At 60.0% G+C, this 57,671-nt stretch carries 45 protein-coding genes, 5 tRNA genes and 1 pseudogene (2 of these 51 running past the window's edge); 21 read left to right on the forward strand and 30 right to left on the reverse strand.

Annotated elements, in window-relative coordinates; translation table 11 throughout:
- Both BLLJ_RS08190 and BLLJ_RS08195 read left to right on the forward strand, forming a co-directional pair.
- Positions 1–1,228, forward strand: the 3' portion of a protein-coding gene (locus BLLJ_RS08190; protein ID WP_007055349.1) for a class I SAM-dependent methyltransferase. The gene continues 77 nt to the left of window position 1, outside the view; only the last 1,228 of its 1,305 coding nucleotides appear in the window; the start codon falls outside the window, past its left edge; its stop codon occupies positions 1,226–1,228.
- Between the two features lie 108 nt (positions 1,229–1,336).
- Entirely contained in the window at positions 1,337–2,545 is a 1,209-nt protein-coding gene (locus tag BLLJ_RS08195; protein ID WP_013410660.1) for an MFS transporter, read from the forward strand.
- A gap of 90 nt (positions 2,546–2,635) precedes the next feature.
- On the opposite strand, the gene BLLJ_RS08200 is transcribed toward BLLJ_RS08195, so the two are convergent.
- The 3 genes from BLLJ_RS08200 to galE (BLLJ_RS08210) form a co-directional block, all read right to left on the reverse strand.
- Positions 2,636–2,711: transfer RNA gene (locus BLLJ_RS08200), tRNA-Phe, on the reverse strand.
- A 47-nt stretch (positions 2,712–2,758) separates the two neighbouring features.
- Positions 2,759–2,832, reverse strand: a tRNA-Asp gene (locus BLLJ_RS08205).
- A gap of 224 nt (positions 2,833–3,056) precedes the next feature.
- Positions 3,057–4,070, reverse strand: coding sequence for a UDP-glucose 4-epimerase GalE (galE, locus tag BLLJ_RS08210; protein ID WP_013582911.1), 1,014 nt, complete (start codon positions 4,068–4,070; stop codon positions 3,057–3,059).
- 283 nt (positions 4,071–4,353) lie between these two features.
- On the opposite strand from galE (BLLJ_RS08210), the gene trmB reads away from it, so the two are divergent.
- From trmB to BLLJ_RS08230, 4 genes are all read left to right on the forward strand, one after another.
- A complete protein-coding gene (trmB, locus tag BLLJ_RS08215; RefSeq protein WP_016507735.1) occupies positions 4,354–5,259 on the forward strand; it encodes a tRNA (guanosine(46)-N7)-methyltransferase TrmB in 906 nt (301 codons plus the stop codon).
- A gap of 69 nt (positions 5,260–5,328) precedes the next feature.
- Positions 5,329–5,400, forward strand: a tRNA-Glu gene (locus tag BLLJ_RS08220).
- A gap of 295 nt (positions 5,401–5,695) precedes the next feature.
- Positions 5,696–6,499: an AzlC family ABC transporter permease gene (locus BLLJ_RS08225; RefSeq protein WP_013410658.1), complete on the forward strand. Its 804-nt coding sequence runs from the start codon at positions 5,696–5,698 to the stop codon at positions 6,497–6,499.
- Positions 6,496–6,828 (forward strand): branched-chain amino acid transporter permease, encoded by a 333-nt coding sequence (locus BLLJ_RS08230; RefSeq protein WP_007052362.1) that lies wholly within the window; start codon positions 6,496–6,498, stop codon positions 6,826–6,828. Before BLLJ_RS08225 ends, BLLJ_RS08230 begins: the two co-directional genes overlap by 4 nt.
- 178 nt (positions 6,829–7,006) lie before the next feature.
- Here BLLJ_RS08230 and BLLJ_RS08235 read toward each other — a convergent pair whose 3' ends face one another.
- The 3 genes from BLLJ_RS08235 to BLLJ_RS08245 form a co-directional block, all read right to left on the reverse strand.
- Positions 7,007–7,525, reverse strand: coding sequence for a low molecular weight protein-tyrosine-phosphatase (locus BLLJ_RS08235; protein WP_007052361.1), 519 nt, complete (start codon positions 7,523–7,525; stop codon positions 7,007–7,009).
- Between the two features lie 123 nt (positions 7,526–7,648).
- Positions 7,649–8,311, reverse strand: coding sequence for a dihydrofolate reductase (locus tag BLLJ_RS08240; protein WP_007052360.1), 663 nt, complete (start codon positions 8,309–8,311; stop codon positions 7,649–7,651).
- A 109-nt stretch (positions 8,312–8,420) separates the two neighbouring features.
- Entirely contained in the window at positions 8,421–9,221 is an 801-nt protein-coding gene (locus tag BLLJ_RS08245; RefSeq protein WP_007052359.1) for a thymidylate synthase, read from the reverse strand.
- 199 nt (positions 9,222–9,420) lie between these two features.
- Between BLLJ_RS08245 and BLLJ_RS08250 the strand changes: the two genes are divergently transcribed.
- On the forward strand, positions 9,421–9,834 hold the full coding sequence (locus tag BLLJ_RS08250) for an OsmC family protein (protein WP_007052358.1): 414 nt from the start codon (positions 9,421–9,423) through the stop codon (positions 9,832–9,834).
- Between the two features lie 58 nt (positions 9,835–9,892).
- Here the strand turns inward: BLLJ_RS08250 and BLLJ_RS08255 are convergent, their stop codons facing one another.
- From BLLJ_RS08255 to BLLJ_RS08270, 4 genes are all read right to left on the reverse strand, one after another.
- The gene (locus BLLJ_RS08255) at positions 9,893–10,930 is read right to left on the reverse strand and encodes a universal stress protein (protein WP_007052357.1); all 1,038 of its coding nucleotides are present in this window, start codon (positions 10,928–10,930) and stop codon (positions 9,893–9,895) included.
- 167 nt (positions 10,931–11,097) lie between these two features.
- The gene (locus BLLJ_RS08260; protein WP_007053845.1) at positions 11,098–11,850 is read right to left on the reverse strand and encodes a C40 family peptidase; all 753 of its coding nucleotides are present in this window, start codon (positions 11,848–11,850) and stop codon (positions 11,098–11,100) included.
- Positions 11,851–11,995: 145 nt separating this feature from the next.
- Positions 11,996–12,742, reverse strand: a complete 747-nt coding sequence (locus BLLJ_RS08265) for an NlpC/P60 family protein (protein ID WP_007052354.1) — start codon at positions 12,740–12,742, stop codon at positions 11,996–11,998.
- A gap of 212 nt (positions 12,743–12,954) precedes the next feature.
- Positions 12,955–13,911 (reverse strand): CHAP domain-containing protein, encoded by a 957-nt coding sequence (locus BLLJ_RS08270; protein ID WP_007052353.1) that lies wholly within the window; start codon positions 13,909–13,911, stop codon positions 12,955–12,957.
- A gap of 393 nt (positions 13,912–14,304) precedes the next feature.
- Between BLLJ_RS08270 and serC the strand changes: the two genes are divergently transcribed.
- Positions 14,305–15,447: a phosphoserine transaminase gene (gene serC, locus BLLJ_RS08275; protein WP_007052351.1), complete on the forward strand. Its 1,143-nt coding sequence runs from the start codon at positions 14,305–14,307 to the stop codon at positions 15,445–15,447.
- Between the two features lie 129 nt (positions 15,448–15,576).
- On the forward strand, positions 15,577–15,831 hold the full coding sequence (locus tag BLLJ_RS08280) for a DUF2530 domain-containing protein (RefSeq protein ID WP_007052350.1): 255 nt from the start codon (positions 15,577–15,579) through the stop codon (positions 15,829–15,831).
- Positions 15,832–15,955: 124 nt separating this feature from the next.
- Here BLLJ_RS08280 and BLLJ_RS08285 read toward each other — a convergent pair whose 3' ends face one another.
- On the reverse strand, positions 15,956–17,149 hold the full coding sequence (locus BLLJ_RS08285) for a sensor histidine kinase (RefSeq protein WP_007055303.1): 1,194 nt from the start codon (positions 17,147–17,149) through the stop codon (positions 15,956–15,958).
- A gap of 190 nt (positions 17,150–17,339) precedes the next feature.
- On the opposite strand from BLLJ_RS08285, the gene phoU reads away from it, so the two are divergent.
- A complete protein-coding gene (gene phoU / locus BLLJ_RS08290) occupies positions 17,340–18,014 on the forward strand; it encodes a phosphate signaling complex protein PhoU (RefSeq protein ID WP_007053841.1) in 675 nt (224 codons plus the stop codon).
- Between the two features lie 358 nt (positions 18,015–18,372).
- Here the strand turns inward: phoU and BLLJ_RS08295 are convergent, their stop codons facing one another.
- From BLLJ_RS08295 to lysS, 3 genes are all read right to left on the reverse strand, one after another.
- A complete protein-coding gene (locus BLLJ_RS08295; protein WP_007052347.1) occupies positions 18,373–19,113 on the reverse strand; it encodes a phosphoglyceromutase in 741 nt (246 codons plus the stop codon).
- A 59-nt stretch (positions 19,114–19,172) separates the two neighbouring features.
- Positions 19,173–20,138, reverse strand: a complete 966-nt coding sequence (menA, locus tag BLLJ_RS08300) for a 1,4-dihydroxy-2-naphthoate octaprenyltransferase (RefSeq protein ID WP_007056736.1) — start codon at positions 20,136–20,138, stop codon at positions 19,173–19,175.
- Positions 20,139–20,199: 61 nt separating this feature from the next.
- Positions 20,200–21,882 carry a lysine--tRNA ligase gene (gene lysS, locus BLLJ_RS08305; protein ID WP_007053839.1) on the reverse strand — a complete coding sequence of 561 codons (1,683 nt, stop codon included), beginning with the start codon at positions 21,880–21,882 and terminating at the stop codon, positions 20,200–20,202.
- A gap of 204 nt (positions 21,883–22,086) precedes the next feature.
- Here lysS and BLLJ_RS08310 point away from each other — a divergent pair.
- The 4 genes and pseudogenes from BLLJ_RS08310 (at position 22,087) to BLLJ_RS08325 (ending at position 26,717) form a co-directional block, all read left to right on the forward strand.
- A tRNA-Pro gene (locus BLLJ_RS08310) sits at positions 22,087–22,160 on the forward strand.
- 222 nt (positions 22,161–22,382) lie between these two features.
- Positions 22,383–23,559: pseudogene (locus tag BLLJ_RS08315) on the forward strand (MFS transporter).
- Between the two features lie 86 nt (positions 23,560–23,645).
- On the forward strand, positions 23,646–26,009 hold the full coding sequence (locus BLLJ_RS08320) for a DUF4037 domain-containing protein (protein WP_013582915.1): 2,364 nt from the start codon (positions 23,646–23,648) through the stop codon (positions 26,007–26,009).
- Between the two features lie 75 nt (positions 26,010–26,084).
- Positions 26,085–26,717: a DUF4125 family protein gene (locus tag BLLJ_RS08325; protein WP_007053837.1), complete on the forward strand. Its 633-nt coding sequence runs from the start codon at positions 26,085–26,087 to the stop codon at positions 26,715–26,717.
- Between the two features lie 149 nt (positions 26,718–26,866).
- On the opposite strand, the gene BLLJ_RS08330 is transcribed toward BLLJ_RS08325, so the two are convergent.
- The 3 genes from BLLJ_RS08330 to BLLJ_RS11625 form a co-directional block, all read right to left on the reverse strand.
- A complete protein-coding gene (locus BLLJ_RS08330; protein ID WP_007053836.1) occupies positions 26,867–28,468 on the reverse strand; it encodes an alpha/beta hydrolase family protein in 1,602 nt (533 codons plus the stop codon).
- A gap of 103 nt (positions 28,469–28,571) precedes the next feature.
- Entirely contained in the window at positions 28,572–29,279 is a 708-nt protein-coding gene (locus BLLJ_RS08335; RefSeq protein ID WP_013582916.1) for a hypothetical protein, read from the reverse strand.
- A gap of 29 nt (positions 29,280–29,308) precedes the next feature.
- Positions 29,309–31,030 (reverse strand): PspC domain-containing protein, encoded by a 1,722-nt coding sequence (locus tag BLLJ_RS11625; protein ID WP_156628927.1) that lies wholly within the window; start codon positions 31,028–31,030, stop codon positions 29,309–29,311.
- Positions 31,031–31,143: 113 nt separating this feature from the next.
- Between BLLJ_RS11625 and BLLJ_RS08345 the strand changes: the two genes are divergently transcribed.
- Positions 31,144–32,427: an ATP-binding protein gene (locus BLLJ_RS08345; protein ID WP_007052338.1), complete on the forward strand. Its 1,284-nt coding sequence runs from the start codon at positions 31,144–31,146 to the stop codon at positions 32,425–32,427.
- Positions 32,424–33,119 carry a LuxR C-terminal-related transcriptional regulator gene (locus BLLJ_RS08350; protein ID WP_007055360.1) on the forward strand — a complete coding sequence of 232 codons (696 nt, stop codon included), beginning with the start codon at positions 32,424–32,426 and terminating at the stop codon, positions 33,117–33,119. Before BLLJ_RS08345 ends, BLLJ_RS08350 begins: the two co-directional genes overlap by 4 nt.
- 47 nt (positions 33,120–33,166) lie before the next feature.
- Here the strand turns inward: BLLJ_RS08350 and galE (BLLJ_RS08355) are convergent, their stop codons facing one another.
- The 10 genes from galE (BLLJ_RS08355) to serS all read right to left on the reverse strand — a co-directional run bounded on the left by galE (BLLJ_RS08355) (position 33,167) and on the right by serS (position 45,400).
- Positions 33,167–34,189, reverse strand: coding sequence for a UDP-glucose 4-epimerase GalE (galE, locus tag BLLJ_RS08355; RefSeq protein ID WP_007052336.1), 1,023 nt, complete (start codon positions 34,187–34,189; stop codon positions 33,167–33,169).
- 69 nt (positions 34,190–34,258) lie between these two features.
- Positions 34,259–35,806: a UDP-glucose--hexose-1-phosphate uridylyltransferase gene (locus BLLJ_RS08360; protein ID WP_007052335.1), complete on the reverse strand. Its 1,548-nt coding sequence runs from the start codon at positions 35,804–35,806 to the stop codon at positions 34,259–34,261.
- A gap of 46 nt (positions 35,807–35,852) precedes the next feature.
- Positions 35,853–36,932 (reverse strand): N-acetylhexosamine 1-kinase, encoded by a 1,080-nt coding sequence (gene nahK / locus BLLJ_RS08365; RefSeq protein WP_013582917.1) that lies wholly within the window; start codon positions 36,930–36,932, stop codon positions 35,853–35,855.
- Between the two features lie 27 nt (positions 36,933–36,959).
- On the reverse strand, positions 36,960–39,215 hold the full coding sequence (gene gnpA / locus BLLJ_RS08370) for a 1,3-beta-galactosyl-N-acetylhexosamine phosphorylase (RefSeq protein WP_007056738.1): 2,256 nt from the start codon (positions 39,213–39,215) through the stop codon (positions 36,960–36,962).
- Positions 39,216–39,672: 457 nt separating this feature from the next.
- Positions 39,673–40,632, reverse strand: coding sequence for a carbohydrate ABC transporter permease (locus BLLJ_RS08375; RefSeq protein ID WP_007053829.1), 960 nt, complete (start codon positions 40,630–40,632; stop codon positions 39,673–39,675).
- Positions 40,629–41,600 carry a carbohydrate ABC transporter permease gene (locus BLLJ_RS08380; protein WP_007053828.1) on the reverse strand — a complete coding sequence of 324 codons (972 nt, stop codon included), beginning with the start codon at positions 41,598–41,600 and terminating at the stop codon, positions 40,629–40,631. The genes BLLJ_RS08375 and BLLJ_RS08380 overlap by 4 nt, the downstream gene beginning before the upstream one ends.
- Positions 41,601–41,792: 192 nt before the next feature.
- Complete coding sequence (locus BLLJ_RS08385) at positions 41,793–43,109, reverse strand: ABC transporter substrate-binding protein (protein ID WP_007055350.1); 1,317 nt, start codon at positions 43,107–43,109, stop codon at positions 41,793–41,795.
- A gap of 354 nt (positions 43,110–43,463) precedes the next feature.
- The gene (locus BLLJ_RS11270; protein ID WP_007056725.1) at positions 43,464–43,619 is read right to left on the reverse strand and encodes a hypothetical protein; all 156 of its coding nucleotides are present in this window, start codon (positions 43,617–43,619) and stop codon (positions 43,464–43,466) included.
- A gap of 230 nt (positions 43,620–43,849) precedes the next feature.
- Positions 43,850–43,934 (reverse strand) — tRNA-Ser (locus BLLJ_RS08390).
- Between the two features lie 179 nt (positions 43,935–44,113).
- Positions 44,114–45,400 carry a serine--tRNA ligase gene (gene serS, locus BLLJ_RS08395; RefSeq protein ID WP_007052327.1) on the reverse strand — a complete coding sequence of 429 codons (1,287 nt, stop codon included), beginning with the start codon at positions 45,398–45,400 and terminating at the stop codon, positions 44,114–44,116.
- A gap of 233 nt (positions 45,401–45,633) precedes the next feature.
- On the opposite strand from serS, the gene BLLJ_RS08400 reads away from it, so the two are divergent.
- On the forward strand, positions 45,634–46,815 hold the full coding sequence (locus tag BLLJ_RS08400; RefSeq protein WP_007053825.1) for a diacylglycerol/lipid kinase family protein: 1,182 nt from the start codon (positions 45,634–45,636) through the stop codon (positions 46,813–46,815).
- Between the two features lie 4 nt (positions 46,816–46,819).
- On the opposite strand, the gene BLLJ_RS08405 is transcribed toward BLLJ_RS08400, so the two are convergent.
- On the reverse strand, positions 46,820–47,659 hold the full coding sequence (locus tag BLLJ_RS08405; protein WP_008782955.1) for a PRD domain-containing protein: 840 nt from the start codon (positions 47,657–47,659) through the stop codon (positions 46,820–46,822).
- A gap of 17 nt (positions 47,660–47,676) precedes the next feature.
- Positions 47,677–50,088, reverse strand: a complete 2,412-nt coding sequence (locus BLLJ_RS08410) for a glucose PTS transporter subunit IIA (protein ID WP_013582918.1) — start codon at positions 50,086–50,088, stop codon at positions 47,677–47,679.
- Between the two features lie 486 nt (positions 50,089–50,574).
- Between BLLJ_RS08410 and BLLJ_RS08415 the strand changes: the two genes are divergently transcribed.
- The 3 genes from BLLJ_RS08415 (at position 50,575) to BLLJ_RS08425 (ending at position 55,782) form a co-directional block, all read left to right on the forward strand.
- Positions 50,575–52,128 carry a sugar porter family MFS transporter gene (locus BLLJ_RS08415; protein WP_016507738.1) on the forward strand — a complete coding sequence of 518 codons (1,554 nt, stop codon included), beginning with the start codon at positions 50,575–50,577 and terminating at the stop codon, positions 52,126–52,128.
- Between the two features lie 87 nt (positions 52,129–52,215).
- The gene (gene pgm, locus BLLJ_RS08420; RefSeq protein WP_007052321.1) at positions 52,216–53,892 is read left to right on the forward strand and encodes a phosphoglucomutase (alpha-D-glucose-1,6-bisphosphate-dependent); all 1,677 of its coding nucleotides are present in this window, start codon (positions 52,216–52,218) and stop codon (positions 53,890–53,892) included.
- 618 nt (positions 53,893–54,510) lie between these two features.
- Positions 54,511–55,782: an IS30-like element ISBlo4 family transposase gene (locus BLLJ_RS08425; RefSeq protein ID WP_008783747.1), complete on the forward strand. Its 1,272-nt coding sequence runs from the start codon at positions 54,511–54,513 to the stop codon at positions 55,780–55,782.
- Positions 55,783–56,006: 224 nt separating this feature from the next.
- Here BLLJ_RS08425 and BLLJ_RS08430 read toward each other — a convergent pair whose 3' ends face one another.
- Positions 56,007–57,104, reverse strand: a complete 1,098-nt coding sequence (locus BLLJ_RS08430) for a hypothetical protein (RefSeq protein WP_013582920.1) — start codon at positions 57,102–57,104, stop codon at positions 56,007–56,009.
- A 230-nt stretch (positions 57,105–57,334) separates the two neighbouring features.
- Here BLLJ_RS08430 and BLLJ_RS08435 point away from each other — a divergent pair, with 230 nt between their 5' ends.
- A protein-coding gene (locus BLLJ_RS08435; RefSeq protein WP_007052318.1) for an RrF2 family transcriptional regulator crosses the window boundary here: on the forward strand, positions 57,335–57,671 show its 5' portion. It continues 86 nt past the right edge of the window; 337 of the gene's 423 nt are visible here — the first part of the coding sequence; its start codon is at positions 57,335–57,337; its stop codon lies off the right edge, out of view.

A 57,671-nucleotide genomic window follows, 5' to 3' on the forward strand; every position in this document is an offset into this window, starting at 1 on the left:
CGCTTTCGACGGCTCGCATTTCGGCCCGGCAGACGCGGATTTGAAGGTCAAAATCGCCACGCCGAACTGCATGTACCAGCTACTCGCGCACCCGAATGAAATCGGCATCGTGCGCTCATACATTCTGGGCGATTTCGACGTGGACGGCATTGACTACGCCGACCCGTATCCGGCGATGCGCAAGCTGGTGTCGCTGTCCAAATACGTTCGCCCACTCACTCCCACATCAATTGCCCGCGTATCTGCCGGCATCCTGAGCCATGGCTTCAAGAAGCCGCCGGTGCCCGCCACCGAGGGCCCGAGCAAGTTCGCCCGTATCAAGCGTGGCCTGATGCCGCACACCGAAAAGGCCGATTCGGAAACCGTCAGCTTCCACTACGACATGTCCAACGAGTTCTACGCCGACTTCCTTGGATCCTCCATGACCTACACTTGCGCGGTATTCGACAACGAACACATGAGCCTTGAAGACGCACAGGCCAACAAACTGCGCCTGATTCTCGACAAACTGGACTTGCAGCCCGGCCAGCGCTTACTGGACATCGGCTGCGGCTGGGGTTCGATGGTCATCACCGCCGCCCGTCGCGGCATCAAGGCGCTCGGCGTCACCCTTTCCAAGGAACAGGCCGCGTACGCCAACGAATGGATCGCCCGTGAAGGGCTGCAGGATCTGGCCGAAGTGCGTGTGCAGGACTACCGCGAGGTGCCTGAGCACGACTTCGACGGTATCTGCTCGATCGGCATGATGGAGCACGTAGGCGTCAAGAACTACCAGAGCTACTTCGAAGAGATGTTCCGCCTTCTGAAGCCGATGGGCCGACTGCTGAACCACCAGATCACCATCAGCCATGACAAGCCTCACGGCAAGCCCGGTACCGACGAATTCCTCGACCGTTACATCTTCCCGGACGGTGATCTCGGCGCGCCCGGCTTCATCGAATCGTGCATCCATGACGCCGGCTTCAACGTGGTGCATCAGGAGAACCTGCGCCAGCACTACGCGCTCACCCTGCATCACTGGAACCAGAACCTCTCCGAGCATTGGGACGACGCGGTCAAGCAGGTCGGCTTTGAACGCGCCAAGGTATGGGGTATGTACATGGCCGCCTGCGCTCTGAACTTCGAGCTCGACGGCATCCAGATTCACCAGTTCTTGGCCGTCAAGCCGGATCGCGTGGCCCACCCGGACGGCAAGTGGTACCCCCTGCGCCAATGGTGGCAGGCCTGATTCCTTTTTGTGGGACGGCACGCGGTTTTTACCATTGTTCATCTGCCGTCCCACACGATTCTCTTCGCACGCGCATTTCGCGGGTGCTTTTTCTGCAATACTGACTCTATGAGCGCCACAGCCCCGAACTACAACCACACTGTCACCGCCTGCTTCGTGGGATACATCACTCAGGCGGTAATCAATAACTTCATGCCGTTGCTGTTCGTCACGTTCGCGGCGACACTCGGCATCGACATGGCGCGGCTTTCCGCCCTCATCACCGTCAACTTCGTCACCCAACTGGTCGTGGACGTGCTGGCCGGCAAGTTCGTGGACCGCATCGGATACAAGCCGTGCATTATCGCCGCCCACCTGGCCGCCCTTGCCGGACTGCTGGCGTTGGGCTTGCTCCCCACCCGCGTGCCGGACCCGTATCTCGCGATTCTGGCGGCGATTTTCCTCTACGCGCTCGGCGGCGGACTCATCGAGGTCATGGTCTCCCCCATCGTCGAGGCCTGCCCGAGCGAACACAAGGCCAAGGCGATGAGCCTGCTGCACTCCTTCTACTGCTGGGGCCAGCTCGGCACCGTGGCCATCTCCACGCTGTTTCTGTTTGCGTTCGGCACCGGCTCATGGCCGGTTCTCGCTTGCTTGTGGGCGATTGTGCCTGCCATCGGCATCGCGATGTTCGCTGGCGCTCCCATGCCGCGCATTGTGCCGGAAGGCACGGCGACCATGCGGTTCGCCGACTTGTCGAAGAAGCCGGTGTTCTACCTGATGTTCCTTATGATGCTGTGCGCGGGCGCGGCCGAACAGGGCATGAGCCAGTGGGCCAGCGCGTTCGCCGAGTCCGGTCTGGGCGTGACCAAGGTGATTGGCGACTTGGCGGGACCTGCCGCATTCGCCCTGATGATGGGCCTGTCCCGCACGATTTACGGAGTGCTGGGGCATCGACTGGATCTCACGGCATTCATTGCCAGCAGTTCCGTACTGTGCGTGGCCATGTATCTGACCGCAGCCCTAACCACGGCACCGGTACTGGGTCTGCTTGCCTGTGCGCTCACCGGTTTTTCAGTGGGTATTATGTGGCCCGGAACGTTCTCGATGGCTGCAGACGCCATGCCCGGTGGCGGTACGCTGATGTTCGCGCTACTAGCCGTGGCCGGCGACCTCGGATGCGCCGGCGGCCCTGCCGTAGTGGGACTGGTGGCCTCTGCCAATGGCGACAGTCTTAAGACCGGGTTGCTGTTCGGATCGATGTTCGCATTGGTGCTGTTGGCGTGCGTAGTTGCGGCGAGGAAGACAGTTGTTGGCGAACGCGAGCCTTTGCATTGACCGGCCAGCCCGCCATTTTGGCCTATAACCCCCGCCGGAGTAGGTACGCGACGGATATGCAAAAGCCCCGCACAAGGCGGGGCTTCATTATGGTGGCTCCGAACGGCGTCGATCCGTTGACCTAGCGATTTTCAGTCGCTCGCTCTACCAACTGAGCTACAGAGCCATGAACAGTCAAAAACCCGGATAATCCGGGCTTCATAACCATTCCAGCGACCCCGGCCGGACTTGAACCGGTGACCTCCGCCGTGACAGGGCGGCGCTCTAACCAACTGAGCTACGGGGCCATTGTTCTCACTTGCGTGAGGCAACAGATGTATATATTACTGAAATTCGCCAGTCATGCAAACTTCGGCGTGTTCCGCATAATTTCAAGGTTTTTGCTATCACCAGCACGCGAACACGTCTGTCACAAACATCCACAAAACGACGAAGGGCGCGACCGGAACCCCGGCCACGCCCTTATGGACGGAAACGCTTCGCGGCATCCACCGCAAAGTGACCGTCAATCTCAGTCAGCCTGCTTCCAGGTGTCGACGTCGATGTGGTGTTCGGGGTTGGCCTGCCAGGCATCCCACGCGGACTTGACGATGTCTTCCACGTCGTACTTGGCATGCCAGCCCATCTCCTCGTTGATGCGCTTCGGGGAGCCGATCAGGTGCGGCGGGTCGCCGGCGCGGCGGGCCATGACAGCCTCGGTGAACGGCAGACCGGTGACCTTCTTGACTTCGTCGACGATCTGGCGCACGGAGGTGCCTTCGCCGGTGCCGACGTTGAAGGCGTCGTACTTGCGCTCGTCACGGTCGAGGTACTTGAGGGCGGCGATGTGGGCGTCGGCCAAGTCGGAGACGTGGATGTAGTCGCGCACGCAGGTGCCGTCCGGAGTCGGGTAGTCGTCGCCGAAGATAGCGGGAGCCTTGCCCTGCTTGAGGCGATTGAACAGCATCGGGATGAGGTTCAGGATGGCCGGATCCTCAAGCTCCACCGGACCGCAGCCGGCCACGTTGAAGTAGCGCAGCGCGCAGAAGCGGATGCCGAACGGCTGCTCGCAGGCGCGTGCCATCCACTCGCCGAACAGCTTGGTCTGGCCGTAGGGGTTGATCGGCAGCATCGGGACGACGTCCTCAGGCACCACATCGACCGGCGGCACACCATAGGTGGCGGCGGAAGAGGAGAAGACGAGCTTCTTGGCGTTCTTGGACTGGGTCATGCCGGTGAGCACGTTGAGCATGCCGTTGATGTTCTGCTGGTAGTACCACAGCGGCTTCTCCACGGATTCGCCGACCTGCTTGCGAGCGGCAAAGTGGATCACGGAGTCGACGCCTTCGGCATCGAGGATTTCGGCCAAACGCTCACCGGCGCCCGGGGCGGCGATATCCATGCCGTACAGGCGGGAGTCTTCGATGCGAGTGGGCTTGCCGTAGCTCAGATCGTCGACGACAACGACCTTTTCGCCGGCCTGATGGAGTGCGTGAACGACATGAGCGCCGATGTAGCCGCAGCCGCCGGTGACGAGAACTGTCATAGTTGACCTTTCCTTGTGCGGGTTGCAAAGCGTCGGCCGTGGGGAGTTCAGCGGCTGTTCACTTTTGGTCCGCTTTGTTACCTTTTGAAACAATTTGAGTATATCACACGAACATAATCGCACAAAACGGTGGTGTCGTCCGGCAATATCTGCATTCATTAGGTCGATTTGGCGTTCATTAGGTAGGTCGGCCCGGAGCCGGCCCGCACGGACACCGGGTAAACGGCTTGATATGGTGGTTGGTATCGCACACCACCTACCTAATGAACGCCAAATCGACCTAATGAATGAACAGCGGTGCGGCGCACAAGGAAAATCCGAGGAATATATGACCGATCCCGAATCCACAGCAATCGATCCCGTCGCCGCGATGGCCACAGACCACACCGAGGCACCGGCGCACCCCCTGCACAAGGTGCTCTCCTTCGTACGCCGCTCCGGACGTTTGGACGATCGCCTGCAGCGCGCCTGGGACAACTATGCCGACACATATCTGTTGGATATTGCGGCCGGCAACCTGCTGGACGTGCGCGAGGGCGTCACGCTCGACCGCGCGTTCGTGGAGTCCGCATGGGGCAACGACAATCCGCTCATTGTGGAAATCGGCACCGGGCAGGGAGAAAACGTGGCGGCAGCAGCCGCAGCCCGCCCGGAGACGAACTTCCTTGCCCTAGAGGTCTATGACCCCGGCGTGGCCCACACGTTGCTGCTCGCCGGCAAGCAGGGGCTGACCAACATTCGCGTGGCCCAGGTCAATGCGCCCGAGCTGTTCAAGGTGACCGCGGCCGGCACCGTGGCCGAGGTATGGACCTTCTTCCCCGACCCTTGGCCCAAGAAGAAGCACCACAAGCGCCGCATCGTGCAGGAGGCCATGGCCGGCGACATCCATCGCGCGCTGGTCACAGACGGCGTCTGGCGTATCGCCACCGACATCGAGGACTATGCCCTGCACGTGCACGAGGTGATGGACGGCCTCGATGGCTGGAAGAACCTGGGCAGCGTAACCGTCAGCCTGCCGCTGGAGCACGTGGGCAAGGGCAATGCCGACATGGCCGCCGATATGCCGCACGCCGACTTCACCGAATCCGAGCGATTCGAGGGCCGCGTGCTCACCAACTTCGAGAAGAAGGGCCTGGCCGCCGGCCGCGTGATTCATGACTTCACCTATCAGGCCGTTACCCTGAACTGATTGCGACACGCCGAAATGCCGTCGATTTGCATAACCGAACAACCTCCCGTAAAGTAATTCGAGTTGTTCGCCCCCATCGTCTAACGGTTAGGACACCAGACTTTCAATCTGACAACGAGAGTTCGACTCTCTCTGGGGGTACTTCACTAAAGACCCCGGTCATAGCGACCGAGGTCTTTTCGTATTCGCGGGACCAGGTCTGAAAGCATTCGGCCCGCTTGATATGTGCTCATGGTTTCATCTCAGCACGTGTTCGCGCCCGCCACAAGGACTATCCCACCGTAGACGATGTGACATCCTCCACACTGTGACTTCGCGCACAGGGTCCCGACGCCACCCTCACCCCGTTTATCGACACCATGCGTGTATAACCGCATATGGCATCATCGGCGAACATCGGCCGGCAGACCAGTTGTACAAGGAGAACATCATCCACATGGCAGACACCGCCAACACCAACACCAACGCCTGGCTGCCGGCGCTCAAAGCGGCGTTTCCGCTGACCATACCGATTTGCCTGGGGTTCCTGTTTCTCGGCGCCTCGTATGGCATTCTCATGGGCACCAAAGGCTTCTCCTTCGTATGGCCGATGTGTATGAGCGCGTTCATCTTCGCCGGTTCAATGGAATTCGTCACGGTGAATCTGCTGCTCTCCGCGTTCAACCCGCTCGCCGGCTTTCTGCTGGCCCTGATGGTCAACGCCCGTCACCTGTTTTATGGACTATCCATGCTCGGCAAATTCAAAGGGCTCGGCTGGAAGCGCCCATACCTGATTTTCGGTATGTGCGACGAGACTTTTGCCATCAACTCCACCGCGAAAATCCCCGCCGGCATCGACCGTGGCTGGTTCTACTTCTGGGTTACGCTGTGCAATCAGCTGTATTGGGTGACCGGCGCCACACTGGGCGGGCTGATCGGCGCGCATCTGCCGTTCAATACCGACGGTCTTGATTTCGTACTGACCGCGCTGTTTCTGGTGATCTTCCTCGATCAGTGGCTCGACGGCAAGCATCGCGAGCGACTGTCCGCCGTCATCGGTGTGCTGACATCACTGGCCTGCCTGCTGATATTCGGGGCCAATGATTTCATGATTCCCTCAATGATCGCCATGCTGATACTGTTCGTCGCGCTACGCCCGCATCTGGACGTGTTGCGGCCGGCCGCCGACGCCCCGGAAGCCACGGCAGACCATGCCATGAGCCACGCAGCGGACCAGCAGAAGGAAGGACAGACGCGATGACGATGACCATCTGGCAAGGCGCAATCACTATCGTGACGGTGGTGCTGGGCACGATGTGCACCCGTTTTCTGCCGTTTCTGGTGTTTCCCGAGTCCAAGCAGCCGCCGCGCATCATCGAGTATTTCGGCCAGGTCCTGCCCTATGCGATGACCGGTCTACTGGTGGTATACGCACTGCGCAACACCCCGATTCTGACCGGTTCACACGGCCTTCCGGAACTCATCGCCTGCACCGTCATCGTGCTGCTGCACGTATGGAAACGCAATATGCTGCTTTCAATCGCCGGCGGCACAATTGTATATATGTTGCTGGTGCAACTGGTGTTCTGAGGCACCCGACTCGTTAGTCTCTCCCTCCGCTTCGCTATGCTCAGCACCTCCCTTACAGAGGGAGGTAATCTTCTGTACCTTCCTCTGACGAGGGAGGCGGCACCGCGAAGCGGTGACGGAGGTAGAGACCCGCAGTCGTAAGACTGCGAAACACACAGCATCGGCCACAGGCCGATTCCTACAGCTGCTTCGCCACCCAATCGACGATGTACGGGGCGACTTCCTCAATCTGGTCGATGGCGACCTCGAACTCGTGCTTGCCGCCGTACCACGGGTCCACCAGATCGATCTGATCTTCGCGGCCGGGCTTCGGCTTGGGCAGATTCGGGTCGAAGCTGCGGTACATGTGCACTTCGGCGCGCTTGCCGGCCGGCAGCATGCGCAGCAGGGCGCGCATGTGGGAGGCGGTCATCGGCAGGAACAGGTCGGTACGGTCGATTTCCTCACGCGAGATGCGGTGTGCGAAGTGGTCACGCGGAATCTCATCACCATAGCCACGTTCGCGTAGCACGCGCACGGCACGCGGGTCGATCGGGTGGCTCCACTCCTCGTCGGACACACCGCTGGATTCCACGTTCACCTGGTCGCCAAGACCGCGCTCATTAAAGAAGTGACGCAGAATGATCTCACCCATAGGCGAACGGCAGATATTGCCGGTGCAGACGGTCATTACGGTGTAGGGCTGGGTATTGCTCATAGCTTTGAATCAATCCTCAATCGGGCTTCACCGGGCCGCACACGGCCCGACTGTATTGTTGGGGTCGAATGAATATGAATCCGGCTCATGCCGCTATAAAGGGCATAAGCCGGATTCGCATGCTTACTTGGTTTTGGCCAAGATACGGAAACGATAGGAATCGATGCCGGACTCCTCCTTGGCGGGCGTATGCCACTCGCCCACTTCGGCTTCCCGCCACATCCCGGCCTCGACCAGCGACGCCATATCGGGCGCGTAGCTGTCGGCATCCACGGTGGCGGCCAGATCAGTCACATAGGCTTTGTCCGCGAACGGCAAAGCCTTGGCGAACAACTGGGCGCCGCCGATGATCCAAATCTCCGAACGGTCCAGACCGTCGTCCGGAATCGCCTCCTGACGGGCCATATCGAGCGCGTCGTCAAGACTGGTGACCACAGTGGCCCCCGGCGCACGGTACATCGGATCGTGGGAAACGACGATGTTGTCGCGGTTGGGCAGCGGCCGGTACTTGCCCCCCAGCGATTCCCAGGTCTTACGACCCATAATCACCGGATGGGAGACGGTCAGCTCCTTGAAATGCTTCATATCCTCGGCACAGTGCCAAGGCATGCCACCATTGAGGCCGATGGCACCGGCGCGACCTTCCTTGTCACGGGCTTCGGCCCAGATAAGATTCACCGAGAAGGTCTTGGGATAATCGTCACCCCAGTCTTCTTCAGTGGCAGACAGCCCGGCAGATCCGGGCTCGGGTTCGTGATAGCCGCTACGGCTACTGTCATGCTCCATTTCGCTTACTCCTCCTGGATTGCGGAACTGGGCCTTAGTGTAGTGGACAGCGAAGACTCGGGGGCCGTCACCTTCACAGTATTCGCTGTCCACGAAACGGTAATCAGCATCAGACCGCAACAGGTGCCTTAATAGTGGGGTGATGCTGGTAGCCGACGACCTTGAAGTCCTCATACTGGTAGTCGAACAGGGAATCGGCCTTACGGATCTCGATGGTCGGGTACGGGTAGGGCTTGCGGCCCAGCTGCTCAAGGAACTGGTCGACGTGGTTGTCGTAAACATGGCAGTCGCCGCCGGTCCAGACGAATTCGCCCGGCTTGAGCCCGGCCTGCTGCGCCATCATCATGGTGAGCAGCGAGTAGGAGGCGATATTGAACGGCACGCCGAGGAACATGTCGCAGGAACGCTGGTACAGCTGGCAGCTTAGCTTGTCGTCGGCCACGTAGAACTGGAAGAGCGCGTGGCAGGGCGGCAACGCCATCTTCTCCACCTCGGCCGGATTCCACGCGGAGACGATCATGCGGCGCGAATCCGGATGATGCTTGATGAGGTCGAGCACATTGGAGATCTGGTCGATGGTGCGATTCGGGTCCTCGGGGGTCGGCGCGGGCCAGGAACGCCACTGCACGCCATAGACCGGGCCCAGATCGCCGTTCTCGTCCGCCCACTCATCCCAAATATGCACGTTGTGCTCCAGCAGCCAGTTGATGTTGGAGGAACCCTTCAAAAACCACAGCAGCTCATAGGCCAGGCCTTTGAAGAACACGGTCTTGGTGGTCAGCAACGGGAAGTACTTCGACAGGTCAAAGCGCATCTGCTGGCCGAACAGGGAAATCGTGCCGGTGCCGGTGCGATCGGACTTCAGCGTGCCTTCGGTCAGGATCTTGCGCACCAGGTCCTCATAGGGCATCGGAATGTCCGTTTCGGGACGTGCGGGGATACGGGAGCGAATATCTGCGAGTTGTTCTTCGGTCAAAGCCATGTGCACCAGTGTAGCTTAGGGGCATAATAGAGAAGTCCGATGATGCGGGAGAGCGGCCAGGTGCCGCGCTCCCCCGCTGGCATGGCGATGGGCCAGATCGCCGGCGGCTGAAAATAAAGGAGCAGCTATGGGTAAGCGACTGTGGGTTGAGCGTAACAAGGACGGTTCGTGGGATGCGTTCAGCGACGATGGCGCACACATTAAGTTCGGCAAGGATCGTGGCCAGTTCACGCCGGGCGATCTGATGAAGGTCGCGCTGGCCGGTTGCGCCGCGCTGTCCAGCCAGTTCGCCATCGAACATACGCTGGGTGAGGGCAAGGGTGCCAAGATTGTGGTGGATGGCACGTACGACCCGGAAAATGACGCCTACACCGGTTTCGAGGAGCAGGTGGTGATTGATGCTTCCGACGCCGGTCTGTCCGAGGAGGATGCCGACAAGCTCAAGGAGCGCGTCACCCGCCATATCGACAAGGGTTGCACGGTCAAGCACACCTACGTGCAGGAGACCCCGGTGCGCATGAACGTCACCGTCAAGCACTGAGACGGGATATAAATTGAAGAGGCTCCCTGGCGGGAGCCTCTTTCCGTATATTCGGACTTTACTGGCGATCGGGATCGATGGTCTTTTCGATCTGCTGGGCGACTTCAGGCTCGGCTGCGGACACCGGAATCTCCTCGACGCCGGCAATCTCCTCCAGCGACTTGGTAGGCACTTCGGCGGGCGAGCTCGGCACGGTGTCGAGACGCGATTCCGCGGCCTCAACATACTTGCGTGGCACCACGTACACCGGGCCGACCGCATGCTGCAGCAGGCCCTGGCTGGTGGAGCCCAGCAGCAAGCCAGTGAAGCCGCCGCGACCACGGGAGCCGACAACAACCACATCGTGATCGTAGCTGGCCTTGGTCAGGGCGCTCACGGCCGGGCCGGAAACGATCTGCTTGTTGATCTTCAGATCAGGATGCGATTCCTGCAACGGCTTGATGCGCACCTCAAGATCGTCCTTGTAGGACTCCATGACGGCGTCCTCGCCGTCCACACCCTTCAGGTTCGGCACAGCGGAAATCACGTCCAGTTCCGCACCCCAGCACGTGGCGAAGTCGGCGGCAATGTCCAGCGCCTTCAGACCCCACTTGGATTCGTCGGAGCCGACGGCCACCTTGGTGATCGTGTTGTTCAGGTGCATCAGGTTACCGTCATCATCGGTGTACGGCACCACCACAATCGGGCAGTAAGCATATGCCGGCAGCGATGAGGACGTAGTGCCCAGCAGGCGCTCGGCCAGACCGCCCTTGCCACGGTTGCCAATGACGATCAGATTGTAGTTACGAGACAATTCGACGAACACCGATGCCGGATCTCCGGTAACAATCAGTGTGGCGGCTTCGACGCCCTGCTCGTCTGCGATGGCCTTGGCCTTGGACAGAATCTCCTGAGCATCGGAATGCGCGGCGTTATCGTCCCCCATCGCCGTGTAAGTGGCATCGAACGAAACGGCGGCATAGCTCGGCAGGGAATATGCGCAGACAATCTGCAGCGTCAGCCCCGCGTGCTTTGCATAATTCGCGGCCCACCATGTTGCCTTGTAACTGGCATGCGACCCGTCAACGCCGACGAGAATAGCCTTGTCGTTAATCATGACGACCTCCTTGAAGTTATTGCGGCACGAATACCGCGTATCTCAACAATACCCCGCGACACTCGGTTTGGCCGGTATCCTCCGCTCAAAAAGAAATCCGCGTATACGAAAAAGGCACACCCCAAAGGACGTGCCTTAATACGAATTCGCTTACCGCATAATTCTTGTCACATCACGCGGCGAATGGAATATCCAGCTCCACCGAATACGGAAACGTCGCTTACTGCCGTTCCCTGCACCGGGTTCATAGCATTCATCACCTGTCCGTTACCGATGTAAATGGCCGCATGAGTACCATTCGCAAGAATGTCACCCGGCTTGGCATCCGCCAAGCTTGCGACCGGAGTACCCACGGTGGCTTGAGCACCAGAGGTACGAGGCAGGGAGATGCCAAACTGGGAGAAGACGTACTGCACAAAACCGGAGCAATCCCATCCTGCCGGAGTGTTGCCGCCGGCAACATACGGATAGCCTTGGAACTTCAGTGAGAAGCTAGCAAGCTCAGCGCCAGTGCCAGTGCCAGTCATTTTACCCAAGTCAACCTGTGGAATCGACGCACGCTGTTCAGAGCGGCTGGCTGCCGCAGCAGCAGCGGACTGGGCTGCAGCAGCTTCATCAGCGGCTTTCTGAGCCGCCGCCGCTGCAGCAGCTTCCTTCTCGCCCTGAGACTCGGTCTGTGGCACATCAAGAGTCTCGATGCCACCCCATTTAGAGTTCTCATCAACCGAGGTGGAGGTGGATTCGGCGAACAAATTCTTCTTCACCGAACTCGCCTTCGGGAAAGAACGTGAGGACACCACAGCACTCGTCTGCGCGGAATCGGCAGAGGCAAACGGGGCTACGCACGCAAACATGGCACCCGTGGCGATAATCGCCACTGATGTGGAAATAATAGTCTTAACGCTCATCATCAACGCCATACACTAGCACACATGGGTCGATTTCATAACAGGAATAGCATTTCGAAGATGATGTCGCGGGTGCATCATTCGGCAGGAGAACGCAACAGGCCTCGGATACCGATCGGCATCCGAGGCCTGCAATAAATCAATCAATAAGACTGCATCACGGGATACGCACCACGATGGTGAGCTTTTCGGTCATGGCACTAGCGAGAGCCACGCTATAGCCATTCCATCCACCATGGACCGCCTGACCGTTGCCGACATACAACGCCACATGATCGTAGTGTGCACCACCGTTCCATCCACCGGTGTTGGCATAAATCAGAATATCGCCCGGCTGCAGGGATCCGTCTGTGACTACGTGGCCACCAGGAACATTGACGTACTCTTCAGGCCAACCGTGGAAGTTAATGCCACGGGCCGCCAACGCTTGACTGACCAATGCGGTGCAGTCCATGCTCTGTCCGATCAAAGAATACGCACGGTCGATAGAGGCACCGGCACCAGCGGAAACCGAACCACTGGCATCGGAATAAGTAACAGAAGAGCGAGACTCATTACGGCTCGCGGCGTTGGCCTGCTCCTGGGTCGCCTGAGCCTCGACCTCCGCCTGCTTCTCGGCCTCCTCTTCGGCAGCCTTCTTGGCCGCTGCGGCATCCTTTTCCGCCTGAGATTCCGTCTGCGGCACATCGAGGTTCTCAATGCCGCCCCAATCAGCATTGTCCTCAACGCTCGTGGCAGTGGCTTCAGTCGTCAGATCTTTGCGCACCTGGGTGTACGAGGGGAAGGACTTGGTGGAAGTCACAGTAACACCCTCAGCTGCAGTTGCTGTAGGAACAAACATAAACAAGCAGGCACAGGAGACAATCGCGGCAACAATGGAAGAAGCTACAGTTTTGGTCTTCATAGAACTATCACCCTACACGGTGCGCATTAACTCGTACAGGATGGAAGAAATAAAACACCCCGGAGCTATTGGGATATATCGGCGTGTCGGCACAGGTCAGTTCGGACTAATACGCGGCCGCAACACTTGAAATGTCATTTCGCGCGAACGATTGCCGATAGGGCGACGTCACATCCGAACAGTAATCACCGAATGTAAGCCAATGAAATGAATCAGTAGTGAACGTACTGGAACTTACCGGCTTCGGCGGCGCTGAACGTACGGGTCGAAATCACACCCAATCCCTTGGCATTGGATTCGGAGATCTCAATGGAGCCGTCGGCATTGATCTTTTCCAGAACGGCAACATGGCCGTACGCGCCATCGGCATCGGCCTGGCCAGGAGCGAACACCACAGCATCACCGACATGGCGAGGAGTGTTGTCCACCCAATAGCCCAGAGCGGAAGCTGACGCCGCCCACGCGCCACCATTGCCGAAGTTGCCGCTGGAAGGCAGGCCCAGTTCGGCACGACGCTGGTACGCGTACCACGTGCACTGACCCCACGGATAGTTGTTGGAGTTGGTGCCAACGGCATGGTTCGGGTTGAAGCCAGCCGGCACAGCATCGCCATCGGCATCCACGAGAGCCGACACCACAGGATTGTTCGCATTATTGCGATTCATCAGCTTGGCGTCCAAGGTGCTGTCTGAATTGCTCAGCCCCCAGCCGCCTTCATTGGTGGACTGTGCGGTAACGGAGGATGAACTCAAATCAGTACGCGCTTCGGAACGAGAAGCCGCAGTCACATCGCTGATGCGCTTAATCTGCGTGGTCGTCGTGGCCGGATCAGCCACGAACGAGTTCGTGGCGTCTTCATTGTTGGAAAACGCGAGAGCACCTGCGGCCGTGCCGACCAGAGCGGCCAGTGAGGCCGAGGCAAGAATATGGCTACGGCGTTCAGCGGCACGAGCGGCCTCACGAATGGAACGGCGGGTCTGGGGAGCGATTTCGTTGATCTTCTCGGCGATGGCCGGATCAAGCCCCAAAACAACGGCGTCGCTACCAGCGGATTGCACCGCACGCACAGCACGAACGGAATGAGAACCCTTGCCGGAGGCAAACAATGCCTTCGCTAAGCTGAACTTCTGGCGCGAGACCGTGGTCGCTTTATGCGAAGCATGCTTCATACTACGTTAACTCCTTGGATGGGTTCGGCGGGGTCATTTCGATGACCTCGTATGACCGTCACAATTGAGTACTGTACAACGAACAGAGGTCAATCCTCAATGTGATCCCCCACCATCCGGGTGTGTCAAACGATTTACGTAACCGTGCGGCCGGGTGAAAAAACTGCCTTGTTTCCGCCCGTTCACGAACCTCACTATCCGGTTATCGGAAGAATCACTAACTCATGTCATTCCGACACACCGTAACCATGATGTGCTGCGTACATTCTGCACTGCATTCCGCATTGCCACCACTGCCGCCCGGCACCCCGGAATTCCGCAGTAACCCCGCAGTAATCCCGCACACCGAGCATTATCCGCGATATTCCCCAACACTGGTCTACCCTTGAAACCATGACTATCACACTGAGTATTCCCGAGTCGCTGAAGCCCGAAGATGGTCGCTTCGGCTCCGGCCCCAGCAAAATCCGCCCCGAACAGATCGCCGCGCTCGACGCCGGCGCCACCACCCTGCTTGGCACATCACATCGCCAGGCACCAGTCAAGCAACTGGTCGCTTCGATTCGTGAAGGTCTGCGCGAGTTCTTCCACCTGCCTGAAGGGTATGAGGTGGCGCTTGGCAACGGTGGCGCCAGCGCGTTCTGGGAGATTGCCTGCGCTTCGCTGATCACCCGTCGCGCCGCATTCGGCACGTATGGCTCGTTCAGTGCCAAGTTCGCCGCGTCCGCCGCGAACGCACCCTTCCTTGAAGACCCGGTGCTGTTCCCCGGCGAGCCGGGCACTTACCGTCTACCTGAGCTCACCGAGGGCGTGGACACATATTGCTGGGCTCACAACGAGACCTCCACTGGTGTGGCCGCCCCGATTCGCCGCGTGGCCGGAAGTCGTGAAGCTGGTGCCTTGACCGTCATCGACGGCACCAGCGCAGCCGGCGCTTTGCCTGTGGACATCAGCCAGACCGACGTCTACTACTTCTCACCGCAGAAGGCCTTCGGTGCCGATGGCGGTCTGTGGGTCGCCATCCTCTCCCCCGAAGCTATCGATCGTGCGGCAGGCGTCGAATCAAGCGCTCATCTGGAAGGCGCACATCGCTGGGTGCCGCCGTTCCTCTCGCTGACCACGGCACTGAACAACTCCCGCAAGGATCAGACCCTGAATACGCCCGCCGTGGCCACCCTGATCATGATGGAAAACCAGATTCGCTGGCTCAACAACAACGGCGGCCTCGCCTGGGCCACCACACGTTGCGCCAAGTCCGCATCCATCCTGTACTCGTGGGCCGAGCGCTCCGAATACGCCGCTCCGTTCGTCGTCGATGCGGACGCACGCTCGAACGCCGTGGTCACCATTGATCTGGACGAGCGAGTCCAGGCCTCTCAGGTACTGTCCATCCTGCGCGAGAACGGCATTGTGGACGCCGCCGGCTACCGCAAGCTGGGCCGCAACCAGCTGCGCGTTGGCGTGTTCCCCTCGGTGGAACCGGCTGATGTCATGGCCTTCACCAAGTGCGTCGACTACGTGGTCGAGCACCTGTGATGGCATATATGCCCCGCATTGCCGACCATATATGCCATGCACATTGATCGGTCTCAACTGATGCCGATTGAATAAATCGTAGGGAGGGATGTTTGACGCCCCTCCCTACTCTTACTACAGTGCATGAGTATGAAGTTCGCGCCTCTCATTGACCCTGCCGTCCGCAAACCCGCACCCAAGCCCGTACGGGTGGATCTGCGTAAGGTGTTTGCCATCGGTACCGGTCTATGGATTGTGGCGTTGATTGTCGTGCTGATTCTGCTGGCCGTGGGCTACAGCGTAATGCCGTTGGTGATTATGTGCGTGGCCGGCGTCATTATTGGCTTGCTACTGCTGGTCTGGGAATACTTCGACCGCTGGGACTACCGCCGCCTCGGACAGTAACGCAACACAAGCTCCCTCTGATGACGGGAGCTGTCAGCGTAGCTGATTGAGGGAGAGACCGCGGCCGCAGGTCGCTCATCAAACAGCATTGGTGGCATGCAAGGCATGCCACCAATTCCTTACCTCACTGCGCCAATGGCAACGTAAGGCTGAACGTACTGCCTTGCCCGGGCGCGCTCCATACGGTCACATCGCCATGATGGGTCAGCGCCACATGCTTGACGATGGCCAAGCCTAGGCCCACGCCATCCGCCGTGCGATTGCTCTGTTCCACGCCCCGGTAGAACCGCTCGAAGATGCGCGCCTGGTCCTTCTTAGCGATGCCCGTGCCTTGGTCAATCACGCGAATCACCGCGCGGTCGCCATCCTTGTCTTTGGATGCGGACACGCTGACCACGCCATTTTCCTTGGAATAGCCGATGGCGTTTTCGATGAGCTTGGTCACGGCGCTGTCGATCTGGTCCGCCTCACCATTGATGACTAGATCATCGTCGCCCTTGATGTTCAGCTGCACGCCAGCCTCGGCTGCCTGCGGCTCCAGTCGCGCCGCCGTGGCCCTGAGCTGTTCCATAACGTTCAGTCGGTTGGCGGAAGACGGCGTAATCGGCTCCTGCGCGCGTATGAGCAGCAGCAAATCAGACACCATGTGGTTGAGCTTGCTGCAGCTGGAACGCACCTGGCGAGCGTCGGCAGCCACCTGCTGTTCGTCCAGATTGCCGGACTCCAGCGAATCGGCGAGTTTGGCCAGAGCCTCAGTGGGGCCCAACAATTGCTCGGACACATTGGTAATAAACGAGTCACGCACTTGAGCGAAACGAATCACATCACTGACATCGGTAATCAACACGATGACGAACTGCTCGTTGATACGCCCTACAGTCACCTTCAGCCAGTTGGGGCGGTGGACGGACTGCGTGGCGACGTGATCGCCCTTGTTCTGGTCTGCGACGTACCGCTCCGGAGTATCGGTGGTCAAGTCGAACTGGCGCTTGCCACCGGACTTGCGCGCCTCGTGAATGGCATCCAGCACATGCTGCTGGGCAATGGCGTCATCTGACACCACACCCAGGCGGTAGGCGGCGGGATTGCAGCGGACCACCTCGTCGTGCTCGTCGACCACCACGGACGCACCTGGCAGCATGGACAGCAGCGTGGCGGTGTCGTCGGACAGATCGTCATTGTCGTCATCATCGGCCAGCGGCGATTCCATGGACACTCGATGTGTCGCAAATCCCACGATGAGCGTGATGATTCCTACCACAAATAAAACAGCCGTGACAATAAGAGCAATCGCGGCGACGAGCGGCATCTGTGTCATGCCCCCATTCTTTCACACCACACGCCGGGATTGCGGTTTGCCGGCACGCCGGTAACATGAATTTCAGGTGAACAACCCAATGAACAGTAGAACAACTTGAGGTTGCCATTACCTACGTTGAAGTGGGGAACAAGTACTGGAATAATACACTGGTACAGGTTGCAATAAGCAAGCATGAAAGGCTAGAGAAATGCGCGTTATTTTCAACGAGGAGCTGAAGCAGGTTGCTGACGACCTCGACCGTATGGCGCAGAACGTACGCAAGGCGATCAAAGGAGCTGGGGAAGCCCTGCTGAATCAGGACGTTGAAGCCGCACAGACTGTGATTGACGGCGACATCGAAATCGATGCCCTGGAGTCCTCTGTGATTGACCAGTGCGTCAAGTTGCTCGCCAAGCAGAATCCGGTGGCCACCGATCTGCGTGTGGTCGTTTCCACCATGCGTCTGGCTTCCACGTTCGAGCGTATGGGCGATCTTGCCCGCCACGTGGCCGAGGCCGCTCGCCGCACCTATCCGGCCGCCGCGATTCCTGAATCCGCTCAACCGGTGTTCGCCGAGATGATCGACTTCCTGGACAACACCGCTGACCAGCTGGTGGCCATGCTCTTCGATCGCGATGCCAAGACCGCCGAGGCCATCATCCTGGCTGACGACAAGCTGGACAATCTGCACCACCAGACCTTCGATCTAGCGCTGTCCGATGACATCACCCGTCAGCAGACCGTGGATATCGTGCTGCTGGGCCGCTTCCTGGAGCGTCTCGGCGATCACGCCGTGTCCGCCGCCCGCCGTGTGGTGTACATCGTCTCCGGCTTCGACCCCACTAAGGAGCCGACCCGCGACGAGGGCACCGACATCGACTGATTGGGACTTGTTCTCACATTGGGCGAATAACTGAACACTTGTTCTCCTGTGGTTTGAGGAGGATGCCCGAAAGCGGCGATCCGGCTACGGCTGGACGCCGTTTTTTGTTGCTTTTGGGCGGTACACCGGCGTATCCATGGGGCGGCAAAACACCCATAGGGCGGTAACTTGCCCATGGGGCGGTTTGAAGGATATGTGAAACCGCGGAATTAAGCCATTCTGGCATACCGCCCCATGAGGGTTTTACCGCCCCATGGGGTAATCACCGCCCCATGGGGGATTTGGCAGGCATAGCAAAGGGGAGCCGCACGTTATGTGCGACTCCCCTTACAGCTTGTACCGTGTTAGCGGCTTAGGCTCACTTCTGGCCCTGAGCGGCGACAGCGGCGGCACCGGCAGCAGCAGCCTCCGGGTCCAGGTACTCGCCACGCGGCTTGATCGGCTTGAAGTTCTCGTCCAGCTCGTAGAGCAGCGGGATGGCGGTCGGGATGTTGACCTTGGCGATCTCTTCCTCAGACAGGTTGTCCAGCATCTTGACGATGGCGCGGAGGGAGTTGCCGTGGGCAGCAATCAGCACGGTCTTGCCGGCCTTGAGCTCCGGCTCGATAGCGGACTCGAAGTACGGCTTCACACGCTCAACAACGTTGGCCAGGCACTCGGCTTCCGGAACCGGATCGCCGGCGTAGCGCGGGTCGTTGTTCTGGGCGTACTGGTCGTTCGGGTCGATCTCGGGCGGCGGGGTGGCGTAAGAACGGCGCCACAGCATGAACTTCTCGTCGCCGTACTCTTCGCGGATCTCGGTCTTGTTCTTGCCCTGCAGAGCGCCGTAGTGACGCTCGTTGAGACGCCAGTCACGCTGAACCGGAATCCACAGACGATCTGCGGCATCCAGAGCGATGTTGGCGGTGTTGATGGCGCGACGCAGCAGGGAGGTGAACACGATGTCCGGAAGGACGTTCTTCTCCTTGAGCAGCTCGCCGCCACGCTTGGCTTCGGCTTCACCCTGCTCGGTCAGCGGTACGTCGACCCAGCCGGTGAACTGGTTAGTTTTATTCCATGCGCTCTGTCCATGACGGAGCAGTACTAGTTTATAAGTCATACGGTTCAGTCTACAGCCGCGTGCGCCCAAACACGAGTATTCGTCTTATTATTTCGCTCTCAGAGCGTCACGGAAACCGCCAGCACCACCGCAAACAGCAAGGTCTGGAAGCTGGCGGCGGGCAGAGCCGGGCGGAATTGACGTTTATTCACGCTGGAGACCATGCGCACAGGTATTCCGACGCCCGAGATCAACAGCACTGCGCCCCACGGCCACCATAGGGTCGCGCACATGAGCAGGGCTATGGCCCACGCGGCCACGCAGCACACAATCAGCAGCGTACGCGCGCCGGATTCACCCAGCCGTACGGCCAGCGTGCACTTACCATGCTCACGATCCTCGTCGATGTCACGGATATTGTTCACCATCATGATCAGGCAGGAGAACAGGCCAGCCGCCACAGCACCCAATAGTCCGCCGACGTCCACCGTGCCGCACAGCGCGTATTCGGTGCCCAATACCGCAGCCAAGCCGAAGAACAGGAACACGCCGACTTCTCCCAGCCCGACGTATCCATACGGATGCTTGCCACCGGTGTAGAACCAGCCGGCCAGCAAGGAGGCCACACCCACGGCAAACAGCCACCAAGCTTGGGAAATCACGATAGCGGCAATGCCGCATATGCAGGCGATGGCGGCGCAAATCATCGCCGCGAACAGTACATGCTTGGCCGGTACCAGTCCGGATGCGGTCAGTCGCTGGGGTTTGCCTGATTTCGATTCGTCCGTGTCACGCCCGGCGTCAGTGCCGCGGATGCCATCGGAATAGTCGTTCGCATAGTTGACGGCGATTTGCAGGAACAGCGCGACTAGCAGGCACAGGATGGTCACCGGCCAGAATCGGTCCATCAGCAGGGTCTGCTGTTCACGGGCCGTGGCGCAGGAGGCCGGTTCGGGATATATTGCGATGCAGGTGCCCGACTGCTCGATATGCGCGTATGCCATCGTCGCCCCAACCATCACCGACGCGATGGAAGTGGCCAAGGTCTTGGGACGCGCGCCCCGAACCCACAAGCCGATGGACATAAGCAATCCCTTTCATATATAACTCGGCTCCCCTCTCTGAGGGGAGCCAGAGTATGCCTAATCAGCCAACGAGCGGCTTGACCAGCGGGAAGGTGATGGTCTCGCGAATCGTGGCACCGGTCAAGGCGATAAGCAGTCGATCAATACCCATACCCATACCGCCGGCCGGAGGCATGCCCACGCCGAGAGCCTCGAGGAAGTCCTCATCGATGTCGCAAGCCTCTTCGTCGCCAGCGAGCGCGTCCTTGGCCTGAGCCACGAAACGTTCACGCTGCACGATCGGGTCGTTGAGCTCGGAGTAGCCGGTAGCCAGCTCGAAGCCGCGCACGTAGAGATCCCACTTCTCCACCACGCCGGGCTTGGTGCGGTGGCCCTTGACCAGCGGGGAGGTTTCGACCGGGAAGTCACGCACGAAGGTGGGCTCGTAAAGCTTGTCCTCGTAGAAGTGCTCCCACAGGTGTTCGACGAGCTTGCCGTGGTTCTCCACGTCGTCGCGCTCTACGCCGAGCTTGTCGGCGATGGCGCCCAGGTGCTCAACGGAGGTGCCGGGGGCGTCCGGGCCGCCGTTCGGCACAATCTCCTCGCCCAACGATTCGGACAGGGAGTCGTACATGCTGATGGTCTTCCATTCGCCGCCGAAGTCGTATTCGGTGCCGTCGAGCAGGGTGACCTTGTGCGAGCCGTAGACGTCCATGGCGGTCTTCTGCACGAGCTCCTTGACCAGCTGGCCGATGGAATCATAGGTGCCATAGGCCTGGTAGGCCTCGACCATGGTGAATTCGGGGGCGTGCGTGGCGTCGACGCCCTCATTGCGGAAGTCACGGTTGATTTCGAACACGCGATCGATGCCGCCGACCAGGCAGCGCTTGAGGAACAGTTCCGGGGCGATGCGAAGGTACAGGTCAAGGTCGAAGGCGTTCATGTGCGTGGTGAACGGGCGGGCGGCCGCGCCACCGTGCAGGGTCTGCAGCATCGGGGTTTCGACCTCGAGGAAGTCGTGGTCGTCAAAGGTGCGGCGCAGGGAGGCCACGGCCTTGGAGCGGTTGCGCACCATGTTGCGGATGTTCTCGTCCGCAATCATGCCGATGTACGGCTTGCGGGTGCGGGTGTCTTCGTTCAGGTCCTTGTGCAGGGCCGGCAGCGGCTGCAGGGCCTTAGAGGCGATAGCCCACTCAGTGGCGAATACGGACAGCTCGCCGGTCTTGGAGGCGATGACGCGGCCCTTGAGGTACAGGTGATCGCCAAGGTCGACGAGCTGCTTGAACTGCTTGAGCGAGTCGGCGCCAATCTCCTTCTTGGAGATCATGCCCTGAATCTTGGTGCCGTCACCGGCGGACAGCTGCACGAAGCACAGGCCGCCCGCGTTGCGCAGGAACAGCACGCGGCCAGCAATGCCGACCATGTCTTCGGTCTCTTCGCCAGCCTCGAGCTTGCCGTCATACTTGGCGCGAACCGCCTCGATGGTGTCGGTGACGTCCAAGTGCACCGGGTAGGGGGCGATGCCGGCCTCAAGCATCATCGCGCGCTTGGCCACGCGCATCTGCACCTGCTCGGGGTGGGCCAGCGGGCCGAACTCCTTGTTGGAGGGGTCCACGGCTTCGTCCAGCGTGGCACCGGACTTGATCTTCTCGCGGATGGTGGCGTCCTGCTTGAGCAGCATTTCCGCACGTTCGACGGTGCTCATCTGCGGGACGGCCGGGGTTTCATTCTCAGTGTTTTCGGTATTTTCGACAACTTCAGCCATGATTCATCAGTGTACGCAAGGCCGGCGATTATGAGCCCGGCAGACCGCACGGCCATCTGAACACCCGCTCACATGACGCAAAACCGGCCCTGCACAAGGCTTGAGAGACCTGTACACATGGCGAATCCACCATCACGCAACACTCGCGACATGCCGATTTGCATTGTCCACCACCACAATGTAATATCTACATCTGTTGCCAAACGGGCTGTAGCGCAGCTTGGTAGCGCGCTTCGTTCGGGACGAAGAGGCCGCGGGTTCAAATCCCGCCAGCCCGACAACTGGACCGGATTGTTGAGAAATCAGCAATCCGGTTTTTCGTTTCCTGTCCCAACAATCAAACCAAGCGATTGAACAGCGGTAAACAACCCGCCGCACACAGCGACAAACCACATCACGGCAAGCCCCCGTATTTGTTGGCGGACCACCGTAATATATCGCTCGAATCAATCGATTGCCGCACTGTTTTTGTAAGTAATACTGAAGTAATTAGAGGAACCATGAAGAAGAGTCTGCTTGCACTGGCTTCGGGCGCGTTCATTCTCGGTGCCGCCGAGTTCGTGATGATGGGCATTCTGCCGCAGGCCGCGGCCGCCACCGGCGTGGACATCCCCACCGCAGGCCATTACATTTCCGCGTATGCGATCGGCGTGTGCTTCGGCACACTGATTCTGGTATTCGGCCGCAAGGTGCCGCCGAAGGACCTCATCATATTGTTTATGGTGATTGCCTTGGTGGGCAATCTGGCTTCCGCATTCTCCGTCAATGCCGCCATGCTGGTCGTCGCACGATTCGTCGCCGGCCTGCCGCACGGCGCATTCTTCGGCACAGCCACACTCATCGCCAAGACTCTGGCGGAGGAAGGCAAGGAGGCGCAGGCCGTATCCGTGATGGTCACCGGACAGACCGTGGCCAATATGCTCGGCGTACCGGCGGGCACCTTGATGGCCGAGTTCCTTTCCTGGCGTCTTGCCTTCGGCATTTTGGCCGCTTGGGCGGCAATGACGATTGTGCTGGCGTCGGCGTGGATTCCGTACGTTGCACCGATCAAGGACGCAGGCATCGCCGGTCACCCGCCGTGGCCCGTGGGTGATTTTGGCCGCCGTGTTCACCGGCAATGCCGGTGTGTTCTGCTGGTGGAGCTACGTCTCCCCTTGGCTGCAGAAAACCGGCGGATGGTCGTCTTCCCTGGTGCCGATGCTGATGATGCTTGCCGGCTTTGGTATGGTCATCGGCGGTCTGCTTGGAGGTCGTCTGACCGACCATTGGAGGCATGCCGGCGCGGCCGCAATAGGTCAGTCCATCTCCTGCCTCGGCTTGTTGCTGGTGCTTATCACTCCGGGTAATCAGCCGATGACCGCTGTACTGACGTTCTGGATCGCCATCGGATTGTTCTTTACTTCCGCTCCACAGCAATTGCTGATGACCGAAGCCGGCCAGGGCGGCGGCGAGCTGATCGCCGGCGCGGCTGTACAGGTGGCGTTTAACTTCGGCAATGCCATCGGCTCGATTGTCGGCGGCGCGATGCTCACCACCTTCTCGATGAACTATCGCTATACCGGCCTGGGCGGTATGCCGCTGGCTCTGCTTGCCGTAGGGCTGCTGGCCTTCTACTCGTGGCGCTGCGAAACCGATACCGACGCCATTCACCGCTTGCGCGAAACCAAGGTGGACTGAGACCAAGCTCACAGCAAACTCCCTGACGTGTTTGTTCACAGTATTAATAGACTGAAATCAGACACGATTCAGGGAGGTCTGGCGGTATGGATGAGGAAGCACTGCTCAAACAATTCGCCGCGCAATTCGCGCATGGTCCAGACGATGCCGACGACACCGATGCGGCGGCCGCAGCACAAGGTGCCGATTCCACGGCGAACCAGGTTGCGGACGATGCCGATCAATCGCCCGCAACCTTTGATACCCAACAATTCCTGAACGGACTGGACGCGATTTTCGATCGCCACACGGCCGCCACCGAAGCCGGCCCGTACTTGGAACAGGCGATGGTGGACGCGGAAAACGCCGGCGACGAGGCCGGACTGCTCACCGTGCTCAACGAAACGATGGGCTTCTATCGCTCGCAAGGTCGGCACAAGGAGAATCAGTGGATTGTGCAGCGAGCGCTGGAACTGGCCGCTCGTATGGGCTTGACCACCGGCACATCCGAGGCGTGGGCCACCACGCTAATCAATTGCGCCACCTCGATGCGCGCGGCCAAACAATACGATCAGGCCGAGGATTTGTATCATCAGGCGCAGAGTGTCTGCCGGCATTCGCTGGTGCCCACCGACCGTAGGCTCGCAGCACTGCACAACAATCTGTCGATGCTCTACAGCGAGACGAATCGGCCCGACAAGGCGGAACTGGAGTTGCGTGAAGCGCTGCGCATTATCGAAGCCTCGAGCGTGAACCCGGACGCGGATATCGACGTGTCCAGCTCGCACACGAATCTGGCGTTGACCCTGCTGACCGAACACAAGTTGGAGGACGCGCATTGGCATGCAGCCAAGGCGCTGGAAATCTATCGCACCGGCCATCTGGAACATTCCGCGCATTATGCCTCCGCACTGGCGGGCTTCGCGCAGGTGTGCTTTGCCGAGAGACGGTATGCGGATGCGGTTACTGGATACCGGCATGCGCTGGCCGTGATCGAGGAATGTTACGGCAAGGACACCGATTACTGGCGTATCACCGCCGACAATCTGCGGCAGGCCGAGGAAGCGGCGGCGCAGGCCGGGGTGACGGTTGACAATGCAGGTGTTGCCGGCGATGCAGGCGCGCTGCCCCAGTCCGGCTCGCGGCTGCCGAACAGCCCGGCACAGGGCAAGACCGGTGCGAACGCGGCATCTTCCCCATCCACCGTTTCGGTGTCGACCGGTTCTGCGGGCGCGGCCGAGGCCGTTTCCGCATGCCCGGTGTCCGGACTGAAGCTGGCCCGCGCGTTCTGGACGCAGATGGGCAAGCCGATGATTGCGGCGAAGTATCCGCAGTATGCCGGGCGTATCGCCGCCGGTCTGGTGGGTCATGGCTCGGAATGCTACGGATTCGATGATGCGTATTCGCAGGACCACGATTTCGGCCCGCGCTTCTGCCTGTGGCTTACGGATGAGGATTACGCGGCGATCGGCGAGCAACTTGAGGTCGATTACGAGGCACTGCCGCGCAAGTTCAGCGTGGATGCGCAAGGCCGCGTGACGTTCGAGGCGCATGCCAGGTCCGATGCTTCCGGAGCATTCCCCTCCGCAGGTGCAGGCTCCACCGTCATACCCGATGCGGCAAACGCACCCACCCCCGGCACCGCTACGCACGATACCGCCACTGCCGAGTCAGGCGCGGCGTCCTCTGATGTGGCGGAAGCGATGACGACTCCGATTGATGCACCGCTCTCCCCCGTCACGCCGCGCGCACAGGGCACGAATCGCCGTGACGGCGTGTTCCGCATCGGTGACTTCTTTGAGTCGATCACCGGGTATCACACTGCGCCGGCGCAGACCGCGCCGCATGAGTGGCTAATGCTTCAGGAATCGACCTTGGCCGCCGCCACCAATGGCGAGGTGTTCGCCGATCCCACCGGTCTGTTTTCCAAGACGCGCCAAGGGTTCAAGAACATGCCCGACGATGTGCGGCTCGCGCTGATCTCCAAGCGACTCGGCATGATCGCCCAGGCCGGTCAATATAATCTGCCGCGTTCGTTGAAGCGCGGCGACGGCGCGGCCGCATGGCTGTCCATCCACGAGTTCGTGCAGGCCACCGCCTCGTTGGTGTTCCTGGTTAACGTGCCGATGGTGGTGGGCTATATGCCGTATTACAAGTGGCAGTTCGCAGCATTGCGCAAGCTGTCTGGCTCGATGTTCGCGCTGTTGCCGAACGTGGGCGAACAGTTGGAAACCGTGATGCGATTGAGTTCGGCAGCCTGCTATGGCGGGGCCGGATTTGGCGAAGGCGGCAAGGGCGCGGCTCCAGCAATCGAGAAAATCAACGATATTGTGGAGCAGATTGCGGTGGATATCGTCAAGGAACTCAAACGCGAACACCTGACCACGTCCGGCGAGACCTTCCTCGAATGGCAGCGCCCGTATGTCGAGGACCACATCGCCTCTGATGATCCGGTGCTTAAAAGTTTGTAGATTCAAGCTCCCTCTGCCACGGCTTCGCCGTGCCACCTCCCTCATCAGAGGGAGGTATCAGTGAAAGGAACGTCGATGACCAACGAACTGACTGATGATGAACTGCGCGAGGCTATTGTGCGTCATGAATGGGATCAGTTCCAGCGCACCAACAATGAGGGTGGACGCGCGGCATGCCAAGGCAACTGGCCGGTGTTCCACCAGATGCGGTTGGCCCAGTTCCTCACATGGGAGCGGCCATTACTCACCAGCTATGCCGCTGATCTTGACGCGGCCGACCACGTGGGCCGCAACCTCGTGACCGAAAAATACGGCCGCATGATGGCCTCCACCGCACCGGAAAATTTCACGAAGAACATAGAGCCGTATATTCCGCGTCTCTCTGAAGAGCGCGCGGCCCGTCAGGAACAGGTCATCGCCCAGCAGGTCGCCTGGGCCAAGGATTTCCGCGAGCGCTACCCCAAGCTCGGCGAGGCGATGCGCGCACTCACCACCACCGAAGACACACCATCTGCCACCTCATTCGAAACCTATCTGCGCGGCGAGCTTGGTACGTATTCCGACCAGACCTTCGAACGTTACGAAGCGATGATTGGCGAGCGCGCCGCAGCCAGCCCGCAACGCAATATCACTGAGGAAACCTTGTTGCACACAGTCCAGCTCGGCGGTTTCGACACCTTAGAGGAGGCCGAAGCCTCCCAAGCGTAATACTCAGCCATTCACTGTGTATCGGACACCCCGACTGATGTACGTCGGCCGGCCATACCCAGGCCAACGCAATCTGCCGATCGCCCCACACCCAGACCACCAACGCAGCCTGCCCGCCAGGCCCCATTTACCAGCGCACATCGGCAGAATTACAGCGAGAATAGGCCCCAAAATGCCAGTGTCATCAGTGTGGCGAGAGTGCCGAGCGCTACCATCACGCATATGACGCGCCGCACACCGACGATATCGGCGCGGCAATACCAGACACGTTCCATTTCCCAAGCAAACAGCACCACCAACAGCATGGTCGCTATTCGCAGCACCACCCATCCGACGGCAAACAGCCGCGGTTGAGGCATAACCAATACAGCCGATACGCCTACGGCGCTCATATAGCCGTACAACAGCCCAGTAATCACCATCACCGCTGTGCCGATACCGGCAGATAAGCCGGCAATGCCGTGCAACATGCGCCGCTGGGCGGCCCCCAGCTCACTCGGCGTCGCATGCACGGCCCGCACAGTCGCCACACTACGTCGCCCGGCCAGCAACGTCTGTAGCCAAGAAAACACAGTCAAGCCAATACCTAATATCGCCGCCATCACGATCAGCACGGGCCCTGCCACCATCAGACCGGCCAGCACGCCAAGCGAGCCGACGATACCGGATCTGGTACGTTGCGACGCGGCGAAGCGCTGGTGAGGTGTTGCACCGGCGACTTGAGGCGTTGCCCATCCATCGGCTTTGGTTCCGGCAGTCACACCGTTCACCCAATTTTCCAGCGCTTGCGTATAGCCTTCGGCCAATGGCAGGTTCGGGGTGAATAAGCCCTCACCAGCCCGCATCTGATGGTTGCCGGCAAAATAGCGTACGGTGACGTTCTCGTTGCCGGACTTGTTGGCCGTAGCGATGATCCGCTGCGCCCCCTGTTCGATGGGCATGGCCGTATCGTAGGTGCCGTAGTTCACCAGCACCGGCATGGTGAGGGATTTCAGATACCGGTCGGCATCAAAGTCGGCATAGGCTAGATCAAATGGCGCGTAGTCCAGCGACATCAATTTGGCCATGTCTTTGACCACGGGCTTGGGCGCGCCGGCCTCATGCGTATAGGCGCTGACAGCCATGGCCATTTGCTCACGTCCATTGAACACCGGTGCGGATGTAAGTACGGCAAAGGCAATGTCTTGCCGTTTCGAGGTTAGAATCGTGGCGATCCAGGTGCCTTCGGATTCGGCGTAGATGCCGGTTTTGGCGGGGTCCACGCCGATTCTGCCACGCAACACGTCGAGCGAACGCCCGTATTCGCGAGCAAAACGCGGGTAGTCGCGATGCAGCACGGTGTAGTTGTCGTTGCGCTTGGCCGGCACCAAGGTCACGATACCGGCAGAGGCCATGGCGTTGGCGATATCGCCGAAATCCTCGGCACCACTGGTACCGGACCCGTGAATGAACAGACAAGCCGGGCGTGGCCCGGGAGCGCCGACCGGTTCACGTAGTACGGCGGGTAGCGTGACGCCGTCGCCGGTCTTGATGGATAGTCGGGTTTCACGCGTACGATATCGCCCCTCGTGGGGAATGTTCGCATGGGCAGGGGTGATGGTGGTGTCGGCAGAAGCGATAACGATGTGCTTGGTGTAGGGCCGTGTGTTCCATTGCGGCATCATCGCCCAGCCAAGTGTGGCGAATACCAGCGTCATCGCCATCGCGGTGACGATGACGCTCGCTACCCGCCGCACCGAAATCCGCTTCATAGTTACTATGCCTCCCCCCATCAGCATAGAACGGTCGGCTCTTATCGGTCGGCTCCCGTCATAATGTGCTTCTACTGGGACCGTAATGCAATGGTTTGTAACGCTATTTTCTCTTCTTGACGGCACCGACTATGGCCCATACAACGGCCACTATTACCAGAATCAGTCCCACTACGGCGCAAATAACAGCCGTCAGCAATTGCGGATTCGGCGAGAACAACGAAATCATCCGATCCGGAGATATGTACCCGAAAACCAGCGCGATCACGCCGATAATCACGCCTAATAGTCCGAATACCACAGTAGGCGCGCTGGTGCTCTGTTTCTGGATGTTCTTGGCACTCTTGACATCCTTAGCATTCTGGACGTTCTTGGCGCTCTGGACGTTCTTGGCGCTTCCCCCAGGCTGGCATGGTTTGCCGGCGGTCTGAGACTGCCCATAGGGAGGTCGTGCTGAAGATGCTGCGTACATCGGCACATCATCGGCAGATGGAATCGGCCCACCATCTCCCTCCACGGCATCGGCAACTGTTTCCAGGGCAATCCGATCTGTGGTTGGTTCGATGGGCGATGGAGAGGCAGCTGTTGCCTGCGTATCCACATCCGAGACCGACGCATCCGCATGATTGTCGGGGACGGGCAGCACAGCCGTTTCGTCATCATCCGCTGCGGATGGCAGCACCGTGGTATCGGTTCGGTCATCGACGGTCACCATGGTTGTGGTCGCGGTGGTCGCGTCGGTTTCGGAAGGTATGGCCGTGGTCGGTGTCGCATCCTCAATGGAGGCGAATTCCTTGGTTTCATCAGTCATGATTCCATCTCCTAGTTGCAACGGCTTGATCATTCCGATTGTTCGGTTGTGTTCTTGCTTGTACTGTTGCCGTCGTATATATCGGCAAGCGGCTGGAACGTAGAGCCTTCCCAATCGGAGGCGTACACCACGTTGACACGTGCTTCCACCACATAGGGAATATTGATTTTTAATTCTGGGCCGTTGTCCGGCATGGCGGATTCCTTATACAACCATTCGTGATCAGGCCCATTGGTGGCACTTTCAGCTTCGAAGAAAACAAAGCTTGGACCCATGTAGTTGTTGTATACCATCTCGTATTTGCCGCCAACGTCACTCGAAGTGGAGTAGTAGGAGTCGGCGGTGCCGAAGGCGTAAGTGCAGGAATCCGGCAGAACGATATGCACTTGCGCCTGTGTTGCGGCTATGGTGATGGTACCGACCGGGCAATTACTGATGGAAGTTTTGCCATCCAGCATCTTCACCGTGTGCGGTCCATGTGTCTTGTCCCAATCGGACCAATCAATGATTGCCTGATCGGTGTTGTAGTTTTCACCGCTGAACGCCACACCTTGCTGCAATGTTTCAAACGTGGCATCGCTGGCATCGGCAACGAAGATGCCATCCTTTTGCACATCGTTCATGCCGTCGCTGTTTCTCGCACTGACAGATTGGCTCAGTGAAACAACAGTATTGATGCCGCTGGCACCAAGATCACGGTAGTACACGCCATACGTGCCTGAAACGATGGTCATGCAGAGCGCGCATCCACCGGCAACCAGTCCGAGAGGAATCAGACCACCGGTACGCCGTCCTCTGAATCCGAGAATGATGACCACCAGCCCCATCACTATGCATACTGCGGCAATCCAGATGGTGCCCAGACGCATAATGCCGATAATGCCCATGTCGTTTACCCAAATCAGTCCCATCAGACCGGCAAAGGAGAGGAAGGTAAGGCCCAGTATGCTCAAGACCACGATTGGGCCCGCCGGCTTGCGGCGCTTGGACTCGGTGGGGGCATAGGCCGTCGCATTCATACGGTCGGGGGCAAACGGCCCGTTGGGTACTGTGCCGGGCATCGCGCCGGGCACAGTACCCGGCATCACGCTGGGCATCGACTGATAGACAGGCTGTGAAACAGGCTGTGAAACACTAGGCGCGGTTTGTGAAACAGGCTGTGAAACAGGTTGTGGAAAAGGTTGCGGAGCTGAATACAAAGGAGATTGAGGTACTGGTTGCGCGGCTGGATATGAGACAGGCTGTGGAGCTGGATATGACACAGGCTGTGAAACCGGTCGCGGCGCAGATGCCCCGAATCCGTACCCTTCCTGCTGGCGAATGCCGCTTTTGGCCAACAGCCATAGCGCTAAGGCGGCGAGCGCAATACAACCCCACCCCGCACCTGGAATCACGATTGCCACGGCGAGGAACAGGAAGCATCCCAGACAATTCCAGTCCCATTGGCCGGCAATGAGGTCCTCGGCCAAGATGTGCCCATCGCGTACATCCGGCATCAGAAACCAGCCGAGTGCGTACAGAGCTGCGCCAAAACCGAAGAACAATGTACATACAATCACCAACGCACGTACTAATGTGGGGCTCCAGCCAAGCCGTAAAGCGATGCCGCTGCATACGCCGCCGATCCACCGGTCGTCGCCGCGAACCAGTCCACTGGATCGCACCCAAGTGAAGAAGCGTCGCGATGTCTTGTTTTTTTGCGGACCAGGCTGCGGCTGTGGCTGATATGGATTCGCGTTTGGATTGCTCATGATTCCATTACACCGCCCGACCACTGCCACAACGCTCGGGGAACACCCTGATTGTTCCCTGAACACCGGGTAAAACCCCGGCCGCAACGCCCTGAGCGCGGCACAATAGGAGTATGACGTCATCTCCCGAACCATTGCTGCCCGCGCGCATGCCGTTGATGCGCCCCCGGCAGGGCCGTTGGCTCACCGGCGTGTGCAAGGGCATCGCCCTGCACTTGGGCATCGGCGTGGCATGGGTTCGGATTGCGTTCATCGCACTGACCGTCCTCTACGGCGCAGGCATCATCGCTTATGTATTCCTGTGGGTGTTCATGCCTGCCGGAGACCCGGTGGCGGCTGCGGCTCGCACAGTGCCCGTTAATCAGGCGCCGCTTGCGCGAGGCAATCAGCCACTTGCCGCTCATGACGACGAATCGGCTGCCGCACCGGAATCATTGTCCGAGGCCATCCAACGTGCTCCGAAACCGGCCGTCGTGGCATTGGCCGGTTTCGCGTTGATGGCCACTGGACTGTTGCTCACCAGCACCGGTGCGGATGTCCAGATTGTGTTTCCGCTGCTGGTAGGGTTGGGCGGCATCGCACTGGCATGGATGAATCTTAGTCCGCGAGGCACGCAGCTGTTGTCTATGTTGGGCGGCATCGCACTGATTTTCATGGGATGGGCATTGTATGTGCATAATGTCAGCATTCCTGGGTGGGGCACCTCTCCTCGACGCATTGTTGCCAGCGGATTCGTGATGATCGTCGGTATCGTGGTGGCGGTGATGCCGTGGGCGAACGCGATGCTGCAACGACTCACCCACGAGCAGGCATTGAAGGAGCGCGAAGAGGAGCGCGCGGACATGACCGCCCATCTGCATGATGGCGTGCTGCAAACGTTGGCGCTGATTCAGCTGAACTCCGAGGAACCGACCACCGTATTCGCCCTGGCGCGTAGCCAAGAGCGCGAGCTGCGCGAATGGCTGTATCAGGAACGTTCCACATCGGATCGTTCGGTGGGAGCCGGATTGAAGCAGATCGCCGCCGAGGTGGAGGACGAGCACGGCAAGCCGATTGAGGTGGTCACCGTGGGCGACGCGCGGCCGAGCGCCCAGACCGATGCGCTGCTGGACGCCACCCGTCAGGCGTTGGTCAATGCGGTCACGCATGGCGGCGAGCCGGTGTCTTTGTATTGCGAGGCCAGCGACACGATGGTTGAAGTGTTCGTGCGCGACCATGGCGAAGGCTTCGATATGGACGCCATTCCGCCCGACCGGCTGGGCATCCGCGAATCGATTATCGGCCGCATCAAACGGCGCGGCGGTACAGTGGAGATAGTGTCCAGGGCCGGCTGGGGCACCGAGGTCAGAATGCATATGCCGATCGCGCTGAAAGCGGCGCAGGGAGAACATCGATGAGCGAGAACGAGACAGCCAAGATTCGTGTGGCCATGGTCGATGACCATGAGATGTTCCGTGCGGGCGTAATCGCCACGTTGCGCGATTCCTTCGATATCGTCGGCCAAGCGGCGGACGTGCCCGGTTCGGTGGCGATGATCGCACAGACCAAGCCGCAGGTGGTGTTGCTGGATGTGCATGTGCCCGGCGGCGAGGGTGGCGGCGGTGCCGAGATCCTCGCCAAATCGCGGCCCTACTCCCCCACTACCGTGTTTCTGGCATTGTCGGTTTCGGATGCGCCGCAGGATGTGGGGTCGGTGATTCGCGCCGGCGCCCAGGGCTATGTAACCAAGACGATTACCGGCGCTGATTTGATTTCATCCATCAAGCAGGTGCATGAGGGCTATGCCGTGTTCTCGCCAAAACTGGCCGGTTTTGTACTTTCGACCTTCCAGGGTGTGCCGGCGGCGGGGTCTGATGGCGGCGCTGATGGTGCGGCACGGGCTCATGATGAGGAGCTGGACCGGCTGTCCGCCCGCGAGCAGGAGGTCATGCGGCTGATCGCGCGTGGTTACACGTATAAAGAGGTGGCGGCCGAACTGTTCATTTCGATCAAGACGGTCGAAACGCACGTGAGCTCGGTGTTGCGAAAGCTTCAGCTTTCGAATCGCACCGAGCTCACCCGCTGGGCCGCCGATAGGCGCATTGTGTGATAAACGACAGATGAGCTCCCTCATCAGAGGGAGCTCATCTGCTCATATCACTCCGCGTCGCGGAAACCGTTGGGGTTCTTGGTCTGCCAGTTGAGGGAGGAGGCGGCCATGTCGTCGATGGTCAGCTCGGCCTTCCAGCCAAGCTCCTTCTCCGCCTTGGAAGCGTCGGCGTAGCAGGCGGCGATGTCACCGGGGCGACGCGGCTTGATCGCGTACGGAATCGGATGACCGGCGGCCTTCTCGTAAGCCTTGATAACCTCAAGCACGGAGTAGCCGTGGCCAGTACCCAGGTTGTAGACGAACACGCCTTCCTTGTCGATGTGGTCAATGACGGCCACGTGGCCCTTGGCCAGGTCGACCACGTGGATGTAGTCACGCACACCAGTGCCGTCGGGCGTGTCGTAGTCGTCGCCGTAGACCTGGACTTCCTTGAGCTCGCCGACCGCGACCTTGGCCACGTACGGGGTGAGGTTCGCCGGAATACCCTTCGGGTCTTCGCCCAGCAGGCCGGACTCGTGCGCGCCGACCGGGTTGAAGTAGCGCAGCAGCACGATGGTCCAGGACGGATCGGCCACATGCACGTCGCGCAGAATCTGCTCCTGGAACAGCTTGGAGGTGCCGTACGGGTTGGTGGTGCCGCCGGTCGGCGTCTCCTCGGTGATCGGCAGTTCCTTCGGCGTGCCGTACACGGTGGCGGAGGATGAGAAGATGATCTTCTTGACGTTGTGCTTCTTCATCACCTTGAGCAGCACAAGCGTGGAGTACAGGTTGTTGTCGTAGTATTCGATCGGCTTGGCCACGGACTCGCCCACGGCCTTGAGACCGGCGAAGTGGATGACCCAGTCGATGTTGTTTTCAGCGAAGACGCGTTCCATGAGCGCCTCATCGCGCACGTCGCCGTCATAACGCTTGACCGGCTTGCCGGTGATTTGCTCGACGCGCTCAAGCGCCACGGGCGACGAGTTGCCGTAGTTATCTACGGAAATAACGTCGTAGCCCTTGTTGAGCAGTTCGATGTCGGTGTGAGTGGCGATGAATCCAGCACCGCCCGTAACCAGAACAGTAGTCATATTCCCTCCTTTGGAAGGACTTGCCTTCGGTTTTTCCTTCAGTATTGAGCTTACTTCACTTGACCTGTTTCACCTAGCGGCAAAACCAAGGCTTTCGAGGAATGTTTGCGTGGTGGCTTTCTGCTTGAAGACGGCCGTGTTGCCGAGGATGCGGTAGCAGACGCTGCCGAGCTCGTCGTGTACGGCTTGGCGGATGGCCTCGCGGTCGTGGTTTCCGGCCAACGTTTCAGCGAGTTCGCCCCATTCGAGACTGAATTCGCTGACTTCATCGGGCAAATCGCGGCCTTCGGCGAGCGCCTCTTCGACAATGCCGAGCTGGTCGACGAGCCGTCCGGGCAGAATGAACAAGCCTTGGGCCTCGATCAGTCCGATCGGCTCCTGCTTGACCGGCCAGTATTCGGGGTGTGCATGGAAAATACCTTCCGGGTACTCGTCGCTGATCGCATTGTTGCGGAAGATGAGACTCATCTCATAGCCGCGTTCGGTGATGATCGCGCTGGGCGAGAGGGCGGATTGGCGGTTGCCATCCGCGTCATGGCTGGCGATGCCGTTCGCCGCGTCGTCATAACCGACCCATGCCTCGCGGATGATGTCGGATACGTCGATGATGCTCTGGCGACTCTTCGACACCACGCGCACGGCGGTGCCGGGCCAGTCAAGGATTTCAACCACGGCGTCCGGATAGTCGGCAAGTGTGAAGGCGGCCCAAGTGGCGGCCTTGTGCATCGGCAGCAGTTCGCCGCCGCCCTGGTAATGGTCATGGGCGAGCACCGAGCCGCCGATGCGAGGCAGCGCGGCGTTGCATCCGAGGAAGTATCCGGGGAAACGGTCCACGAAGTCGAGCAGATGGCCGAAGGTGTCGCGGTCCACATGCATCGGCGTGTGGTCGGTGTTCACGCAGATGCCGTGCTGGTCGAAGTAGCCGTAGGGCGAGAACTGCCAGAACCATGACTCGCCGCCGAGCGTGACCGGCAAGGTGCGCAGCGTGCGCTTGTCACGTCCGGCGAAGCCCTCGTTCTCATGGCAGATCGTGCACTTCGGGTAGCCGCCGGCCACGGCGTTGCCGGCCGCCGCCTTCTTCATGTTCTTGAATTCGGGTTTGGCGAGGTTGATGGTCACCGTCAGCCCGTGCGAGTCGAAGCGCGGGTTCCGGTCGAGCTGGGCACGCTTGACATAATTGTTGGCCACACAGTAGTCGTAGAACCATTGCATGGCGGCCATGCCGCCATCCCGGTGCTCGACGAGCAGGAATCGGTCGTCGAGATCAGCGGGGTTGGCGGAGAGGATGCCCATGATGGTGTCGGCGTAGGCCGGGCCTTCCTCCGGCTTGAAAAGGCCGGCGGTTGTGGCGGCGGCGCGGAAGGCGGCGAGCAGGGGGTCGGGGGTCTTTTCGCCATAGGGGGCCTGGCTTCGGCTGCCAACAATGTCTTGGACTACGTCTGACACTGACGCCGCCGACGTTGTGGTTTTGGGTCCGGGGTAGGAATCTAGGCGGAAGAGGGCGAAGATTTGGTTGCGGGTCCAGTCTGCGTTGCGTGGGTCAAGGTCAAGATGGGCCAAGGCATAATCGATCAGGGCGTCGATGCTGGCGTATACCTCGGTCAGCTGATCGTTCATTGCTCTGCCTCCATCATGCTGGTTCGGGTATGGTTCGGCTGACGGCTCACCTGGCAGCCTCCATGATGTCGGCTACGATGGCGCGGGTTTCGCTGGCCTTCTGCTCCATCTCCTGCACGAGTTTGATCTGGGTGCGGGTGCGCACCAGATTATGCTCGGGGTACTTGGTGGCAAAGTAGATATCGCCTTCCAAGTAGTCGGCGAGAAAGCGCATGCCGCATTCCATGGTGAGCAGGTTGCCGCTGAACGGCAGCAGTTCGGCCTCGCGCGCGGTGATGCTGCCGCGTAGTTCGCCCACGAAGCCTTCCGTGTAGGCGCGGAACAGCTCGGTGCTGAAATGCACCTTGCTGAGGTCCTTTTCGTCTTCCAGAGCAGTGGACGCACCAAAGCGTATGGAATCGCCGAAGTCGAACAGCATGGAGCCGGGCATGATGGTGTCGAGATCGATGATCGCACGCGCCTTGCCGGTGGTGGCGTCCATGAGGATGTTGTTGAGCTTGGTGTCATTGTGGGTCACGCGCAGCGGAATCGAACCGTCCCTGAGCCCATCCATCACGACGGCATACTGGTCGGCGTGACTCAGATAGAAGTCGATTTCCGGCTGGCATGCGGCGGCGCGGCCGAGCTTGTCCGCGGCGAGGGCGGCCTTGAAGTCCTCGAAACGATGCGGGGTGTCGTGGAAGTGGGCGATGGTTTCGGTCAGCTGGCTGGCGTCGAATTCGGACAGGAAGTTCTGGAAGTCGCCGAATGCGCTGCCGGCTTCGCGGAACACGTCCGGGTTCGGCACGAGGTTGTAGGACACGGTGTGTTCGATGAACTTGTAGACGCGCCATGCGCCGCCATCGATCTCGGCCCAGGTGGCGCCTGAGGTGGTGGGCACAATGTCCAGCGTCTCTTTGCCCTGAGCCTTGAGAGTGGAGGTGACCAGTTCGACATTGCGCATCAGATTCACCGTATCGGGGAAGATGCTGGTGTTCATCTGCTGGAGGATGTAGCGGGGGCCGTCCGTGGTCACCAGATAGGTGGTGTTGATGTGGCCGTCTCCGTAAGGTTCGATACCGGTCACGGCACCTTCCAGCGCAAAATGCGAGGCGATGCCGAATAAATCTTCATTGCTTTCAGTCATGATGGGTCCGTTCTCCAAAACGTGGGATCAGGCTTCACGCCAGGCGATACCGCTGTCAGGCAGGTCGAAGTCCTCGGTGGTGCCGTCGGCCAAAGTCACCGTGGTCTTCTGCGGCTGATCGGTGTTGTTGATTACGCAATACAGCCCTTGCTCGGGGAAGTGTGCCACTTCGCATTCCGGATTGGACGAGCTCCAGGCCGCATACTTGTCTTCGTTGTGGGAAGCGTAGAACAGCACGCGTTCCAGCAGTCGGGCGTTGGCCGCCGAATAGGGCAGGCCGGAGATGTACACGCCGCGGCCCTTGCCATAATCGTTGGTCGCGAGCTGTACCTGGCCGCCGTCCGCGCGCAGCAGGGTCACGTTTTCATTGACCGGATACGTGTTGAGCACGGGTTCGCCGAAATCGATGCCGCCCAACGGCTTGATGGACTGGCCGCCGCCGCAGCCGCTCAGCGGGATGCGGTAGCCGGCCTGCTCCCAAGCCTCGCGGGCCGCCGGGTCGACCGGCACATCGGCGGTGATGAAGTGGTCCGGCACCACCGGCGGGAAATACTTGTCCACCGAAAGGGTCTGATAGCGCTCCTCGTCCACGCCAATCACGTCGGCCAGCTGGAAGAACCGGCCCGTTTGGAAGCGCGGTGCCGAGCTCGGCTCGCCCACGCCCACGAACGCGCCGCCGCCACGCACCCAGGCGCGCACGGTTTCCACGAGCTTCGGGTTGGTCCACACATCGCCGCCGGTGAATGCGGTGTCGACCGGGCCGCCGTTGATGATTACGTCGATATCGCTATCGATGCCATGCGCGAGTACGTCGTCGAAGCTGATGAACCGCACGTTCACGCGCATGCCGGACAGGGATTCCAGAATGCCGTAGTAGGAGTAGGTCTGCTTGTTGGGCAGGGCGTGTGCCACGGTGAACGCCATCCAGGAGCGCATCTTGCCCCAGGAATTCAGAATCGCCACGTTGAGCTCACCTTCGGCGGCCACCCCACCGGTGCGGTCGTGGATGTCGCGGAATTCGTTGGCGATATGGGTCACCGTGTCCACGAACTTCGGGAACTTGGCGGCCAGGGAGAGATAGCCGCCGTAGCCCATGCGGCTGATCGGCGAGCGCAGGATCGCGCGGCGGGCCTTGCGCCAGTTGTCGAGGCCTTCGATGCTCGGATCGTTGCCCTCGTAGAACGTGTCGGGGAAGAAGTACGGCAGGAAGCGGCCTTCGGTGTACTTGACGCCCGGAATATCGGCGATCATGCGGGTGGTGGTGCCGTCGCCGATGGAACCGACCACGGCGTCCAGGCCGAGTTCGTCGAATCCGTCCTTGTACGGTTCGGTGCCGATCCACTGGTCGCCGAGGAACATCATCGCCTCTTTGCCGGCGGCGTGGGACATGTCGGCGAGCTGCTTGACGTTTTCGCGCACGAAGCCGGAGAGGAAGTCGATCCAGTCGCGCTGGGCTTTTCTGGGCACGCGCCATGCGGAGTTGTAGGCACCGCCGTCCACGAAGTCCTCCGGGCGCAGGCGGTAGCCATACTTGGCTTCGAAATCATCCAGCGCACGCGGGCTTACGGTGCAGGCGCAACCAAACCAGTCGACGACCTTTTCGCGGCGCTTTTCATCGAACAGGAGCGTGAACTGGTAGAAGAACGTGGTGAATCGCACCACATCGGTCTGCGGGCTGTCCTTAAGCCACTGCTCGAACGTGTCGAACACGAACTTGCGGGTGGCCGGATGGTAGATGTCGAACGGGATCTCGTGTTCCTTGTCGCCCCAGTCGTTGGTCAGATGGTTGTACATCTCGACCGGGTCCCAGATGATGTAGGCCAGGAAACTCACCGTGTACTCATGCCATGCGGCAACGCCGCTCACATGCACGGTGTCCTCGTCCGCGTCAAGCGTCCAGTTCGCCGAATCAACGACCTCGCCGGTGGTGCGGTCTACAACCTCCCAATACTTGTGAGGGTCGGCATCACGATTCGGCTTCAGCTGCTCAGCGAAGAAGCTTTCCATCAGCGGAATATCAACCGTATCCGATTCGGCGAGAATGCGATCGGTCAGCAGATACACCTGTGGCGTCTCATCCATATGCAGCGTAATCCACTCGTTATGCGCGCGAGTCGGGAAATACGCATTGTAAATCTTCTTGCCCAAGGCAAGCACAGCCTCATCCAGATGCGTGCCATCGGAGTTACGAATGGCGTCTGCTCCCCACAGTTCGGCAAGCTCCTTGGTCTTCTCCGCAAAATTCTCCTCGCTAGGCAAGGTGAAGCGGCCGGTGCTAGTCATAGTCTCTCCTTTGAGGACATTGATTATTTTTTTGGATAATTAAATTGTAAACAATATATGCATATAAAACAAGAATCCGACACAACCGTCGGGCGTCCAGGATCCTGACTGTATAAATCCTTGAGAGTAGCCCCACGGCAACGCCGGAAGAGCGAATTGAACATCACCGGAGCTTCCCGGTCAGTTTCACCGACAATCTCATGACAAGAATCAGGAAGGCTCTGGATCGGTATGGTTGCGTGCTACTTATTGTTGAGAAGCCGTCCGGCGCCGGAAGGAGTAGCACGAGGCACCGGACGGCGGGAATTATTGGTCTTAGGCTGTCCGCTTAACGCGTCGCCTTCGGCCCCTGCAATTAAGGACTCGCCTACGGCGAGACTCAATGCTGCCTTCGCTCGGCTACCGCCTCGCTCGGGCCGACGCTACAGACAGCCCACCGGGCTGTCCGCTTAACGCGTCAGCCCTTGACCGCACCAGCGGCGAGGCCGGCCTGCCAGTAGCGCTGGAGACCGAGGAAGAGCACGATCACAGGCAGCACACCGAGCAGAGCACCCATCATCAGAGCGCCACGATCAGTGAAGGTAGCCAGAGAGACCATGCCGTACAGACCCAAGGTCACCGGCTTCAAGGTGTCGGAAGAGACCATCATCAACGGCAGCAGGAAGTTGTTCCAAGTGGCCACGAACAGGAACAGGAAGATCGTGACCATTGCCGGAGCCAGAATCCTCAACACAATGGTGAAGAAGATGCGAGCTTCGCTTGCACCATCGATACGCGCCGCCTCAAGCAGCTCGTTCGGCACTGAGGTCTGCGCGTATACGCGGCCCAGGAAGAAGCCGAACGGAGAGACGCAGCACGGGATGATGATGGAGAGCATCGTGTTGGTCAGGTGCATGGCATGGAAGATGGAGTACTGCGGAATGGTCAGCAGAGCGGCCGGCATCAGCATGCAGCCCATAATCACGCCAATGGCAAGGTTCTTACCCTTGAAGTTGAACTTTGCGGTAGCGTATCCCGCCATCACAGCCACGAGCGTACCCACCAGAGCGGAAACACCCGAGTAGATCAGGGAGTTCAGCACCCAGCGCCAGAACTGGCCACGGGTCCAACCAATCAGCGTGCCATAGTTCTTGGCGATGGCGGCAGGCAAATCGCTCAGACCCACGGCGAACCACAGACCGTTGCTGCCGGTCATCTGGCTCGGCGTCTTGGTCGAGGCGATGATGGCCCAGTAAATCGGGAACAGAAAGTAGATCAGCGCGAAGACCAGAACAACGATGGTGATGGTCTTGACCAGCGCGGAAGGCTGCATGGAACGAGGCAGGTCGTTGGCATGCTTGTCGCGAATCCTGTCAGCCTTCTTACGAGCGCGTGCGACCGCGCGGGATTCCTTATCAGTAGCTTCTACGGTGCTCATTCTGCGTTCACCTTCCTTTCAACGAGCGTGTAGACCACGGCGAGTACGCCAGCGATCAGTGCCATAACGATGGCCACAGCGGATGCAGGTCCGTCACCACCCGGGGTCAGCGTGCCCTGCGAGGTATTGAGGGCCATCATCATTGGCGTGTACGACTTGGAAATGCTCGGATCGGAAATCGACATCACCTGCGGCTCGTTGAACAGCTGGATGGTGCCGACGATGGAGAGCAGCATGGCAAGCAGGGCGGCTGCACGCACGTTCGGCAGCTTGATCTTCATGGCGATCTGGAAGCCACTGGCGCCATCGATGCGTGCGGCCTCGTACAGATCGTGCGGAATGGCCTGCAGTGCGGCGAGGAAGATCAGCATGTTGTAGCCGGTGAAGGTCCAGGTCGTGATGTTGGCCATAGAGCCGAGGACCACATTGTCGCCGAAGAAGTTCACCTTGATGCCGATGGCGGCAAGTCCCTTAACGATAGGGGAAATCTGGCCGTTGTAGAGGTACACCCAGATGATGGATGCGACCACGCCCGGAATGGCGTACGGCAGGAAGTAGCTCAGACGGAATGCGGTGATGTGCTTGACGATATAGGAATCGATGAGCATTGCCAGAGCAAGTGCCGCGATGATCATGACCGGCACCTGAATCACGGTGTAGAGCACTACCCTGCCCACGCCAGCCCAGAAGTTGCCGGAAGTAATAACGTATTGGAAGTTCTGAAGTCCGACGAACTTATCGACCAGTTCCCCGCCGCCGTATGCGCCACCGCCCGTGGTGACCTGGCGGAAGAAGCTGGAATAAATAGCCCAAATGATGGGAAGAATAAATACCAGAGCGAACAGGATGCCAAACGGTGCCATGAAGGCCCAGCCGGTACGATTCTCACGCTTCACAGCATCAGAAGCCTTTGGCTTATCGGCACGCCTGGCGACCCCCGTCTTCGCCGTTTTTGTTGTTGCAGTCATAGGGAAACCTGTCTTTCAAAAGAACAGTGAGAAATAGAAAGCACGTAATGCAGTTCGAATCGATGCAGTCAGATCAAACACAATTAATGATGAACCGAACTCGAGTAAAAGGAAAGGCCGGAGTGTTGAGCTCCGGCCTTTCGATGTGTGGTTGAGGATATCAGCGGCTGGAAGGAACCCTAACCGTTAATGTCACTCGGAAACAGACAGGCCGAAGTTCTTCAGCGTATCCACAGAGGTGGTCTGTGCGTCGGAGAAGATGTCTGCAACCTTGCCGGAGCCATCGGTGGCCTTGGCGGCGGTTTCGTTCATCTTGGCGGCGACTGCGGAGAAGCCAGGCATGTAGGTGAAGTCACCCATGTTGTTGTTAGCGGTCTTGAATTCCTTCATGATGTCCTGACCACCGAAGAAGGTGGACCACTCGGAAGGAGTCTCAGCGTCTTCAGTGGTAGCAGCCGGCACGAGGCCCTGGGAAACCAGATCAGGAACCTGGGTGTTGAACCAATCCAGGAACTCCATTGCTTCCTTCGGGTGCTTGGAGTTCTTCAGCACGGCCACGGCGGAACCACCGTCAGGGCCGGTCTTGCCAGCGTTGCCGAACCAGTCACCGAGCTGAGCGACCTGCCATTCGCCGGAGCCGGTGCCACCGGAGGAGGTCATGAACAGCGGGGCTTCCCAAGCGGCGGCCACAGTACCGATCAACGAGCCATCCTTGATGGATGCATCGAAGGACGGATCCCAACGCGGGTTGGTGGTGGCTGCCTTGGCGTCGAGCAGCTGCTGGTAGAAGTCAGCGGTTGCCTTGGAGCCATCGGTCTCGGTGTTGACGACCCAGGAGTCGCCCTTCACCTTGTACCAACCACCGGAGGCGCCAGCCAGACCGGAGATCATGTTGCCGGCCTCATCAGGCTGGTAGGACATGATGTACTTGCCAGCGGCGGCAGCGGTCTTGGCAGCGGCGATAAACTCATCGGCGGTCTGCGGAATCTCGGTGATGCCGAGCTTCTCGAACTCAGCCTTGTTGTAGAAGTAAACCAGCGGGCCGGTGTCCTGCGGCAGGCCGTAAGCCTTGCCGCCAACCTGAACCAGGCTGTACGGGCCGGATGCGAAGTCGTTCTTGTACTGCTCGGCATACTGGGTCACATCCTGCAGCAGACCCTTGGTGAAGACCTCAGGCAGCTCGGCGTAACCGACCTGAGCCAGATCCGGAGCCTCGCCGGACTTGACGTCGGTCTCAAGCTTCTTGATCATGTCAGAGGCCTTACCATCGAACTTGGTGGCCTTGACCTGAATATCCGGATGCTGCTTATTCCACTTGGCAACGATGTCGTTGACCAGAGTCATGCCCTCGGAATCCGGCAGACGGTGCATGTAGGTGATGTTGACCACGCCACCATCATCGGTGGTCTTCGTGTCGCCGGCAGTGTCGCTGCCGCAACCGGCCAAGCCCATTCCCATTGCTGCTACCGCGGCAAAAGCAGCCACGATGCGCTTATTGCGAGATACCATATCTCTACTCCTTCGTAGTGAAATCATCATCTCAGTGTGATGACTGATTACTAATGTATGCCCTCATTCTTTTATTGTCAACTTAGCTAACAATTACCGCGCGTCCCGTTGAGGCGAGTAGCATTAAACCGGTTCGATGCTCGATTGTGCGAGTTTGTTCATTTCATTAACTCCCCTTACAAAGCAACGTACTTTTGGTCCACCGGTAGGCCTAATGAGATATTGGATAGCGGCAACAATCCAAGACGTTAGCTTGCAATCGTCCACCGCAAATTGCAAGCACTTGCCAACATTATCGGTTTTCAGGTCGCCGGCGCGATACCCGACCAGGGGGCACCGCACCTTAATGAGACGCTACACGAGCAGTCTCAGCAACTGGTAGAGCTGCCACAGGCTACGCACGTTGAAGTGCGTGCCGTCAACCGTGGCGTTCGCCTCGCCATCGCCCATATGGACGATCACGGTGCGCCCGTTCACGGTCAGACTACCGTGCATCGTGATATGATTCATCTTGCAACCTTGTTGATTAAAGGCGCAAGCCGGTAATCAACGCAAAGGCCCGATGCTGCAAACGTCGGGCCTTTTCTTATCGGCTCACGCCGATCGGCCCGTCATATCAACGGGGACACCGCATGTTACGGCATCACAAACCAATATATCAGCACCCCGGCGGCAATCAAGAAGACAGGTTCCAGAAAAAGAAAAAAAGGGCCTGGGCATGTTGCCCAGGCCTCGGTTCGCGGACAGGGCGAGATTCGAACTCGCGGAGGGTTGCCCCTCAACGGTTTTCAAGACCGTCTCTTTAGGCCGCTCAGACACCTGTCCTGATGCGCGTTCACACGCGCAAGTATTCATTATACAGAAGGGAGGGATGTTGATATTCGGCAGTGCGGTCGGTCTTGGATTCGCCTGCTGGCTATCAGCGATCTCTCCCTCAGTAATCTCTCCCTCAGTCAGCTACGCTGACAGCTCCCTCATCAGAGGGAGCTAAAGCACGATGAGACTCAGGCCTCCCACTTCGTGGGCTCGATAACTTCCTTGCCGCCCATGTAGGCGCGCATGGCCTTCGGGATCTCGATGGAGCCGTCCTTCTGCTGGTGGTTCTCCATGATAGCGACCAGCCAACGGGTGGTGGCCAACGTGCCGTTCAGGGTGGAGACCGGGCGGGTGCCGCCGTCTTCCATACGCTCGCGGATGTTCAGGCGGCGAGCCTGGTACTCGGTGCAGTTCGAGGTGGAGGTGAGCTCGCGGTAACGGCCCTGGGTCGGCACCCAAGCCTCGCAGTCGAACTTACGGGCGGCGGAGGAACCGAGGTCGCCGGCGGCGGTATCGATGATGCGGTAGGGCACCTCGACCTTGGCGAGCATCTCCTGTTCCATGGCCAGCAGGTGCTCGTGCTCCTTGTAGGAGTCCTCCTGCTTGGCGTAAACGAACATCTCCACCTTGTCGAACTGGTGGACGCGGATGATGCCGGAAGTATCCTTGCCTGCGGCACCGGCCTCGCGGCGGTAGCAGGAGGACCAACCGCAGTAGCGCAGCGGGCCGTTGCCGAGGTCGAGGATCTCGTTCTCGTGCATGCCGGCGAGCGCCACTTCGGAAGTGCCGACCAGGTACTGGTCATCGGGCTCGCGCAGACGGTAGATCTCGTCGGCGTGGGAGTTCAGGAAGCCGGTGCCGCGCATGACCTCGGGGCGCACGAGCGTCGGGGTGATGGCCAGCGTGAAGCCGTGCTCTTCGGCCTGGTCCACGGCCATGGTGAGCATGGCAATCTGCATGCGGGCCACCTGGCCACGCAGGAAATAGAAGCGGGAGCCGCCGACCTTGACGCCGCGGCGCATATCGATGCCGGCCACGCCGGTGCCGAGGGTCAGGTGGTCCTTGGGCTCGAAGCCTTCGGCCGCGAAGTCGCGAATCTGGCCAACCTTCTTGACGACCACGTAGTCATCCTCGCCGCCTTCGGGAGCTTCGGGCTCCACGATGTTGGAGAGCTTCCACATGGCGGTGGTGTATTCCTCGGCTGCGGAATCGGCCTTGGACTTGTATTCGGAGACCTTCTGGGACAGTTCCTTGGTTTCGGCGATGAGCTTGGCCTTCTCGTCCGCCGGGGCGGAGGCGACCTTCTTGCCGATTTCCTTCTGCTGGGCGCGAGCCTCTTCGAAGGCCTTCAGCGCCTCACGACGTGCGGTGTCGGAGGAGAGCACTTCGTCGACGAGCTCCACGGACTCGCCGCGCTTGCGCTGGGATTCCTTGACGATATCGGTGTGTTCACGGATGAATTGAATATCAAGCATGGGCACCAGACTAGCCGCGTAAGCAGACACCGACAATGGCCGAATGCGCGGGAGTCACGCGGAAATCACAGGGAAGCCCGGGAAAGTCCGCGGACGGGTCCACCCGGCCAATTTCGTCAGATGAGACGCGATTGAACCATAATCACGCCCCACGGGGCTGTTGCGTGCAGGAAATGTTCACGTACGGCGCACCATGGCCGCAAACGACCTCCCCACCGATAACAATAGGAGCCATGCCTCAGCCTGCCCTCACCGTGTTTCTGATCATCGCCGCAATCGCCATTGTGGTGGTGCTCATCGCCGTCATCGTCATCGCTCTGCGCGCGCAGCGCCGCCGCAAGCTGGCTCAGACGCTGGAGAAGCGCCGGGACGACGAGGTGCAGTACGCCTTCATCGTGAATCCGTCCAAACCGCAGGCCGAAGCCCGCAGGCTGCATATCCAGAGGTTCTGCGAGGCCAAGGGGCTCAATCGCATCCGCTTCTACGACACCCAGCTTGACAAGGACGGCAGGGTCTGCGCGCTTGAGGCGCTGGAGGACGGCGCCGACGTGGTGATCGCGGTCGGCGGCGACGGCACAGTGCGCACGGTGGCGAGCGCCGTCTCCGGCACCGGCCATGCGCTGGGCATCATCCCCATCGGCACCGGCAACCTGTTTGCCCGCAATATGGGCGTTCCCGTGGACGATATCGACGCCGCGCTGACCGTGGCCACCTCCCACGGCTCCCGCCTGGTGGACATGGGCCGTCTCACCCTGCTCGACCACCCGGAGGACGACCACGGCCACGCCTTCCTCATCATCGCCGGCATCGGCTTCGATGCGGCCATGATCGACGACACCAACCCCGAGCTCAAGGCGAACATCAGCTGGCTCGCCTACTTCGTGGGCGGCGTGAAGAACCTGTTCGCGCCGAAGTTCCGCGGCACGCTGACAGTCACCAGCGCCGACGGCTCGACCCACACCATCAAGAATCTCGATTTCCGCACGGTGATGGCCGGCAACTGCGGCCAGATTCCCATGTTCTCGCTGATGCCGGCGGCATCCTATGACGATGGTCTGCTGGACTTCGAAATCATCGACACCACCGGCGGCATCCTCGGCTGGGCCAACCTGTTCGGCGACGTGGTGCACCAGACGATCATCGGCAAGCCCGAACAGAACCCGCTGTCCACGAACTCGACCATCGAACAGGTTCAGGGCGTCAGTGCCGAAATCACATTGGAAAAGCCGGCCAAAGCGCAGGTGGACGGCGACATGCTACCGGAGACCAAACATATTCGTTTCTCAGTGGATCATCGCGCGCTGATCGTGCGCGTACCCGACGCCTCCGCGCTGGAAAAGACCGCACAGGCCGCTGCCTCAAACGCCACCTCGGATTTCGCCGAAATGACCGGCACGCTCGAGCCGATTCGCTGATCCGCTACGATGCGTGGCCGGTGACTCGGGCGACGTGCATTGCCAGATAGGCGGTTTCGTCGTCGCTGATATCCGTGTCGAGGCGCAGTTCGAGCAGGGAGGCGATGGTTCGCGCGCATCGTAGCGCGGCGGGATAGGACTCACGAATCACCTTCATCACCGGTGCCGGCTCATCCGTCAGTTGCTGGTGCTGGTGGATGCGTACGAACAGGTAACGCAGATGGGTGATGAACCTGCCCACATTCACGGAACTGCGGTCCAACGTGATGCCGTAGCTGTGGTCGATAATGTCAAGCAGTTGCTGGATCACGCCCGTCATCGTATACGTATAGGACAGGTCGCCGGTGGCGAAGCCGGCGTTGACCAGATGCATGGCAAGCGCGGTGGCCTCGCCGTCCGGCAGCGTGACGTCGAGCCGCGCATTGAGCGATGCGAGCATCGCACGCCCCTGCGCGTATTCCTGCGGGTACAGGTTGCTCACCTCGCCGAGCAGCGGGTAGGTAATGTCGATGCCGCGCCGCACCCGCTCCACCGCATTCGCCACGTGATCCGACAAGGCCATGACCAGCGTGGTGCTGCCGGTCTCACGCTCCCCCAGTCCGGCTTCCTGCATGGATTCGACGACCACGCGGATGATTTCGGGCGGAATGTCCGCCAGCATCTGCGCCAGATGGTCCGGGTCACGCCCGTCCGACGGCACGAAGGTGCGCACGACTTTCGACTCGTCGACCGTCTGCCCCGGCTTGGCCTGGAACCCCAGTCCACGGCCGGTGAGAATCACCTCACCGCCGTCGCCGCCTTTGGCGAGCACGACGTTGTTGTTGAACACTCGCAGTATTTCCATGGCATCCTTTCGCAACGTCATTGTTCCACATCGATGATCGGGCTGCCGGCTGATACGGTTTTGCAGTCACCGCCGTTGTTGTCGCCGCTACCGTCGCCGATCAACGGCGTGACCACGGTCAGTTCAGCGGCGTTGACCACCGTCACCACCACCACAACGCTGTGCCCGGCCGCCGCGACTTTGCCGAAATCCACGGTGGCCAGTGGCTCTCCCGCCGCGATCCGCTCGCCTTTAGCCACGACCACAGCGAATCCCTCGCCATCCATATCGACGGTGTCAATGCCGATATGAACCAGCACCTCGATGCCGCCATCGGTTTTAATGCCGAAGGCATGGCCGGTTCGGGCCACGGTTTTCAGCATGCCACTGACCGGTGCGAGCACGGCTGTCTCACCGGTCGTCTCCGGCACGACGCCTACACCCTCCCCCAGCGCGCGGGAGGCGAACACCGGATCGCCAGTCGCTTCCAGATTCATCAACCGGCCGGCGACCGGCGACAGGATGGCGTTGGAGTCAGGAGTCCGATCGGAGGCAGGCCGCGATGGGGAATCTTCCGCAGACTCCGCATCCGACGATGTCGCGCCAATCCCTCTCACCGCATCCTGCGAGCGTACGTTCTCGCCCGCCGAGACCATCTGCGCCTCCGTGGCGCGCGGCGGCGTACGGTACCCGAACAGCACCGTCAGCACCATCGCCATTACAAACGCAACGGCGATGGACAGCGCGTACACCCACATTCTGTCAAACACCGGAATCGTCAGCAACGAGGAGAAGGCGAACGCCGTAGTCGTGACGCCCCGGACCATCTGACCGGATGGCAGCACGGACGGGAACAGCCAGCCAAGCACCGCGCTGGTCACGCCGCCGGCCGCGCAGCCGGCGAGCAGCCAGCGGTAGACGCGGCGGTGATGCAGATGGATGCCGTACAGGCTCAGTTCCGAAACGCCACCCAGCAATCCCGCGAGCAACGCCCCCACCGCGGTCTGCCGCATGGCCGAATCCTTGCCGCGTACGGCCAGCACGAGCACGCCAGCGGTGGCACCGAAGCAGGCAAAGTTCCATACACCCATCGGACCTTGGACGAAATCGTAGCCGAGCGCCTGAATGTTCATCAGCATCAGGGCATTCAACGGCCAGTGCAGACCGAGCGGCACGAGAAACGGGTAGAGCATCGGGATGATGAGCGCGAATAGGAACGGCACGTGCGCGTTAAGCCATGCTGTGGCCGCTCCCAGCCCACCGCCGAGCCATATTCCCAGAGGCCCGATAACCAGTATGGTGAGCGCAAAAACGACGACCAGTGAGAGGAATGGCACGAACACCAGCTGTACGCTGTCGGGAATGACGCGCTTCAACCCGTGGTAGACCACGGCGAGCACGGCAGCCATGAGCAACGGCACGAAGACGTTGCCGCCGTAGTCGTTGAGTTGAATCGGTATGCCGAACGCCGACACGGTGCAGGTTTCGGTGCCGAATACGGCGTTGGCCGAGCATTGAATCGCCCCGGAGAGGGCGCTGGATACGGACGTCCCGGACATTCCGGACATCACGCCAGTAAACTGCGGGGTCATCAGCGCGGCCATAATCGCGCCGCCGAGCCAGGGGTCGACGTCCAGTTTCTTGGCCGCATTGTAGGCGATCATAATCGGCAGAACGGTGAACACACCCTCCCAAATCGCCTTGAGTAGTATCCAACCGGTGGACGTCTCGCCATCAGGCACAATGCCGAGTGCAACGATCACGTTGACGATGGCGATGACCAGCGAGGCACCGAGTAGCACGCCCAGAATCGGGCGGAACGAGTCGGACAGGTAGTCGAAAAACGCGGCAGCCCGGGCACGGGCGGCACTGCCCCACTCGCGGATGGTACGAGGCATGAAGTGACGGGATGTATTGGCTGGGCCGTGACTCTGCTCGGTGTCGGTATCGCGCAATGGTGCGACGTCGTCGGAAAGGTTCGGCGCGGACTGCGTAGGCTGCGTAGGCTGAGTGGATTGCGTTGACTGAGTGGATTGCGTTGACTGAGTGGATTGCGTTGACTGAGTGGATTGCGTTGACTGAGTGGATTGCGTTGACTGAGTGGATTGCGTTGACTGAGTGGATTGCGCGGACTGCGTTGGCCGCGACGCCGCCGATGGTAATTGCGTTGCCGGAGTCAATCGCGCTGCCTGCATCCGAACGATCTGCTCGTACACCGAGGCGACCGCTCCGCCGATGATGACCTGATAACGATTGCCGGTTCGCGGGAATGCGCCGAGGACTCCGGGGATGGATTCGAGACCGTGCTGGCTGACCTGGCCGGCGTCGTCCAGTTCGAAGTGCAGTCGCGTGGCGCAATGGGTCAGGTTGGTGATGTTCGCGGAGCCGCCGACGGCATCAACGATGCACGCCGCAATCACTGCAGGCGTTGCGTTCGATGCGTTCGCCACGGTTCCTCCTTGCTGCCGTATGCCACTGTGTTCCATTATCGGCGCTGGGTGCCCCAAAAGCACGGCAATGCCGGCAAAGCATCGCGAAACGGCAACTATGCGCTACGGTGCTCCGCGATAGCGTTCCGCTATGGTGTTCCGCCGCACCCGTTCTCCGTATTTGCCGCAGCGCCCATTCCGACTTCATTCCACCATGCAGAATCCTGCAATCGTTGTCAAAAATCATCGTTTTTTGCCGCCTATTCGGAGTGTCGCGACCGAGAAAGTCGTATCCTATCTTTCACACACGTTGCGTAGCAGGGTTGTTACTCAAAATGAGGCAAGACCTGGAGTGACGTGGAATTTGCGTATCGTAATATGCGAATTCCACGTTGTTCCAGGTCTTTTTTTGTTTTCGGGCGACTTCAGGCAATCGAAGCCTGACCTTGCATGCGGCAGAGGGGCCACGCGGCAGGCGCGGCCCGTCAACGGCGAAAGGACAAGGCAATGACGACGACAACGGCATCACCCGTATCGAAGCAGACGGCATCCGCGGCACAGGAGACCGGCGCAACCGGTGCAGCGGCCACCGCAATCGAAACCATCGAAACCGGCGTGGCCGGGGTGGCGGACGCGGCCACAAACGCGGCAGCAAACGCAATCGAGGACCTCGAAGCCGCCGAATCACGCGGCTTCTCCACGCGCTTCCCGCTCAACAGCGCATTCATCTTCACCTTCGGCGCGCTCGGCGGCATGCTGTTCGGTTTCGACACCGGCATCATCTCCGGCGCCTCCCCGCTTATCGAATCAGACTTCGGCCTGAGCGTCTCCCAGACCGGCTTCATCACCTCCTCGGTGCTGATCGGCTCGTGCGCAGGTGCGTTGTCGATCGGCGCACTGTCTGACCGGTTCGGCCGCAAGAAGCTGCTCATCGTCTCCGCGCTGCTGTTCCTGCTCGGCTCAGGCCTGTGCGCCTCCTCCACCGGATTCGCGATGATGGTGTGCGCCCGCATCATCCTGGGCCTCGCCGTCGGCGCGGCCTCCGCCCTGACCCCGGCGTACTTGGCCGAACTGGCGCCGAAGGAGCGTCGCGGCTCACTGTCCACGCTCTTCCAGCTCATGGTCACCTTCGGCATTCTGCTGGCCTACGCCTCCAACCTCGGATTCCTGAACCACAACCTCTTCGGCATCCGCGACTGGCGCTGGATGCTCGGTTCGGCGCTGGTGCCGGCCGCCTTGTTGCTGCTCGGCGGCCTGCTGCTGCCCGAATCCCCGCGTTATCTGGTGAACAAGGGCGACACCCGCAACGCCTTCAAAGTGCTTACGCTGATTCGCAAGGACGTGGATCAGACCCAGGTGCAGATTGAGCTGGACGAAATCAAGGCCGTGGCCGCACAGGACACCAAGGGTGGCGTGCGCGAACTGTTCCGTATCGCTCGTCCAGCGCTGGTGGCCGCCATTGGCATCATGCTGTTCCAGCAGCTCGTGGGCATCAACTCGGTGATCTACTTCCTGCCGCAGGTGTTCATCAAAGGCTTCGGCTTCCCTGAAGGCGACGCAATCTGGGTGTCGGTGGGCATCGGCGTGGTGAACTTCGTGAGCACCATCGTGGCCACGCTTATCATGGATCGTTTCCCGCGCAAGGGCGTGCTGATCTTCGGTTCCATCGTGATGACCGTTTCGCTCGCAGTGCTCGCCGTGATGAACTTCGTGGGCGACGTGGCCGTGCTGGCCGTGCCGACGATGATTCTCATCGCTTTCTATATCCTCGGCTTTGCGGTCTCGTGGGGCCCGATCGCCTGGGTGCTTATCGGCGAGATCTTCCCGCTGAGCGTGCGCGGCATCGGCTCCTCCTTCGGCTCGGCGGCGAACTGGCTGGGCAACTTCATCGTCTCCCAGTTCTTCCTCGTGCTGCTCGATGCGTTCGGCAACAATGTGGGCGGCCCGTTCGCGATTTTCGGCGTGTTTTCGGCCCTGTCCATCCCGTTCGTGATGCGCTTGGTGCCCGAGACCAACGGCAAGTCGCTGGAGGAAATCGAGGAGGAAATGACCAAGCGCTAGACAACCGGCACACGATTCGCACAAAAGTTGACAACTCTTAACATAATCGTACCCAACGTGGCGAAAAAACGTGGCAGAATAGGGAGCATGGTAGCAAACAATGCGGGTCAGCCCGCCACCCCAGCAGATCTGATCAATGTCGATGAGGTTATCGGCAAATACTATGACCTCGTCCCCGATCCCGAAGTCCCCGAGCAGCGTGTCATCTTCGGCACCTCCGGCCACCGCGGATCGTCCCTGAAGACCTCGTTCAACGAGGCCCACATCATCGCCATCTCCCAGGCCATCGCCGAATACCGCAAGAAGGCCGGCGTCACCGGCCCGCTGTACCTCGGCTCCGACACCCACGCGCTGTCCGGCCCGGCCAAGAAGACCGCCATCGAGGTGCTCGTCGCCAACGGCGTGCACGTGCGCGTCGATTCCCGTGACGACTTCGTGCCCACCCCGGTGGTCTCCCAGGCCATCCTGACCCACAACCGTGCGGCCGACGGCACCCAGCGCTTCGAGGGCGAGGGCCTCGCCGACGGCATCGTCGTCACGCCGTCCCACAACCCGCCCACCGACGGTGGCTTCAAGTACGACCCCGTCACCGGCGGCCCGGCTCCGGCCGAGACCACCAATGCCATCGCCGCTCGCGCCAACGAGCTGCTCGGCGACTTCAAGTCCATCAAGCGTGTGCCCTACGAGGAGGCCATCAAGTCCGAGTACGTCGAGGGCTTCGACTTCCGCGAGCACTACGTGGACGACCTGGAGAACGTCATCGACTTCGACGTGATCCGCAACTCCGGCGTGCGTCTGGGCATCGATCCGCTCGGCGGCGCTTCCGTGAACTACTGGCCGCTCATCAACGAGAAGTACGGCCTGAACATCGGCGTGGTGCGTCCTGAGGTCGACCCGACCTGGCGCTTCATGACCATCGACCACGACGGCAAGATCCGCATGGACCCGTCTTCCCCGTACGCCATGAAGGGCCTGGTCGACGAGCTCAACGCCGGCGCTTGGGACAAGTACGATCTGGTCGGCGGCACCGACCCGGACGCCGACCGTCACGGCATCGTCTGCCCGAACTGGGGCGTGATGAACCCGAACCACTACATCGCCGTGTGCGTGGAGTACCTGTTCGGCGGCAACCGTCCGGGCTGGCCTGAGGGCGCAGCCGTGGGCAAGACGCTGGTCTCCTCTTCCCTGATCGACCGCGTGGCCGCATCGATCAACGCGAAGGTCATCGAAGTGCCGGTGGGCTTCAAGTGGTTCGTGGACCCGCTGTTCAGCGGCGAAGTCGCCTTCGGCGGCGAGGAGAGCTCCGGCATGAGCTTCCTGCGCAAGGACGGCCGCGTGTGGACCACCGATAAGGATGGTCTGATCCCCGACCTGCTGGCCGCCGAGATCACCGCCAAGACCGGCAAGAACCCGGCCCAGCTTCACCAGGAGCAGGTCGAGCGCTTCGGCGAGTCTTGGTACAAGCGCGTCGACACCCCGACCACGCTGGAGCAGAAGGCCAAGTTCGCCAAGCTGACCGGTGATGATGTGGCCGCCACGCAGCTGGCTGGCGAAGACATCACCGCCAAGCTGACCGAGGCACCGGGCAACCACGCCAAGATCGGCGGTCTGAAGGTCACCACCAAGGACAACTGGTTCGCCGCCCGCCCCTCCGGCACCGAGAACATCTACAAGGTGTACGCCGAGTCTTTCGTCTCCCCCGAGGCTCTGGACAAGGTGCTCGACGAGGCCACCGTCGTGGTAGACAAGGCCCTGAGCGAGTGAAATCGCTGCGTTAGTCGCGTTCACCGCAACTAATAAGGCTCTGCATTGGATTCATACAATCCACTGCAGAGCTTTTTTAGCGCATATGCAGTTCGCGACCACTGAAACACGCAGGTCAACGGTTCTCCTCATGCACCGTGACTGCATTTTCTCAACATCACTGCAGGGCAGGACGGCCAGATGACCGCGAAACGTTCGCCTGCCTACCATCATCATTGTGGGGTCACAGCGGCCAGATGACCGCCGAAGCGTTCGGTCGGCTTGCATCATGGTCGAGTTTTAACATCGTTGTGGGACGCCACGACGAATTTGCCCATTCCAGAGTTGCCATCCCACAAAAGCGTGGGACAACAGCTAAGTCAATCGTTTTACATTTTCCCCCATCCCACACACTCAAACTGGAAACCCCGGAAAGACGCCATTCCTGCCACACCCGTCACAGCCATTACCCGAGGGGCCGTGGGACGCCACGCAAAAATCGGCAAAACACGCGTAGCGTCCCACACCCATTGGCGCAAATCCACGCCCAATGCACCGCCCCCCCCCCCAATCGACCACTATGACACAGGCGGGTTCTAGTGATCGTTGCAACACCTGACCTACCGCAAGGAGGGTCAGGTGACCAGAAGCCACCGAAACGAAGACCGTGGCGGGGAACACCGTTGGACGTTCAACGGCGTCGAATATCCGACGAGGAAGCTGATGTGCGAGGCGAGACGCGCCGAGTACGTGCGCCTGCTGGACGAGGAAGGCATGAACTTCACCCAGGCCGCGCACGCGGTCGGCGTCTCGAAACGCACCGGCAAGGCGTGGCGCAACGGCAGGACGCGCGCCACGGGAAGGAACGAGAAACCCCTGGTGGACTGGTATCGTTCCACCATGGACAAACCCAAGACCCTCCATCCGCGCTACCTGAGCCAGGAGGAGCGCATCCAGATCGCGGACCGTCTGCGTCTGGGCGATTCGATCCGCGCCATCGCCCGCCTGCTGGGCCGCGACCCCGGCACGGTCAGCCGCGAGGTCGAGCGCAACAGGAATCCCGAGTCCGGCGGTTACGAGCCTTACCGCGCCCAGCAGAAGGCCGCGGACCGGCTCAAACGCCCCAAACCGCGCAAGGCGGCCGAGGGCACGCGACTGTGGGACGAGATCGCCGCCGGGTTGCGCAGGCATTGGAGCCCGGAGCAGATAGCCAACCGGCTGAGGCTGGACTTCCCGGATAATGGGGATATGCACGCGAGCGTCGAGACGATCTACCAGGCCATCTACCTGCAGGCCAGGGGCGAACTCAAGCAGGAGCTGAAACGCGCCATGAGGCAGGGGCGAACCGCCCGCAGACCCCAAGGCGGCCAAGGCCGCAAACCCCGTTTCCGCGAACCCATGGCCATGATCTCGGAGCGACCCCCGGAGATCGAGGACCGGGCGGTCCCGGGCCACTGGGAGGGCGATCTCATCACCGGCAGCCGCAACAAAAGCGCCATCGGCACGCTCGTCGAGCGCACCACCAGGTTCACGATCCTGCTGCACCTGCCCGACGGGCACGACGCCGAACACGTCCAGCAGGCCATCATCGACAAGATGCAGCACCTGCCCAAACTCCTGCGCAACAGCCTGACCTGGGACCAGGGAGCGGAACTCGCCCTGCACAAACGGATCGGCGCCTCGCTGGACATGGCCGTCTACTTCTGCGACCCGCACTCCCCGTGGCAGCGCGGCACCAACGAGAACACCAACGGGCTCCTGCGCCAGTACTTCCCCAAAGGCACCGACCTATCCGTCTACCCGGAGGACTACCTCGACGCGGTCGCCGAGGAACTCAACGACCGGCCACGCAAAACCCTCGGGTTCATGAAACCAAGCGAGAAGATCATCGAACTGCTCGACGCCGCGTGATAACCTCAACAACCGACAACGTGACCATGGAAGGCCGCTCAAACCTCAGGTGTTGCAACCACCACTAGAATCTGCCACATTTCCCTCCACAATCGAACACTAGTCATTCACGAAATCCATCACTACGAGGCATCGCAATCGAACGGCATGCAATATCAAGCACACACCACAACAACAGGTCGTACAAATATTGCCTTTACATCAGTCCATTTCGGACATTATGGTCACAGCAGGCTCTGCGACAACTCTTCAAGAGACATGGCAACTACATGAAACTCGAATACGGCACCGCGCGAAGCAAGCGCCCTCGCCACGTTGAAAGCGAATTCAGCACGAGCGTCCTCGTTAGCGATACTTGCCGCCGTGGCGACGAAGACCAGCCATCTCCGCCCGACCAGCACACCCCTTTTCTCTTGGTCACGGCGCCATTGAGCCTTACTCGTACGATGATGATCGCCATCATATTCAACAGCGACCTTGAACTCTGGCCACGCTAAGTCCAACGTTATGGGAGCTCCAGATGCAAAAGCCGCATCCGGCACCACATAGTTCGCAACCGGCTGTGGAATCCCATGCGCTACCAGAGAGAGTCGTTCTTCTGATTCTTTGGGCGAATCAGCACCAGGTGATATCAGCGGCAATGCTCGAACGCAGGACGGGCGCCCTCTGAATCGGGTAAATCGCTCCACGAACTTCACCAGATCCTGATAGATTGCAGCAGCATCACGATCCTTGGCCAATACTGGCTGTTTGCTCGTAGCAGCGATGACGGCATCCCCGAGCACAATCAGGGACTCAAAAGAAACATACGGGGCAAGTTGGGCCCATACGTGAAACAGGTCCAGCGCAAACACGTGTTGGTTCATTTCCACATTGGCGGCTTTAGCCGCATGTTTCCAAATATGCGTTTGCAGTGGTGCATGGCGTGTACGAAACCGCTTGCTCTTAACGCTGGATACAGTGTGCAGCTTGGCCGAGTCGAGGTCGCAATCGGCGGGAATCGGTACGGATTGCAGAGCGAGGGAAGTGGTCATGCCGAAAAGCAGCTTCTTGCCCGCCCGTTTCGCTTCCTCAGTGCAGCGTGCGACCATGTCGCGTCTGCGCTGGGCGAGGCTTTCGCTCATGGTCGGTGTCGCTGCAGAATCATGTGCACCACTGTTCGGCGATGACGAGTCGCGAGAAGTCGGGTATTTCGAGTCAGTAGAAAATGACCCCGCAAATTCAGGCGGAACAAAAACCGCCTCCGATTCTTCCGGAGGCTGATCGTATATAGAGCCTGGCAGAGCTCCATAGTTGGTGATGCCGTCGGTCATCCTGTTCATGACACCACCATATGGGTAGTGGGTGCGGAAACGGAAGCCGATCCGAGGTATGTGGTCCTAGCTTCACTTACGCACATTCATTGTGGATAACCATGTGGACACCTCACTTATACACATAGTCATCCACCTCTTCAACCCCGATTTGACACACTAACTGTATCTGATATGATTACAGTATCATAACTGTACACATCATAGTTACAGTATCGACTCGGTAAGGAGGTCGTTTCATGAACGGCGACCATTCACTGGCAGTGCACGCATTGGTCTACCTTGACCATCGCGCCACACACCTGCCCAGTCAGATCCTGGCCGAGAACATATGTACCAATGCGGCGCGCGTGCGCAAAGTAATGCGACCGCTCGCCTCAGCCGGACTCATCGCCACTAAAGAGGGTGCTGAAGGCGGGTACGCTCTGGCCCGGCCCGCCGCCGAAATCACTTTGCGCGCGGTAGCGGAAGCCACCGGCACCACTTTTGTGAAAGTGAACTGGACACCGGGCGACGTACACGAGGACTGTCTGGTGTCATCTTCAATGGGCGCAGTGATGAACGACATCTATGCCG

The sequence above is a fragment of the Bifidobacterium longum subsp. longum JCM 1217 genome, assembly GCF_000196555.1.
GTDB classification, from domain to species: Bacteria; Actinomycetota; Actinomycetes; order Actinomycetales; family Bifidobacteriaceae; genus Bifidobacterium; species Bifidobacterium longum.

Excerpts from the sequence above, each read along its gene's own strand:
- BLLJ_RS08195 (WP_013410660.1), top strand. The coding sequence starts at position 1,337 with ATGAGCGCCACAGCCCCGAACTACAACCACACTGTCACCGCCTGCTTC.
- galE (WP_013582911.1), bottom strand. The coding sequence starts at position 4,070 with ATGACAGTTCTCGTCACCGGCGGCTGCGGCTACATCGGCGCTCATGTC.
- trmB (WP_016507735.1), top strand. The coding sequence starts at position 4,354 with ATGAATGAACAGCGGTGCGGCGCACAAGGAAAATCCGAGGAATATATG.
- BLLJ_RS08225 (WP_013410658.1), top strand. The coding sequence starts at position 5,696 with ATGGCAGACACCGCCAACACCAACACCAACGCCTGGCTGCCGGCGCTC.
- BLLJ_RS08230 (WP_007052362.1), top strand. The coding sequence starts at position 6,496 with ATGACGATGACCATCTGGCAAGGCGCAATCACTATCGTGACGGTGGTG.
- BLLJ_RS08235 (WP_007052361.1), bottom strand. The coding sequence starts at position 7,525 with ATGAGCAATACCCAGCCCTACACCGTAATGACCGTCTGCACCGGCAAT.
- BLLJ_RS08240 (WP_007052360.1), bottom strand. The coding sequence starts at position 8,311 with ATGGAGCATGACAGTAGCCGTAGCGGCTATCACGAACCCGAGCCCGGA.
- BLLJ_RS08245 (WP_007052359.1), bottom strand. The coding sequence starts at position 9,221 with ATGCCCTATGAGGACCTGGTGCGCAAGATCCTGACCGAAGGCACGCTG.
- BLLJ_RS08250 (WP_007052358.1), top strand. The coding sequence starts at position 9,421 with ATGGGTAAGCGACTGTGGGTTGAGCGTAACAAGGACGGTTCGTGGGAT.
- BLLJ_RS08255 (WP_007052357.1), bottom strand. The coding sequence starts at position 10,930 with ATGATTAACGACAAGGCTATTCTCGTCGGCGTTGACGGGTCGCATGCC.
- BLLJ_RS08260 (WP_007053845.1), bottom strand. The coding sequence starts at position 11,850 with ATGGCGTTGATGATGAGCGTTAAGACTATTATTTCCACATCAGTGGCG.
- BLLJ_RS08265 (WP_007052354.1), bottom strand. The coding sequence starts at position 12,742 with ATGAAGACCAAAACTGTAGCTTCTTCCATTGTTGCCGCGATTGTCTCC.
- BLLJ_RS08270 (WP_007052353.1), bottom strand. The coding sequence starts at position 13,911 with ATGAAGCATGCTTCGCATAAAGCGACCACGGTCTCGCGCCAGAAGTTC.
- serC (WP_007052351.1), top strand. The coding sequence starts at position 14,305 with ATGACTATCACACTGAGTATTCCCGAGTCGCTGAAGCCCGAAGATGGT.
- BLLJ_RS08280 (WP_007052350.1), top strand. The coding sequence starts at position 15,577 with ATGAAGTTCGCGCCTCTCATTGACCCTGCCGTCCGCAAACCCGCACCC.
- BLLJ_RS08285 (WP_007055303.1), bottom strand. The coding sequence starts at position 17,149 with ATGACACAGATGCCGCTCGTCGCCGCGATTGCTCTTATTGTCACGGCT.
- phoU (WP_007053841.1), top strand. The coding sequence starts at position 17,340 with ATGCGCGTTATTTTCAACGAGGAGCTGAAGCAGGTTGCTGACGACCTC.
- BLLJ_RS08295 (WP_007052347.1), bottom strand. The coding sequence starts at position 19,113 with ATGACTTATAAACTAGTACTGCTCCGTCATGGACAGAGCGCATGGAAT.
- menA (WP_007056736.1), bottom strand. The coding sequence starts at position 20,138 with ATGTCCATCGGCTTGTGGGTTCGGGGCGCGCGTCCCAAGACCTTGGCC.
- lysS (WP_007053839.1), bottom strand. The coding sequence starts at position 21,882 with ATGGCTGAAGTTGTCGAAAATACCGAAAACACTGAGAATGAAACCCCG.
- BLLJ_RS08320 (WP_013582915.1), top strand. The coding sequence starts at position 23,646 with ATGGATGAGGAAGCACTGCTCAAACAATTCGCCGCGCAATTCGCGCAT.
- BLLJ_RS08325 (WP_007053837.1), top strand. The coding sequence starts at position 26,085 with ATGACCAACGAACTGACTGATGATGAACTGCGCGAGGCTATTGTGCGT.
- BLLJ_RS08330 (WP_007053836.1), bottom strand. The coding sequence starts at position 28,468 with ATGAAGCGGATTTCGGTGCGGCGGGTAGCGAGCGTCATCGTCACCGCG.
- BLLJ_RS08335 (WP_013582916.1), bottom strand. The coding sequence starts at position 29,279 with ATGACTGATGAAACCAAGGAATTCGCCTCCATTGAGGATGCGACACCG.
- BLLJ_RS11625 (WP_156628927.1), bottom strand. The coding sequence starts at position 31,030 with ATGAGCAATCCAAACGCGAATCCATATCAGCCACAGCCGCAGCCTGGT.
- BLLJ_RS08345 (WP_007052338.1), top strand. The coding sequence starts at position 31,144 with ATGACGTCATCTCCCGAACCATTGCTGCCCGCGCGCATGCCGTTGATG.
- BLLJ_RS08350 (WP_007055360.1), top strand. The coding sequence starts at position 32,424 with ATGAGCGAGAACGAGACAGCCAAGATTCGTGTGGCCATGGTCGATGAC.
- galE (WP_007052336.1), bottom strand. The coding sequence starts at position 34,189 with ATGACTACTGTTCTGGTTACGGGCGGTGCTGGATTCATCGCCACTCAC.
- BLLJ_RS08360 (WP_007052335.1), bottom strand. The coding sequence starts at position 35,806 with ATGAACGATCAGCTGACCGAGGTATACGCCAGCATCGACGCCCTGATC.
- nahK (WP_013582917.1), bottom strand. The coding sequence starts at position 36,932 with ATGACTGAAAGCAATGAAGATTTATTCGGCATCGCCTCGCATTTTGCG.
- gnpA (WP_007056738.1), bottom strand. The coding sequence starts at position 39,215 with ATGACTAGCACCGGCCGCTTCACCTTGCCTAGCGAGGAGAATTTTGCG.
- BLLJ_RS08375 (WP_007053829.1), bottom strand. The coding sequence starts at position 40,632 with ATGAGCACCGTAGAAGCTACTGATAAGGAATCCCGCGCGGTCGCACGC.
- BLLJ_RS08380 (WP_007053828.1), bottom strand. The coding sequence starts at position 41,600 with ATGACTGCAACAACAAAAACGGCGAAGACGGGGGTCGCCAGGCGTGCC.
- BLLJ_RS08385 (WP_007055350.1), bottom strand. The coding sequence starts at position 43,109 with ATGGTATCTCGCAATAAGCGCATCGTGGCTGCTTTTGCCGCGGTAGCA.
- BLLJ_RS11270 (WP_007056725.1), bottom strand. The coding sequence starts at position 43,619 with ATGAATCATATCACGATGCACGGTAGTCTGACCGTGAACGGGCGCACC.
- serS (WP_007052327.1), bottom strand. The coding sequence starts at position 45,400 with ATGCTTGATATTCAATTCATCCGTGAACACACCGATATCGTCAAGGAA.
- BLLJ_RS08400 (WP_007053825.1), top strand. The coding sequence starts at position 45,634 with ATGCCTCAGCCTGCCCTCACCGTGTTTCTGATCATCGCCGCAATCGCC.
- BLLJ_RS08405 (WP_008782955.1), bottom strand. The coding sequence starts at position 47,659 with ATGGAAATACTGCGAGTGTTCAACAACAACGTCGTGCTCGCCAAAGGC.
- BLLJ_RS08415 (WP_016507738.1), top strand. The coding sequence starts at position 50,575 with ATGACGACGACAACGGCATCACCCGTATCGAAGCAGACGGCATCCGCG.
- pgm (WP_007052321.1), top strand. The coding sequence starts at position 52,216 with ATGGTAGCAAACAATGCGGGTCAGCCCGCCACCCCAGCAGATCTGATC.
- BLLJ_RS08430 (WP_013582920.1), bottom strand. The coding sequence starts at position 57,104 with ATGAACAGGATGACCGACGGCATCACCAACTATGGAGCTCTGCCAGGC.